Below are 41,297 nucleotides of genomic sequence, written 5' to 3' on the forward strand. Positions count from 1 at the left end.
GTAATGACCCGGACGACGCGATCGCCATAACACGGCCGCGATCGCCAAAACGCCGAGAGTAACGTGCAAACCGTGAAAGCCAGTTAACACATAAAAAGCACTGGCAAATAAATTGGTAGTTAAACCAAATTCTAAATGGGTGTATTCATATACCTGACCCACCAAGAAAATCGTACCCATCAAGGCTGTAATTGCCAACCAAGTACGCATACCCTTGGTATCGTTCTTTTTGATAGCAGTGTCAGCATTATGCATGACAAAACTACTAGCAATTAGATTGACGGTGTTAACTCCAGGTAGTAGCAATTCTAACTCTGGTGTACCTGCGGGAGGCCAGACAGGTAAGGTAGCACGGAAAGCGAGATAAGCTCCGAACAAACCCATAAAAATCATCCCTTCCGCAATTAGGAAGACAATTAGCCCAAACAGGCGATGATCTGGATGTTCTTCGTGCCCAACATGGGCGGCTTCCGCAGCGTGGTGATGATTTAGTTCAGCTTGTGCTGGATCAACTATTTGGCTTTGCATGAATTGTTGAATGATAAAGATGAGGGACTAGGGGCTAGGGGCTAGGGAGGGGGCAGGGGGCAGGGGGCAGGGGGGACAAGGAGGATAAGAATGATTATTGACTCTTGACTCTTGATTGTACAGACGCGATTAATCGCGTCTCTATCCAATGCCCAATGCCCAATGCCCAATGCCCAATGCCCAATGCCCAATTATTCTTTTTCCGCCGTGATTCCGGGATATGGTTCGTCGGGTTCGGCTCTTAATACTGAGTTGACGCCACCAGATAATACGGGATTGGGGTCGGATAAGGGTACGCCTTCGCTGGCGCGTTCCAAACCGTAGTCGTAGGGGCCTGTAGCTAGTACGGGAGTTTTATCAAAATTTTCGATGGCTGGGGGTGAGGTGGTCATCCACTCTAGGGTTAGCGCTCGCCAAGGATTATTACCTGCTTTCTCTCCGTACAACCAACTCCAAATTGCATTGATAATGAAGGGGAATGTGGAAACGGCGAGTATATATGAACCATAGGTGCAGATTTCATTCAGCAATGTGAATTTAGGGTCATATTGCGCTATCCGGCGGTTCATGCCCATTAAACCCAGTTTGTGCATGGGTAAGAAGGTCATATTGAGACCAACAATGGTTAAGGCAAAGTGAACCTTACCCCAGAATTCATTCATTTTTCTTCCCGTCATTTTCGGGAACCAATGATAGATAGCGGCAAAAATTCCCAGGACGCTACCACCAAACAGCACGTAATGTAAATGGGCGACGACAAAATAAGTGTCGTGAACGTGAATGTCAAAGGGTACAGAGGCTAACATCACGCCGCTAATCCCGCCAATCACAAAGGTACCAACAAAGCCCATTGCAAATAGCATGGGTGTATTTAGCTGAATTTTGCCGCCCCACATGGTAGCTAACCAGCTGAAAATTTTAATGCCTGTGGGTACGGCGATGATCATGGTGGTGATCATGAAGAACATCCGCAACCAACCGGGAATACCACTGGTAAACATGTGGTGCGCCCAAACAATTAGCCCTAAGAAACTAATTGCTAAGGAAGAATAAGCGATCGCTTTATAACCAAATATTGGTTTACGGGAATGCACAGGAATAATTTCCGAAATTGCCCCAAAGAAAGGCAAAATCATGATGTAAACCGCAGGGTGGGAGTAAAACCAGAACATATGCTGGTACACCACCGGATCGCCACCACCAGTAGGGTTAAAAAATGTTGTCCCGGCGATTAAGTCAAAAGCTAGCAAAATTAAACCAGCTGCTAACACTGGCGTCGATACCAACACCAGGGCAGAAGTGGCAAACATCGCCCAGCAAAATAAGGGCATTTGATGCACTCCCATACCGGGAATACGCATCCGCAGCAAGGTGACGAGGAAATTAATCGCCCCCAAAATTGATGATGTACCTAGCAGCAGGATACTAATAATCCAAATCGCCTCACCTACTTGGCCTGTGACTAAGCTGAGGGGCGGGTAAGAAGTCCAGCCGGCATCCGGTGCATCGCCTACAGCTAAACTGGCAATTAATAACACCCCAGCAGGCGGAATCATCCAAAAGGCGACGGCATTTAAGCGCGGGAATGCCATATCCTTAGCCCCAATCATCAAGGGGATGAGGAAGTTAGCAAACCCTGCACCTGCGGGCACAATCCACAAGAAAATCATGATTGTGGCGTGAAGCGTAAACAAGCTGTTATAGACTTCTGGGGTGACAAAATCTACATCAGGGGTTCTCAGTTCCGTGCGAACTAAGTCCGCCATCACGCCGCCAATGCAGTAGAAAATAAACGAAGTAACGAGGTATTGAATCCCAATTACCTTGTGGTCGGTATTAAAGCTAAAGTAATCTTGCCATTTTCTCACCCCTGGTTCTTCAATCAGGGCAGGGATGTTGGCTGTTTCTTGGATTTGCGCTTGGGTCATAAAGGTTTTTTGTCAAGGGTCAATAGTCAATGGTCAATGGTCAAAAATAATTTATTAAAAACCTTGGACTGTTGACTGTGGACTATTGACTTTGGACTATTGACTTATTTGTGAACTTGATGAAGTACTTCTGGTTTAATTCCCATGTCCTTGGTGTAAGGGGCGAGGAATTGATCTGCTGATAGATTGGCGGGATTGAGAGCAACAGCTTGATTTAAGGTGTCGCGGCTAGCTACTAGTTGCTCTTGTATCCATTTGTCAAAGTTTTCTGGACTTTCTACAACTACTTGCGTTCTCATTGCGCCGTGGTAAGGGCCACAAAGTTCGGCGCAGATGAGGGCATAATCACCTGCAACTCTGGGTGTGAAGCGAATTTCGCTTTGTCTGCCAGGAATCGCATCTTGCTTGAGGCGGAACTCTGGTACCCAAAAGGCGTGAATCACATCGTTGGCTGTCATGTTGATTTTTACTTCCCGCCCGATGGGAAGGTGTAGTTCTCCTGTAGACACGCCTGTTTCGGGATAGGTGAACAGCCAAGCATATTGCAGCCCTGTAACGTTAACTGCTAATGCTGGGGGTTTCCCGGCTTTGTCTGGGCTTTCGCCAATGGTGGGAGACACTATCCCGATCCCTGGCGCATTTTGCTTTTGGGGAATTTGGTCAGCATTGCGAATTGCGGCTGTAGCTGGGTCTTGCATTGCCGCATCAGATTCTTGCTGATTGAGGTTGGGTTCGGTGCTGGGAGGTGTATCGGTTAGAGTAGCGGCGATTGCAGCCCCCGGCATATTCATTGACATATTTTGGGTAATTGGCGCTTCATGGACTGCATGGGGATCGAAGCCGCCAATGTCGTTGTATACGTCAAAACTGTATACAGAAATACCAATAACTATAATTGCGGGGATCGCTGTCCAGAGAATTTCTAGAGGTACGTTACCTTCCACTGGCGGCCCGTCTTCGTTGTCACCGGGTTTCCGTCGATAGCGAAAAGCAGCGTAAAGCAAAACACTTTCGACAATCAAAAAGATGCCTGTCGAAACAATCATCATTGTGTTAAACAGACCATCAACTAAGACGGCTTCATCAGAGGCTGCTGTTGGCAACAGACCGTGATTTTGACCGTACCAAAGGCTGACGAGCGTTAGCACAATGCCAATGAGTAATGTCCAGATGGAACTTGGAATTTTCACGGCTCACTTAAATGAATTTACTATGTGATTTTAAAGCTGCCCACTTACTAAGGTAGTCGAGTCCACTCGCTGTGGACGTTAAAGGTCTGAAATTTTTATTAATTTTTTTAGCTATATAAATATTTTTGAGTAAAAGAGTCTTATCGGATATTGCTCAGGATAGATGTAAAGCATGGAAAAAATTTAAGAATAATTTTAGATATGGGATACTTTTTTGATTTTTAACAAAATTACCGAAAGCTGGCAATGCTTACTTTATCGGTATTTTGGTAGGTATTGCCCAGCCTACAAGTATCAAGAATCAAACTAGATTGCCCAAGTAAACTTTATGCCTTAAAAAAAATATCAACAACTTGAAAAATACCTAAAGCTTTTAGCAAAAAGTAGCAATAGTGCTTCAAAGTGTAAAGGAAAAGTATCACTGAAAGCTAAATCTATCAATCCTAGTCGTATACGCTAGGGTGGAAAAGGGTCGTGGCTGACAAACTAACAAATTAATAATTTTCAGTAAGTAGCTCTAATTGAGAGCGGGCATTAAAGGTATAGTTCATGAGCGAATTTGTCTTACAACCACAAAATGAAACGGTAGGCTCACAGCCGCCAGATATAATTCGTCGTTTGGTTTGGAAGATCTGCATAGCCACCTTAATTTTGATGGCGATAGGTTCTGCCACAAGGGTGATGAATGCCGGACTTGCTTGCCCTGACTGGCCTTTGTGCTATGGGGAATTAGTGCCAGCCAAACAGATGAATTTCCAAGTATTTTTGGAATGGTTTCACAGATTGGATGCGGCTTTAATTGGTGTCAGTGCGATCGCCTTGGTTGGTTTATCTTGGTGGTATCGTCGCGCTTTACCTAATTGGCTCCCTTGGGCATCAGCATTTGCCCTGTTTTTAATTGTCTTTCAAGGCATCTTAGGGGGTCTGACAGTCACAGAACTGTTACGGTTTGATATCGTGACTGCCCACCTGGGAACTGCACTGTTGTTTTTCATGACACTCTTGGTAATTGGTACAGCCCTCACCCCTTACCAAGGAACTGGCAATGTCGGCAAGCTACCTTGGATAGGTATAACAGCCGCGATTTTGGTTTACCTGCAAAGTCTTTTAGGTGCTTTAGTTGGTTCGCGCTGGGCACTCCATCAATGTTTGGGCACATCCCAACTTTGCACAGTGATGTACAGCCATATTTTCGGCTTAGTTCCGCCAACGGTAGCAACTTTAACAGTAGTCTGGCTATCTTGGCAAAGACCAGCACTCCACCCGGCTTTGCGCAGACTGGCAAATATGGCAGGGGGGTTATTGCTGCTGCAAATTCTTTTAGGCGTTGCGACTTTCAAATTACGCCTACAAGTAGAACTCCTCACCGTCACTCACCAAGCTATAGGCGCAGCCTTACTCGGTACTTTAGTTACGTTTAGCGTTCTCGCCTTACGGGACTGGATCGCAAACCGTGAAACCAACAATCACCCCATTGCTGTAACTGTCACGGCGACAACATCAGTCAACGGATTGCATTGAATTTGGGCATGGGGCATTGGGCATTGGGCATTGGGTATTGGGTATTGGAGGGAGACGCGATGAATCGCGTCTCTACAAGAGATATCCCCCTGCTCCCTGCTCCCTGCTCCCTGCTCCCTGCCCCCCTGCCTCTTCCCCTTAGCCTCAGTGGCGAATTCGTTATGAGCAAGGGCTACACATCACTTGTTAAAAAGGAAATTGAGCCAAAATGATTGAGACTAATGTCTCTCGCCACCACGAAACATTTTTTCAGGTAATCCAAAGTTACTACCAGCTAACTAAGCCTCGGATTATTCCGTTGCTGTTAATTACTACGGCTGGCAGTATGTGGATTGCTGCTAAGGGACAAGTAGATTTAGTATTGTTGCTAGTGACTATGACTGGCGGCACTTTGGCTGCTGCTAGCGCCCAGGTGATTAACTGTATCTACGATCGCGATATTGATTATGAGATGGAACGGACTCGTCATCGTCCGATTCCTTCGGGGAAGATACAGCCAAAAGGCGCTTTGGTTTTTGCGATCGCTCTCGCTATCATTTCTTTTACTCTCCTCACCCTTTTTGCTAACCTCCTCGCTGCCCTCCTGGCTTTTGCGGGCATTGTTTATTATGTTGTAGTTTATACCCACTGGCTAAAACGCCATACTACCCAAAATATTGTAATTGGTGGGGCTGCTGGGGCAATTCCCGCATTAGTAGGTTGGGCGGCTGTGACAGGTACGCTAAACTGGGGTGCATGGGTAATTTTCGCCAGTGTCTTTCTCTGGACACCGCCACATTTCTGGGCTTTAGCCTTGATGATTCGCGATGATTATGCCAAAGTCGGCATCCCCATGTTACCTTTGGTTGTTGGCGATCCCGCTACTGTAAAGCAAATTTGGTGGTATACCTTGGTAACAGTCGCTACAACCTTGTTACTTGTTTACCCGTTACATGACAGTGGCATTGTTTATTTTGCGATCGCTTCTACATTAGGGGCTATATTCATCCACAAAGCTTGGCGCTTATTGCAAAACCCAGAGGATCGCACCATTGCCAGAGGGCTATTTCTCTATTCCATTTCTTACATGATGCTGTTGTGTCTGGGAATGGTAGTAGATAGTTTGCCAATTACCCATCATCTAATAAATGCCGCGATCGCTCAGTTGCATTTAATTAGTTAGATATTGTAAATCTTGGCGATCGCCTCAATTTTTAGGAAGCATCCCTATTTTACCCTTGAAGACCCCGCCCTTAAGTGTGGGGTCTCATTTGTAGTGGGAGCATCTTGCTCCCTAATGTCAAACAAGCGCCTAAGAGAGCCATCACTACAAAAAAATCAATTTAGGGACTTCCAAATAAAAAGATATTCCAATCATTAACTTACCAAACCCGCAACTCGTAGAGGCTGGGTTACCCATTGGTGTCAACTTAAGCTAAAAGCTATATAGGGCGGGCGTTGTACAAAAACTTTCGCCCTCATCCCCTAACCCCTTCTCCTGGGGGAGAAGGGGAATTAAATCTCTTGCTCCCCTCTCCCACTGGGAGAGGGGCTGGGGTGAGGGCAAAAACCTTGCTACAAAGCGGGTTTCGCGTTAAGTTGACACGTATGGGGGTAACCCCGCCCCGACAATTTGGCATAATTTATTTTTTGGAGTTCCCTTACACATTTGGGATATCTAAATATATAAACTGGTGCAGCAATTTCACGCGCCACAACAAGGCTTGACTGTAAAGAACAAAATACTATTAGCTTCAACCGAAAATAGCTGTCCGCTAATCATTGCGTAAGGTAAGCTGGAAACAGCTACAGCGCCGCCACCACTTTGGTTAACTCGGTACAGTTGTAATTGCTGACGGGAGGCTCTAGGTAACGCCCAACTCTGGGCTGCTATCATATTTAAACGCGCGGAAACATTTTCACCCGATCTGTTGACTAACATCAACGATAAGTACTTTTTACCACGAGCTTCGCCCAAAATTGCCAAGGGTACCAAAGCAGAAGTGTTGGAACTTGTTGACTCAAGTACTTTACCGAAAAACCCCTGATTCAAATACTCAAATACCCACGATGCTGGGCGTCTGTTAAACGACGGAGAAGCACCAAGCTTTCCATACCATCCGTCAGCTTCGTTCCACGCTGTAGATCCGGTTGCTCCAGCATAAAGAATCGAACGTACTGCCAAGGCATCGAATATAGCACTAACATAGTTAGTCATGCTCTCATCAGGGGGAGACCAACTAATGTTGTACTCATTATGGAAATATTCTACCGCTTTGGAAGTAAACTTCTCGACACTGGCGCGCATATATTTTGTAGCGCCCCCTAAACTTTCTTGAGCAGAGTTCCAGATGTCGGAGTTGGGATTGGTTTTAGAGCCAGTGGAATAAGTATGATAGGAAATAAAATCTAATTGGGGGAATGCCGTCGATACAAAAGCATCAATTCTTGATGGAGTATAAGATTGGGCAAAGGCTGGCCCCCCTATTTTTATCTTCGGATCGACTTTGCGCATTTCTTGAGCCGCGATCGCAAATATCTTCCCTACCTCTGCCATGTTATCTCGGTAGAAAGGGTGAGAATCCAGCTCGTTGGTAATTTCCCAATATTTAAGCTTTTTTTGCAGTTGTATATTTAAGATTCTGACTAAATCTGCACAAAACTGTCCGTATCTCACATATTCCGATTGTTTAAGCACACCACTCCCATCGGTTAAGTAAGCAGGAAAGTTGGAGAGGTTCATCATTATTTTGGGATTATGAGGGTAGGCTCCATTCATCGCCGCAGTTATCTTTTCCACATCCCAAGAAAAGTTAGGTGTGTTTGGATTCTTCACCCAGCCACGAATATCTGTAATCGAGTCTGCCATCTGCCCTCCGTAATGATACCTAACTAAACCAGGTCGCATCGCTTTCAGACCATCACGATAATTAGCATTACCTCCTACATTAGCTATTCCCGGTATGTTTCCCTGATAAGAGTTGAGTCCGAAGTGCAAGGGAGTAGATACTAAAGGCTTTTCAGTAATTGGATTAGTCAACTGCTGGCTCCAGTTTACAGAGATAGCGATCTCTTGTGAGATGGCTGGTTGACTGGATACCAACAGCACAAGACCGCTCAAGCAAAAGGGTAGTAAAAGAACAGGTAACATCTTCCGGAACATACGAAAGACATCCCTACACACAGACCAGCAGTGGCGAAATATCAGCATAAATAACTAAGTAAAAAAGGCTACCCTTTATTATTCTCAAGGTTATCGAACTTGACTAAATTAAGTCCTAATTTTAGCCTTATACTTGCTTTTACACCCCTGAAATTATACATACTGCGATCGCTCTTGCTGCCCTCACCCCCAGCCCCTCTCCCACCAGGAGAGGGGAGCAAGAGATTTAATTCCCCTTCTCCTGGGGGAGAAGGGGTGAGGGGATGAGGGCGAGGGTTTTTGTACAACACGCGCCGTATATAGCTTTTAGCTTAAGTTGACACAGGTGGGCAATGCCATGCCCCTACAATCATATTGTCGGGCGATACATAATCATCACCAGCGAATGCGATCGCTTTGCCTTAAGCAAAATCTCTGATGTATTAGTGTTTTTATTTACACAATTTTTTCAGAACAATTTAAAAAATGAATACGACACATGGTAGATGCCATTGGTGTCAACTTAACGTGAAACTCGCTTACCGCAAGGAACTGAAGTTCCTTGCTAATAGTCAAAGTCATCTCAAGATGACTAAATACCCTCAAAATCTTGAGTCTACTTTAGTAGACTTTGGCTATTAGCCTGAGAATTCATTCTCAGGCGGATGACAAAGCTAAGACAATCGCCAAAAACAACAAAGCCTAGTTACACAACCGCTTATTGTCATACATCGCCATTTTTGCCCCAGCAATCTACCCTTTTACCTGCGGAAAACACCTTTAGGAGTACGCGATATACCTAAATGAGTAAGTAATATACCTTTTCACCTGCGGAAAACACCAAAATGAGTGCGTGATTTACCTAAATGAGAAAGCGAAAAGGCTTAATGAGTAGGTGAAATAGTATTTTACCTGCGGAAAACACAGTAATGAGAACTCGTTAAGCCTTAACGAGAAGGTGAAATGGCTTTTCGCTTACTTAAAACAAAAAAATGAGTACATGATTTCGATAAACAAGAAAGCGAAATGCTTTTTCGTTTACGAAAAATATAAAAATCAGTCCTAAATATGTATAAACGATAAAGCAGGCACATTTTCAGCAAACAAACTTAACCTCAAGGGACATCCAATTTTTTAAATACCCAATGAAAAACTCCACCCACAAGGGGATGGAGTTTTAGGGCATGGGGAATGGGGCATGGGGCATGGGTAAGAGTTCCCAATGCCCAATGCGCAATGCCCCAAGTCGGCGGGCAGCTATCCCTCTCCACCCACAAGGGGATGGAGTTTCCCGCCGACTTCCAATAAATTTGTAGTGCGAGCGTCTCGCTCGCTTTGGAACATCAGCGAGCAAGACTTCGGCGTGAGCGCTCAGTCGAACGCTGCTCGCACTACGAAATATGGGTAATTTATTTTTTGTAAGTCCCCAACTCTTTGCCCCCTGCCTCTTCTACCTCCACTCCCCCTGCACCGTAAACGCCGCCCATTCATTCAAACTGCGCCCATCTTGCCATAACTTCATCTGCGCCGCACGCAACGCCTCAGCCGGCTTTTTATTTTGCTGCAACATCTGCTGATAAAATTCCTGCATTAATATAGATGTGCCTTCATCGTTAACTTGCCACAGCGACACCGCCACCCGCGCCGCACCAGCATACATTAATCCTCTTGTCAAGCCTACCAAACCCTCACCGTTGACATCTTTACCAAGTCCAGTGTCGCAAGCACTTAAGACAATTAACTCTGCGGGGTAATCTTGGTTAAACAAATCGCCTAAACTTAATTTATTTTCGGTTAAATATTTACCTTGTTTATCATAGCTAGACAGTAGAATTCCTGATAAATGTGGTTCTTTGGGATCGACTATACCGTGAGTGGCAAAATGGAGAATGCGATATTGATTTAAAGCGCCGCTAGTCGCCCAATTGTAATTAGCATCAAAACTCAAAGCCTTGAGACTGTTGGCTGCTGGTATAAGTTTTAAAATCGCTTTGGCTTCCTCGGCGGTGAATGGTAGCCGGTTCCAACCATTGCGCTTGAGGTTTTTGGCGGAACGATTTAGCTGAGATTGTTGTAATTCCGCCGAAACATCAAGATTTTTGTTCCTAGATTGAGGTTGATCCGCTTCTTGGCAATTTTCATCTTTAAATCGGCAATCGGTAGTATTAAATACCGGATCGGCTAAGATAGCTAAAGCTTTGGGTGCGGGTTGACGCTTGGCGAGTTGTTGGCGTTGAAATGCAATGGTTGAGGCTGAGGGTAAATTGACGATTTCATGATTTACCATCAGTGGTTGGTATTCGGAACCAGCTTGAACATGGGCATAGGGCATAGGGCATAGGGCATGGGAAAGACAGATTTTCATGCTTTGTTGTGCCGAATGGCTAGCTTTCAACAATGATTTCTCCCCTGTCCCCCTTGTCCCCCCTGTCCCCCTTTCATTCACATCAGCCAACGCCGCAAAGGGAATAGTTTGTAAACCACCATCAGCGACAATGACTAACCGCTTTCCTGGTAATTGATTGGCGACAGGTGCGAGGATAAGTTTACTCAGGTTTTGGGCTTCTTCAATCGCAAATTCACCTGCTGTTTCTTGCTGCAAACTGGAATGAAATCTTGTGGCAACTTTTTCGATTTCTTGGCGTGGGGGAAGGGTGTAAACTTGCATTGATGTAGAAGTCACAGCCCATAAAAAGCTGCGTTCTTCGCCTAATGAATATTGCAACAGCAGGGTGTCTTGATCTAGTTGTTGTTGAATTTGCGGTAATTTGAGAATGTCTTTGTCTGGATCTGGGTTGGTTAATTTTGCATATTCTGGGTTAGAAGCCCGAATTGTGGCTTGTAGTTGTTCGTATTGATTGCTGAGATTGGCGATTTCTTGGCTCAGTCGTTGAATAGCGGCTTTGGTAACTAAGTCGTTTTTATTGGTTGAATTTTCTAAATTGCGCCGTAGTGTAGTTTTAGCGTCTATTTGCTGTCGTAAATTCCGTTCTTGGGCGATGAGTTGCGGGTTTGCGCCTTTCAGAATTTTGGCGTTGGCTTCGTTTAATAATTCGATGAGGCTGCGGGCGCGGGAGCGTTCGCTGTAGTGTAGGGCTAATGCAGCGTATCCTTGGGATGGTTCTTTTTTGTGCAGTTCCATCAGCAAGTCGATGTAGAATTTGTAAACACCTTGCTGAGTGGCGAAGTAAGAACTGCGAAGGTCTTTGTTGTCAATTTTGGTGCGTAATTGTTCGATAATTGCGATCGCTGCTTCTACATTGGTGCGTGCCGCTTGGAGATTTCCGCGATCGCGTTCTAGGCTGGCGATATTACCAAGGGTAGTAGCTTCCCCAGAGCGATCGCCCACTGCTCGCAATATTGGGAGTGCATTGTTGAAATATTCCAATGCCTTCTGCTTTTCTCCTAATGCGAAGTAAATATAACCGATATTAACCAAGGTGTAAGCCTCCCCAGAGCGATCGCCCACCGCCCGCCTGCGGGGGAGTGCATTGTTGTAATATTCCAATGCCTTCTGCTTTTCCCCTAAATCGTCATAAACTAAGCCGATATTATTGAGGGTAGTAGCTTCCCCAGAGCGATCGCCCACCGCCTGATACAGTGAGAGTGCATTGTTGTAATATTCCAAAGCCTTTTGTTTTTCCCCTAAATCGGAGTAAACTTTGCCGATATTATTCAAGGTAGTAGCTTCCCCAGAGCGATCGCCCACCGCCTGATACAGTGAGAGTGCATTGTTGTAATATTCCAAAGCCTTTTGTTTTTCCCCTAAATCGGAGTAAACGTTGCCGAAACTAACCAGGGTAATCGCTTCCCCAGAGCGATCGCCTACCGCCCGCCACAGTGGGAGTGCTTTGTTGAAATATTCCAAAGCCTTTTGTTTTTCCCCTAAATCGGAGTAAACGTTGCCGAAACTAACCAGGGTAGTAGCTTCCCCAGAGCGATCGCCCACCGCCCGCCTGAGGGGGAGTGCTTTGTTGTAATATTCTAATGCCTTCGGCTTTTCCCCTAAATCGTCATAAACTAAGCCGATATTATTGAGGGTAGTAGCTTCCCCAGAGCGATCGCCCACCGCCCGCCTGAGGGGGAGTGCATTGTTGTAATATTCCAATGCCTTCTGTTTTTCTCCTAAATCGTTGTAAACTGCGCCGATATTATTGAGGGTAGTAGCTTCCCCAAAGCGATCGCCCACCGCCCGCCTGAGGGGGAGTGCTTTGTTGTAATATTCCAAAGCCTTCGGCTTTTCCCCTAAATCGTCATAAACTAAGCCGATATTATTGAGGGTAGTAGCTTCCCCAGAGCGATCGCCCACCGCCCGCCATAGTGAGAGTGCATTGTTGTAATATTCCAAAGCCTTTTGTTTTTCCCCTAAATCGGAGTAAACTCTACCAATACTAAGAAGAGTAATAGCTTGCCATTCTTTATCCCCTGCTTTACGCCACAATATCAGCGCTTCTTGCCATTTTTCTCTCGCCTGTCGCAGTGATTCTGCTGTACCTTGTTTGTAAAGTGCCATCCCTTCTTCAAAAGCTTTTTGTGCTGCGGCGCGGGTTGCATCTTGTGTTGTGGTTGGCTGTTGGGCAATTTGCGTTTGTTTAAATGTGGCTTTTGCCCCCACTGACTCGGATAATAAAACTACACTCAGCAAGCAGGTTAAAGTGTAAAGCTTAAGCATAATTCGTAATTCGTAATACTTCGACTTCGCTCAGTACAAGTTCGTAATTTGTAATTTGTAGGGGCGGGTTTATTTGGATCATCGTTAATCAGCAAGGATATCTGTAAACCCGCCCCTACCGTAATTTGTAATTAAAAGGTATGAGAAGGTATTCAGGCGTTTGGGTGTCAATCTGTCGCTGGATTGGGGATAATTGGGATTCTTAAGTTATTTTCAGAATATATACTGAGCTAGATGGGATTTAGTTTAAAGCTTGGATGAATATTGGCTGAGGCTGGTTTCAGTTTTGGCAACAAATTTAAGGTAAGTTGTCTGTTCATGGGTGTTTTTCCTCGCTTTTGTTCTCTTTATCTATGAGGGGCGAGGACTTATGCAGTTTTTGCGTTTTGATGTCAGATACAGGGTATTTCGCGTCAATTATGTATGCGCTTCGGGTATGGTATTGCCCATTGGTGTCAACTTAACGCGAAACTTGCTTACCGCAAGGAACTGAAGTTCCTTGCTCATAGTCAAAGTCATCTCAAGATGACTAAATACCCTCAAAATCTTGAGTCTACTTCAGTAGACTTGGGCTATTAGCCTTGGAATTCATTCCAAGGCGGTTGACAAAGCTAAGACAATCGCTAAAAACAACAAAGCCTAGTTACACAACCGCTTCTTGTCATACATCGCCATTTTTGCCCCAGCAATCTACCCTTTTACCTACGGAAAACAACAAAATGAGTACGCGATATACCTAAATGAGTAAGCAATATACCTTTTCACTTGCGGAAAACACCAAAACGAGTGCGCGATTTACCGAAATGAGTAAGCGATATAGCTTAATGAGTAGGTGAAATGGTATTTTACCTGCGGAAAACACAATAATAAGAACTCGTTAAGGCTTAACGAGAAGGTGAAATGGCTTTTTGCTTACTCAAAACAAAAAAATGAGTACTTAATTTCAATAAATGAGAAAGCAAAAAGCTTTTTTGTTTACGAAAAATATAAAAATCAGTCCTAAATATGTGTAAATGATAAAGCTGGCGCTTTTTCAGCAAACAAACTTAACCTCAAGGGACATCCAATTTTTTAAATACCCAATAAATTTGTAGTGCGTTCGCGTAGCGTGTCCGAAGGACAAACGTCTCGCTCGCTTTGGAACATCAGCGAGCAAGACTTCGGCGTGAGCGCTCAGTCGAACGCTGCTCGCACTACAATATACAAATTAAATACGCAACAGCTTAAAAACACCTCTAATTTTCTATTTCTTCCTTCACCAAAGCTGCTAACTTCTGCGCCGCACCAGCTTCACCCCTAACATTGCGTAATTTAATTTGCATTTGCTCTAACTTTTCAGGATGAGCCAGTAAATTTAATACCATTTCGCCAATATCTTTTGCCTGGAGTTTACCTACTAATTCTGGTACAATCTCTGCTTGTGCCCAAATATTCGGCCAAGCTAATAAACCTTTGCGTCTGAGAAATATCCAGTTAATTACCTTAGCAAATGTTGTACCTACACCTGGTAAATTAGCTAATAATCCCGGTAAACCATCCCAAGAACGCATCGCATCAAGTTGTTGGGTTGGTATTAAGACAATCATGGGTACAGCTAAAGCACCAAGTTCGGCGGTGTTAGCTCCAACTGTAGTTAAACAGATACTACATTGAGATAATAATTGATAAGCTGGCGATTCTTGCCAAAGTTCTATAGTTAAACCTTTGGCGGTTTTTAATATTGGTTTTTGTTGATTATCTCCGGGAAAAATTAAGGAAGCACCGCTAAAACCAAAGGTTTCCACAAAAGAATTTTTTTGAGAATCTGCGAAACTAGCTAAGGTTTGTAAATCTAATGTTGGCGCTACGGGAATCACAAACTTAGTATTCGGTTTTTGTGCATGAATATATTCTGCGATCGCTATTGTTAATGGTACACCTTGAGCTAACTTAGCGGCTTTAGAACCAGGTAACAAACCAATGATTTCTGCGGTTTGTTCTTTATCCTGTACCAAAGACGCATAACTATTAGCTTCTAACATCAAATCGCCAACCACAGTAAACTTGTGCGCATATTTGGTGGGAATGCGTTCAGCAACTTTCGCTGTCATCACGCCAAATCTATCAATGATGCTGTACCACCGCGCATCCCATTCAGCGTAAATCACTGTACTGTAGCCGAGTTTTTTCCCAATAACTACCGGAAAAAACTGATCTCCACCCAGAAATACAACTACACCGTGACTTCTCCAATCCCAATTATCAACGGTTTTGCCCCAGAGTAAAAACTGCCAAAAATGTTCAGCTTTTTGAACTCTATCTACCTCTGGATAAGAAAGTGCGATCGCGGCTTCTTTACCGCTAGCATTAGGACAAGGTGATAAAACTACAGAAATTCTCACGCTTGTGCGATCGTCACCCAATTGTTGACGTAATGCCTTAACTACTGGACGTACCCAAGTTGTCACTTCTCCAGGGCCATTGGAGAGAATCAAAATATCTACTGGAGTCATGAGTTAATCGTGAATAGTTAGGGGACATTAGTCAAGAGGGCAATGTTACCTCATTCGTTCCGCATATTAGCTAAGACAAAACTGATCGGTTTTTACGCGCCTAGATTGAATATCTTTATGTTAAGGCTTTCGAGTTTAGTTAAAAGTCCCAGTTAGCCTTTGACTATGGACTATGGACTTTTGACAACTTTATCGCAAAATATACAATTTAAATGCGTAAAAGCTTAAAATTATAGACTATGTTTGATAATGTCTGTAAATTTCTTGCTGAATCATTTTCCCAGGACTTTGCAACTTGGTTACTCAACGAACCAATTACACTTACACAACTCAGTCCATCGGAATTATCTCTCGAACCCATCCGCGCCGATGCTTTAATTTTGTTGCAGTCGGATGAAATAGTTCTGCATTTAGAATTTCAAACTCGACCAGACGCGGATATTCCCTTTAGAATGTGTGATTATCGCTTGCGTGTGTATCGAAGATTTCCCCAAAAGCGAATGCGTCAAGTTGTAATTTATTTGCAACCAAGCGATTCTGAGCTAGTTTACCAAACGGAATTTGTCTTAGAGAATACCCGACATAGATTTGAAGTCATCCGCCTTTGGGAACAACCAACAGAACTATTTTTCAACTCTCCCGGTTTGTTACCTTTTGCAACTTTAAGCCAAACCGAAAATCAACGCCAAACCTTAGAACAAGTTGCGGAAGTTATCGAAGCCATCAATGATACCCGCATCCGCAGTAATGTTGCTGCGTCAACAGCAGTTTTAGCTGGGTTAGTATTAAAGAAAGATGAGATTAAAAGAATTTTGCGGAGTGATATTATGCGCGAATCTGTGATTTATCAAGATATTTTGCAAGAAGGACTTAAAGAAGGATTTGAACAAAAAGCTCAAGAAATTGCCATAAATATGCTTAATGAAGGAATTGCGATCGCATTAATTGTCCGCGTTACTGGTTTAACTGTCGAGCAAGTTGAACATTTACAGAGACAAACAGGCAATAATCAAGCTCAGTAAGCTTTATTACTCATGTCTTATAGTGACTTCTCACTGTCAAAAGTCAAACGCGAATTTAACTTAACTATTGTTGAAAACGGACGCTTTTTACCGGAAACAGAGTCTATAGCACCTAGTCTTTACTTGCAAGAAGCCTTAAGCGAAGGACTACCATTAGCAACCGCTACTGGTTCCGAAAAAGCTCGTTCAGAATTGATTATTAGTCCTATTCTTGTAGAAGTTCGGAAAATACTTGAACGCAAAGTCAGCTTTTTTTCCGGTGAAGATTTCACCGTTGCAGCCGATTTAGGCTTAAGTGGAGTCTGTGATTTTTTAATTAGCCGTTCGCCAGAACAAATTTTTATTGAAGCTCCGGTAATCGTGATTATTGAGGCGAAAAAAGGCGATTTAAAACCTGGTTTAGGACAATGCGCAGCCGAAATGATTGCTGCACAAAAATTCAATGAAGCTAATAATATACCAATTAAAACAATTTATGGCAGCGTCAGCAGTGGTACAGCTTGGCGTTTTCTTAAATTAGCAGGACAAACACTGAGTATTGACTTGAATGATTACACAGTTCCCCCAGTAGAGAAATTATTGGGAATGTTGGTTTGGATGATACAGGAAGGTTAAATATTTTGCTGTTCTACTAGTTTTGACATACAGTTGCCAAAATTACGGCTTACACAGCATCGAACATGAATAATTATATACAGCACATCTCAGGTAAATGAGGCACGCGCTTCTGGGCATGGCAGCGCCAATGCCACTACAATCAATGATTATCTGTAGCTCACCAAATTGCAATTCGCTGTATAAATTTTAAAGCGATCTCATTATTTCTTAAACTCCAGCATCCAGATAAATTAATTGCCAGTAAATTTATGCCGCTCCGCTTGTACGTTCTATGGCTAAAAGCTTGATTATTTATCCTCAATACTCATTAAATATGACTTGATTTTTGATAATTTTTAGCAATAAAAACTTAATATGGTACCGGAGAATACAATATTTCTTCTCTGCAAGCTGATATTTCTCAGGACTTACGCAAAATACCTTTGAAACTCCTATTTCTTCCTGTCCTTCGTGTCTTCGCGGTTCGATTCTTCCGTAGTTTGTGCGTAAGTCCTATTTCCGAAAAAAGAGAATTTTATCTGAAGAATAGCGATATAAAATGATAGTAATAATATTGCTCTATGGTTAACTAGCAAGCATTTAAAACCTCAAAACATAAATGCTGCCAGCTATTTGTTTACATATTTTAACAATCAGTGTAGCAAATACTCATGGGTAAACGCAATATCTACAAAGAAATATTTCATTATGTTTATCGATTTGTGTCAGTTAGACGACAAAATTAGCATTTGGTAGACGTTTTCTGATAAAAAAAATTCATATTCCTAAAAATAAATCGAAGTTACGAACGGCAAAATCAGCCGTGATGAACTTCTAGTAGAGAACGCGCATCAAAGGAGCCGAGGAAGCATGTTCACCCACGTCAAGTCCACCATCAGACATATTGCGCCTGATAATTTACGCGGACGTAATTTAATCAAGGTGGTCTATGTCGTGCTTGAGTCCCAGTACCAGAGTGCATTGTCGCAAGCTGTCCGCACCATTAACGCTAACCATCCCAACCTTGCGATTGAAATTAGTGGGTACTTAATTGAGGAACTCCGAGATTCAGAGAACTACGAGGAGTTCAAGCGGGATATCGAGAGTGCCAATATATTTATTGCCTCACTGATTTTCATTGAAGACTTAGCACAGAAAGTAGTAGCCGCCGTAGAACCATACCGCGATCGCTTAGACGTAGCTGTTGTATTCCCCTCAATGCCGGAAGTGATGCGCCTGAACAAAATGGGCAGCTTTTCTCTGGCACAATTGGGACAATCCAAAAGTGCGATCGCCCAATTCATGCGGAAGCGCAAGGAAAAATCCGGTGCAGGCTTCCAAGATGGGATGCTGAAACTGTTGCGGACTTTGCCACAGGTGCTAAAGTTTCTGCCAATGGACAAAGCACAAGATGCTCGCAATTTCATGCTGAGTTTTCAGTATTGGCTAGGAGGTTCACCAGAAAACCTGGAAAACTTCTTGCTGATGCTGACTGATAAATATGTATTAAAAGGTGTAGATAAAGCCAATCTGCCCTCAACAAAATATGAAGCGCCAGTGGTTTACCCCGATCTGGGAATTTGGCATCCCCTGGCTCCGAGTATGTTTGAGGATGTAAGAGAATACCTCAATTGGTACACAGCCCGTAAGGATATCTCCAAGAATCTCAAAGATCCTTTAGCTCCCTGTGTGGGTTTGGTATTACAACGCACCCACCTAGTTACAGGCGATGATGCTCACTATGTAGCCATAGTCCAGGAGATAGAATCCCTGGGAGCCAAAGTACTACCAGTATTTGCGGGTGGTTTGGATTTCTCCAAGCCTGTGGATGCTTACTTTTATGAGCCAACTACCAATACACCTTTAGTAGATGCGGTAATTTCTTTGACTGGGTTTGCTTTGGTAGGCGGCCCGGCTAGACAAGATCATCCCAAAGCTATTGACGCACTCAAGCGGTTAAATCGTCCCTACATGGTAGCTTTACCCCTAGTTTTCCAAACCACCGAAGAGTGGATGGATAGCGATTTAGGGTTACATCCAATTCAAGTAGCCTTGCAAATTGCCATACCGGAATTGGATGGAGCAATTGAGCCGATCATTTTATCAGGTAGAGATGGTGCTACCGGCAAAGCGATCGCACTCCAAGACCGTGTGGAAGTAGTCGCCAAACGTGCCTTAAAATGGGCAAATCTCCGCCGCAAACCCAAACTAGATAAAAAAGTTGCCATTACCGTTTTCAGTTTCCCCCCTGATAAAGGGAATGTGGGTACTGCAGCATATTTAGATGTGTTCGGTTCCATTTATGAGGTGATGAAAGCGCTGAAGAATAACGGCTACGATTTACCGGAATTACCGGAATCAGCCGAGGCGCTAATGCAAGAAGTCATCCACGATGCTCAAGCACAGTACGCTAGCCCAGAGCTTAACATCGCCTATAAAATGTCAGTGCCCGAATATGAAGCATTGACACCTTACTCTCAACGCCTAGAAGAAAACTGGGGCCCACCTCCCGGACATCTCAACAGCGATGGGCAAAATCTGCTGATTTACGGTAAGCATTTCGGTAACGTCTTCATCGGCGTTCAGCCTACCTTTGGTTATGAAGGCGACCCGATGCGGTTGTTATTCTCCCGTTCTGCTAGCCCGCACCACGGTTTTGCTGCTTACTACACCTACCTAGAGCAAGTTTGGCAAGCTGATGCCGTGTTACACTTCGGTACTCACGGTTCCTTGGAATTTATGCCAGGTAAGCAGATGGGGATGTCTGGTGATTGTTACCCAGACCAACTAATTGGCACAATTCCTAATCTGTATTACTACGCAGCCAATAACCCCAGCGAAGCGACAATTGCCAAGCGCCGCAGCTATGCCGAGACAATTTCCTACCTGACACCTCCGGCTGAGAATGCTGGTTTATACAAGGGTTTAAAAGAACTCAGCGAATTGATTGCTTCTTACCAAACCCTGAAAGACACAGGACGCGGTATCCCCATTGTTAACTCCATCATGGATAAATGCCGGATGGTGAACCTGGATAAGGATATCGACTTGCCCGAAACCGATGCCAAGGATATGACCGAAGATGAACGGGATAATATTGTTGGCAGCGTTTACCGCAAGCTGATGGAAATCGAATCGCGGTTGTTGCCTTGTGGATTACATATTATTGGTAAACCACCCACAGCCGAAGAAGCGATCGCAACTTTGGTCAATATTGCTAGCCTAGATCGTCAAGAAGAAGGACTTCAAGGCTTACCGGGAATTATCGCCAACAGCATTGGGCGTAACATTGACGATATTTACCAAAATAATGACCGAGGTATTTTAGAAGATGTCCAGCTATTGCAAGACATCACCTTAGCTACCCGCGCCGCAGTTAGCGCCCTAGTAAAAGAGCAAACTGACGCAGAAGGGCGAGTTTCCCTCGTTTCCCGGTTGAATTTCTTCAACATGGGTAAAAAAGAACCTTGGGTAGAATCATTACATCAAGCAGGCTATACCAAAGTTGATAACGCCGCCTTAAAGCCACTATTTGAGTATTTGGAATTCTGCTTACAACAAGTTTGTGCAGATAACGAACTCGGTGGACTACTCAAAGGCTTAGAAGGCGAATACATCCTACCCGGCCCCGGTGGCGATCCTATCCGCAACCCCGATGTATTACCCACAGGTAAGAACATTCACGCCCTCGACCCCCAATCCATCCCCACAACTGCGGCGGTACAATCAGCCAAAATCGTTGTGGATCGGCTATTGGCAAGAAACAAAGCCGAAAATGACGGTAAATGGCCGGAAACCATTGCTTGTGTGCTTTGGGGAACCGATAACATCAAGACCTACGGGGAATCACTAGCCCAAATCATGTGGATGGTTGGTGTCAGACCCGTTCCCGATGCTTTGGGAAGAGTCAACAAGTTAGAATTAATACCTCTAGAAGAGTTGGGCAGACCGAGAATTGACGTTGTCATCAACTGTTCTGGCGTATTCCGCGACTTGTTCATCAACCAAATGAACCTGCTAGATCAAGCAGTGAAGATGGCTGCTGAGGTTGACGAACCCTTAGAAATGAACTTTGTCCGCAAACACGCCTTGCAACAAGCTGAGGAAATGGGGATTAATCTGCGTCAAGCAGCTACCCGCGTCTTCTCCAATGCTTCCGGTTCCTACTCGTCAAATATTAACTTGGCGGTTGAAAACAGCACTTGGGATAGCGAAGCCGAATTACAGGAAATGTACCTCAACCGGAAATCCTTCGCCTTCAACTCCGATAACCCCGGAATGATGGACGAATCTCGCAAGATTTTTGAAAGCACTTTGAAAACTGCTGATGCGACATTCCAAAATCTCGATTCTTCCGAGATTAGCTTGACGGACGTTTCCCACTACTTCGACTCAGATCCTACCAAGCTGGTAGCTAGTCTGCGGGGTGATGGTAAAACACCAGCATCTTACATTGCAGATACCACTACAGCTAACGCCCAAGTACGGACATTATCAGAAACCGTGCGCTTAGACGCTCGTACTAAATTATTAAATCCCAAATGGTACGAGGGAATGCTATCTCACGGTTACGAAGGTGTGCGCGAACTCTCCAAGCGTTTGGTAAATACAATGGGTTGGAGTGCGACAGCCGGCGCTGTGGATAACTGGATTTACGAAGATACCAATGAAACCTTCATCAAAGATGAAGAAATGCAAAAACGGTTGATGAATCTTAATCCTCATTCTTTCCGCAAAGTTGTATCAACTTTATTGGAAGTGAATGGACGCGGTTATTGGGAGACTAGCGAGGAAAATTTAAATCGCCTGCGCGAGTTGTACCAAGAAGTTGAAGACCGGATTGAAGGCATAGAATAGGATTACATGGGCAGGCGTTATGCCTGCCTTAATTTTTTATGGAGATATTTTAGATAATTTAGATATTAATACGGCAAAGTTGGCAGAAATTTTAAGCAGATTTAATCAAACAATTCAGGAAATTATTAATGGTCAAAGATCATTTACAGTAGATATAGCAATACGTCTTGGTCAAGCTTTAGGAAATGGCCTAAGACTTTGGCTTAATCTTCAGCAAAAATTTGACCTTTGGGATGCTTTGCAAAGCCATAAAGAAGAATATCAGCAGTTTTTAGTTTAAATATGATTTATGAATCGGGTTTTTGGAAAGACGATTTGCTTAAGCAAGCAAAATTTCTCCGTTCTAAGATGACTCAGAAACGATGGACTGAGAACTCTTTTGCACGTCTTGAACAGAATGTAATGCTTGGATTTTATTCAATTCGGAAACTTATTGAAGCCAAAAAGTTGTCAGATTCAGTTGTAAATAAATGTATTGATGTGAATGCTTATACATGGAAAGGTCAGCCAGTCACAAAGATGAATTGGGGAGATATCGATAAGTTATATGACCTTGATGCTGCACAACCGACTACTAATAAATTGGTTTTCTTCTGTAATCAATTTATCCACAGTTATATTTTTGTAACTTCTTTTGATGAAAATAATTGCCTAAATGGGCTTTTCATTAGTTCAGATAAAAAGCGCCACGAAACACTATATTTCATTGAAATGCGTCATATTATTGATTTATTTGAGCAGGTTGGCAATGATTCTCCTTCTTCAGCATCATTTATCTTTGATGAAAAATTAGGTGACTATCGAGTTTTAAATTTAACTGATAACGATCCTGACTTTGCTGCCAAAATTCAAGCATTCAACTCGTGATGATATAACTTTGCTAGTTAAATTGAGGCAAAAAATTGCAGAATTGTAGAAAAAATTGAGATATGGAGGTCTGACAATTCGGTTGGAGTGGACGGGTAAAAGAGTCAGCGTTGAATGTCTGCCTAATTGATAACAATATAAAGTGTAATCACTCACTATTCCACAACAGGCGATGTCTCACGACAAGCCGCTTTGCCTCTACGCTTAATTTTCGAGGTTTTCTACAAAGCGATCGCCTCAGTGATAAAATAATCATTTACAGTTAAGTTTATAGCAAAAATTTTGACTATAAGTATTGAGCAAATCCACCAAATTAAAGAAATAATTAGAAAATATAAAAATCTTGAATGTGTTGAATGCGCTCAATCTATCCAAGATTACTTAATATCACAAGGAATTGCTGGAAAGCGGATAAAGCTTTATACAGGTTCAGCAATAGGACGTAATAGTTATATTTATGATGATAGTTTATCAGGAGATGCAATTTCTCTTAACGGTCGTCATCAAGGTGTTGCCATTATAATAAATGAAGTAGAGATTATTTTTGATAATCACCATCTTGATGGACTCACGAGAGAGCAATGGCTAGGTAATTTACAATTTTATAATAAATTATATTCTGGTCAGCAGTTTCAAATTACAGAAGAAAATTTTTAATTATTCAAGATTATGCTAGACAATAACCAGACAACTACTATCACTCTTAATGAATATCTCTATGAAATGTTAGATAAAATTAAACAAAAACCGGGAATATTTTTAGGTAAATACTCAATTACTCGGTTGAGAGCTTTTTTAGATGGATACATGAGTTCTAGAGAAGATTTAGGCTTACCGCCAACTCAACAAGAGATTGAATTTAATCAATTTCCAGATTGGATACAAACAAGATTTAAGATTACTTCTGCGCATGGATGGGATAGTATTATTCTTTTCTATTCTGAGGATGAAAGAGAAGCATTAAATAATTTTTTTGAATTATTTGAGCAATTCCGTAATGGTGAAAATGCTACGAGAGAAGCAATTAATCAAGAACAAGTTATAGAAAGTAAGCATTCATTAATACCTCAGTAGTGCGATCGCACTTCCACAACAGGCGATCGCTTTTTTTGAGGAATGATACAAAGCGATCGCGTTATGAGTATGGCATCATCAAATATTTTTTCAAAGATCCCACAACTTGAGATTGTAGCGGGACTAACCTTATGACCAGTCTAAGCCATCTTTACTATCACCATGAAATTTAGAAATTTCAAAATCTGCTTCTGTTGACTGTTGACTTCCTGAAAACATGCCAAATTGCATTATTTGCTTGTTTATTTGCTTCTTTTTCGGCTCTAAGAAAGTCACAATAACACGGCTTTCTGAAATATCTTCAGGTAATTCAGTCAGTTCTATCTGACCTTGTTTATAAATTCCTTCTATTGATTGCAGCATAATTCTTACTATGGTTCAATTTTCTTGTATATATTAGCTACTCTAACTGAATTTGAGAAAATTTATAATTTTATCAGAGTATGGATGCTCTAACTCTCAATCTAAACCCAGTGATTTAGCTTACAGATGAGCAATTTTTTCAGCTTTGTCAAATAAACGAACTCATCAGATTTGATCTGCGTAGGTTGGGTTGAGGAACGAAACCCAACATTTCCATAGGTTTGTTGGGTTTCACTTCGTTCAACCCAACCTACAATGATCCTTAACTGAACCGTATCAGCTTATAACTCCAGATAGGATTTACCCTGTCAGCCTCTAAGCCTTCTGATAGTGTATTTCCCAAAACTAAAAATCTAAGCTAAAGATGTTTGGTTATAGAAGTTAGGGGGAAATCATGCCTAGCGGTCATGCTAATCATAAAGGTAGTTCTAACAAACCCAATGTTAATGCTAATGGGGTAATTGATGACGCTGTAGATGAAGCAGTAAATCCCGAAGACTTACTACCAGAAGAGTTAACTAATACTGAAACTCTCAGAGTTGATGAAGCTGTTAATTATCCTCCCGCTACTCAACGTCCAGCTAAGGAAGGAAATCAGACAAATAAATAAGCTTTGACGAAGAGAATTTTTAAGTATTTAATCAGAGGCTAAAAATGGAGATATCAAAGATTAAAGAACATCTACCAGTCTATGCAGAAGGCGCTGGTGGTTTAGCAGGAGCATCTGATACACATATTGGTAATGTCGATGCTGTAAAAAATGGTAACTACATCAAATTGACAAAAAATAATGCTCATGATAGAAAACATCACTGGTTTCCTATCAACTGGGTAAGAGCAGTAGTTGAACGTGCTGTATATCTCAATAAGGGAACTCCAAAAAATAAATTATTCCGTTAAACGTTGACAGTTGACAGTTGACGGTTCACGGTTAACAGTCAACCGTCAACAGTGAACAATAGCAATGGAATATTTTTTTACTTGGAAGTCCCTAAAACTGTAGATGAAGCAATGGCGCAATTGCTGAATGAACAGCCTACAGGTGTTTAGTTTTTAGCTATCTGTCCTTGATTTTTGCCCAAATATCTGTATTCATGGAATTTTGAAATCTAAGTTTTCTGATTTTTGGCGCTAAAACCAAGTGTATTGACTAATTGCTGAGGAAATACCAGAAAATCAATTATCGCAAATTGTAGGGGCGGGGTTTTCTCGCCCTTATGAGTTAAAACATGCTGAATAATATGATATGCTAACTTTTTTAATTGACAACGGTTGACACAGATATAAAAACTTCGGGAACAATCTGACCAAGATTGCTGTCATATCTCATATATATACTGAACTAATTAAACTGAACTTATTAATAGGCGCGTATTAGCAGCATAGAAAAGCTCAAGAGCGATCGCAAATAATGCGCGTCTTAAAAATACTTTATCTACGGAATATGACTATAGGCAGGTTTCAAAATATTCAGAAACTATTTCAGTAAATCTGCGTCCTTAAATTATCTCAAGAAACTGAAACGGAAACCCTACCATGACAAATATTTATCGTTGGAAATCAGGAACAGCTGCCTTAATGGCAATGGCAATTACTACAGGTGCAATTACTCCTTTATTTACCTCTGCTCCTGCTAGTGCCCAATTCAATATTAACCAACCCCGAGTAGTTACTATTCCTTCTAATGTAACATTGCCTGTTACTTATGAAAAAGAAAAAGTAATTGTTAATCCAGGGGAAACTTTAGCTTTAACACTGAAGATAGAAAGCGATATTATTGATAGGAACAGAAATGTATTGATTCCTCAAGGAACTGATGTTGTTGGTAGATTAGAACCTGTAACCCTGGGTGGAGTTTATTCAGGTAACAGTAACAGCAACAGTAATAATAACAAAAACAAAGGTGTCCGATTTGTCGCCCAAGAATTAGTATTTCCTTCTGGTCGCCGTCAGCAAATTAATGCTACTTCGCGCACATATTCCCAAACCGAAAGAATTTCCCAAGGTGCAGATACAGGTAATATCTTAACAGATGCTGCTATAGGTGCAGGTGCCGCGACTGTAATTTCACTCCTTACAGGTAACCGCAAAATAGAAGCTTTAGAACCTATAGGTGGTGCAGCTGCTGGTGCTGTAGCAAGTATCCTATTGCGCAAAAGACAAGCTGATGTTTACGTCTTACGCCCTCAGCAAGATTTAGATATCACTTTGACTTCTAGTTTGGCACTATCCCGCTAATAGGCTTAATTAGATTTAAGTCGTGAATTTAATCATCCCTAATGCGCGATCGCTACTTTTTATATGTATGCGATCGCTTATTTTTTTGACTCTTATCTCTGTCAAATTGTTATTTCTTTAACTTGTATTTAATTAACTTATTTACCCCAGTAGTTTTACAGAATATTCCATATTTTAACAAATCCAAGCTTATCCTAAATTTCATCCGGATCGCCGTAGCGTATTTTGAATAAATAAACTCAATATCAATACATAATCTGGTTTAACCATAGGATTATTCCAGATTATATATTGTGCTTTTTTGACTTCATTTATGACTTTATATATATGCCTAGCTCGCCAGTCATGACTTAAGTCACGGTTTCTAAAAAGACCAAATAATTAGGAACATTCACCTCATTAAATTGTCTAATTAGTTAACAACAAAAACAAATAAATTATATTGGACTAAACTCTATGTTTTCTTTAAATCGTTGGCAATCTGGCACTGCTGCACTCATGGCATTGAGCATCACAACAGGTACTGTAGCACCTTTATTTACAGCAGCACCCTCATTTGCTCAAACTACTTTTACTGATGTTTCTTCTAATTATTGGGCAGCAGAATTTATTCAACAATTATCACAAAGAGGTGTAATTGCTGGCTTTCCTGATGGTAGATTCCGTCCAGAAGAACCAGTAACCCGCGCTCAATTTGCTGCTATGGTAAACAAAGCTTTTCAAAAATCACCACAACGGCAAGCAATTAATTTTACAGATGTACCTAGTAACTATTGGGCGTCTAGTGCAATTCAGCAAGCTTACACCATCGGTTTCTTATCAGGATATCCCGGAAATCGCTTTGAACCTAACCAAGCAATTCCCCGTCAACAGGTTTTAGTATCCCTGGCTAACGGTTTAGAATATAGTCCTAATAGTAATGTTGAAAGTACTCTGCAATATTTCAACGATGCTTCTAACATTGCTGACTATGCCCGTAGTCCGATCGCAGCTGCAACTGAAAAACAAATTGTAGTCAACTATCCCAATGTTAAGTTCCTCAATCCTACAAGCACCGCTACCAGGGCACAAGTAGCAGCTTTTATCTATCAAGCTTTGGTTAGTTCTAATCAAGCCTCAGCGATTAACTCACCCTATGTTGTAGCGCTGCAAAATACCACACCCACACCCGTAGCAGTAACAATTCCTCAAGGTACTGCTATCCCTGTGAAGTACGATAAAGCAGAAAAAATTCTTGTAACCAAAACCGAAACCGCACCTTTAACCCTAACAGTCGCGCAAAACGTCGTCACTCAAGACGGTGCGATAGTGATTCCTGCTGGTAGTCAAGTAGTTGGTCAACTCAAACCAGCAGAAGGTGGTTCGCAATTTGTAGCCCAAAAACTAGTGTTAACCACAGGTCAAGAATATCAAGTTAACGCCACCTCTGAGGTCATTAACAAAACAGAAACAGTTAACAAGGGCACAAACGTCGGCACCATCATTAAAGATACCGTCTTGGGCGCAGGAGCCGCAGCTGCTGTATCCGCCGTCACAGGCGATCGCGCGATCGCTACAGAAGAAGTACTCGGTGGCGCAGGTATCGGTGCTTTAATTGGCTTATTCTTCGGTAAAAACAGCGTTGACCTCATCGCCATTGACCCCGACACCGACCTACAAATGACCATTAATCAAAACTTGTTGGTTTCGTTGAGATAGAGACGCGATTAATTGCGTCTGTACAATTGTCAGTTGTTGAATTTTCATTAAACTTTTGACTATTGACCATTGACTCTTGACTCTTGACTAATTCTCAACTTCTGGCAACCAAATTATAAAAGTTGTTCCCGGTGCCTTGGGTGATGCGATTGTGGAATTAATTGCAGGGCTAAAGACTTCAATCTTACCCTGCATTTGCTCTATTAATTGTTTTGCGATCGCTAATCCCAAACCAGTACCAGGAATTTCTGTTTGCGCCTGTACGCCTCGGTAATGACGTTCGCCAATATGTGCTAAATCTTCTGGGGGAATACCAGGGCCTGTATCGCTAATAGCAATTCCCTGTAAATTATCTTGCTCTTGCCCTACCTGAAGCAAAATTTTCCCACCGGAGGGAGTGTATTTCAAAGCATTATCTAAAATATTGCTCAATACTTCTCGTAAAGCCTTGACATTCACGTGGACTAAAGGTAGGTTTCGCGGAATTTTAGTTATGAGTTGCAGCTTTCGTTCTTGAGCAATTGCTTTAGCCGATACTAATAACGGCGTTAATATTTCCACTAAAGCACAGTCAGTTGCTTGTTCTCCTGTTCCTGGTAATAACAGGGGAAGTTTTGCTTCTTGATGAATGGTAGCTTCTACAACGACTTCATTTTCCGGAAGCGATCGCTGTGCTACATCTGGAGGTGCTAAGTCAATTACTTGGTCAAACTGTAGCAGTAATTCTTGCAAGCGATCGCTTTCTCTGATGATATTACCAGCCACATCGCGATTCGCATCCCCCGCCCGCAAGCGCTTCATGAGCAGCTTTCCAAACGTCCTAATGGCTGTTAAAGGATTGCGAAACTGGTGTAGGAGGTTATCAAGCAAATCTCGCTGCTGTTCTTGCAGGATTTGTTGTTGATGCAATTGCTGCTGTAACCAGGCACGACGCTGATCTAAAATACAAGCGATCGCTAAAGTTTGAGCTATTCTTTGAATTTCGCTTTGTTCCTGCTCATTCCAAGCTCTATCTTCCCTACCTGTTACTAATAACCCCATCATTACACCCTCATGAATTAAGGGTAAAACAATTTGGTTTTCACTCAGTAAATATTCCTCTGAAGTCTCAGGTTCCTGTGATGAATTTGTCGATTCTACCCTACCTGTTAATAATTTTCCCTGATTCGCTGGTAATGCCAAAACATTTTGTACTGTCAGTTCTTCCGGCATTTTGGCATCAGCAGTTCCTTCAAATTTCCGTAATATAGCTGTCTCTGGATATACCACCACCGGAATTAGTTTGGCCTCCCCTGTGGGAGCATCCACCAATTCTTGCGTTAAGTAGACAATACTCAACGATGCTCCTAGCCCTTGGGTCAATAGCGCTATTTGCTCTTGGCATAGAGCAACAAAATCAGAACTGGCAGACATTAACATTTTTCAGATTTTGCTCTAGTTTATAGAAATTGGGGGTAAATTAAAGAAGAGGGTTATTTTGTTCCTCACCCATTTAATAAAGCTTAACTAAATCTTCTTAGTAATGCTTTGTCTCAGGGAATTATATATTCCCTAATTTTGATTTATCTTGTTTTCAAGAGATTATTTCAGTTGTATCAATACTTTAAAAACTGTTGATTTTTTGAACTAGAACTTATATAATTACGACGGATTTTGTAGCTATCACTACAATCTATAGCTTGAAAGAGGAGGAAAATAGGTTGGCAAGGAGACGGAAACGGAAAAGTCGTCGTCGCCAAGAAGGGCGTCGAATTCTAGAGCATGTGCCTCAATATAGCATCGAAAGTGGCGAAGAAAAACCTGTGACAGCAGCCAGAAAATTTATTCAAGCTGAAGGTATCGCGCCACCTGCGTTGCTACTTGTGAAACGGAACGAACACACCACAGACCGGTATTTCTGGGCAGAAAAGGGACTGTTTGGTGCTCAATACGTAGAAGAGAACCATTTCTTGTTTCCCAGCCTGAGGGTATTAGAACCTCCCGCCGGTCAGGAAACCCTAGCTTTAGCTAGTCGTTGAACTACAAATGGTTATCTTACGCCTTAATGTTACTTCTGACAATCATTTAACTGGCAAAATTGCTGGCGTTATGCAAAAGTTTGATTTGACTTTGTAGCTGAGTTGCCAGTTGGGCTATTCCAGGTAATGGGAAAATCGACTTGTTTCAAACCAAGCTAGTTTGCATGGGTTGATTGATAGCTTTGTAATCGATACAGAAGTCAGCATAGAGCGAAAAGTGTTTCCTAGCGGGAGCTAAATTGCACGTTTATTTGGTAGATGGCTTAGGACACTCTGTCAACTGCTATAGTTATTTCCCTACGATCTCGTATCGTAGGGAAACTGACATCTTATAGATTCTAATTTCAGATTCCTAGTGTGTGTTTCCGGAAAATTCAGACAGAAGTCAGCATATCATACCCAAAAGATGTGCAGAAATTGAAAATTCATCAAATAGCTTTTAACTGTAGTGCCTTCTGCAACTCTGTGAGTTCGTCTCGATGAGCAATTACAGTTATTTTACTTGAGGATTGTTGCTGATTCGGGTTTGATTCCAGTTTGAGCGACACTTTCTCAAGTCTTCCGGCTTTCTTCCAATAAAAAATACCACTCATAGGTGAGAGCAGTAGTAGCCCAAAAAATAGGCTATGAACACTCGGAAAAAGTATTGACAAAACCAGAGACAAACAAACCAAACCAGCAAATGCTAGCAGTGTCAAAAACACAGCTAGAAACCAGCTTGGTTTAACAAACCCTTCAAAAGTCACTTGGTTTTGTTCACGATCTACTGCTGCCACTCGATAAGAACGGGAGCGAAAATACTCCTTAAGTTGAGGCATCAAAGTGGCTTCATCTTGCTCAGAGATCAGTTGTGCTGTCTGAGTACGCTCTTTAGTAGAAGCGCGAATAAAGAAAAACAGCCCAACCGACAACAACAAGGTAAGTAGAAACGTGGATGGCAGAATAGCAGTATCCATAACTAAAACAGGTACTATTTGATTGGAGGCGACTTATTCATTTCATTATTAATTATTCGTTACTTTGTTCGTTGATTGATGTACTCGATCCAAAGCCGAGCTAAATCTTGCGATTGAGCCTGCCATTCTGGAGAAACTTGGTACATCCGCCTCGGGCGTCCCCGCCCTTCGAGTTTCTTCCAGTATCCATCTATTGCCCTTTGGTCTTCGAGAAATTTAATCGCACTATACAGTACGGTATCCGAAAGCCGATAGGTTGGATATTCATTCTCCAGTCGCTGGATCAACTCGGTTCCGTAAGATTCACCTTGCAGTAAAACATACAGAATGTAACAAACTGCTAGTTCCTGACAGAGGTAAGTTGGCGGAGGATTCTCAAAGAATTGATATATATCCTCAAGTTTCATGGTTAGGGAATGGCTAAAAAATGCCTTAGGGTGAGAACTAAAATGCTGGTAGCCAGTATATAGCGATACTTTTTCTAAGTAAGGATATAGCGCTACTTAGGCATAATTTACAAACGTAGACAAGACAAGGCTGTCCTACATCAGTTGAAGTTGTAGGACTATTGTGTGAGTTTCAGGGAAACAGAAAATGCATCCCTGCCCAAGCTCAAGACGATGTGGTGAGGAGCGATTTAAGATATTGGCAAAGCCAACACCTTGGTGTCAAGTGATGCCGAGCTGGTTAGAACTGCTTAAGCATAAGATGCCATCGATGAAATTTTACAGGTAAAATGCAATTTTGTCTGTAAAAGTTAATAAACACTTTTTTTACAATGATTATCCCAGTGCAGACCGTAGAATATGGGGGCTAGGGGCTAGGGGCTAGGGGCGGCTAGGAAGTAGGGACTAGGGACTAGGGGCTAGGGGCTAGGAACTAGGAACTAGGTGTGAGGAGCTAAATCTGGGATAATAATTACTCTTGCCACTACCAATGCCCAATGCCCAATGCCCAATGCCCAATGCCCCATGCCCATATATGTTAAAAGTGCCTAGTAAATTGGTAACAGCTTATGTCGCAAAATCCTGACATTACATCGTCTTCTAATATTCGAGCAATTGGTCAGAAGTTTCGCCTAATAGGTTGGATCAGTTTTTGGATACAGCTGGTATTAGGTGTAGTTTCTGGTGTGATTTTGCTGTTATTTGCCATCTCTAGTCAAAGACCTGGAAGTACAGGTAATAATGCAGGCGCAGGATTTGGCATTTTTTTGGCAATTTGCGGGCTAGTTACCTTGGGTGTAGGAATTTATTTAGCTTTTCGTTACAGCAGACTAGGTACTCAACTCTTATCTGGTAATCCCAACAACCGACCACGTAAAAGCGAAACTATACAAGTATTGCGTTTAGGTGTAATGGTAAATTTAGTTGGGATTCTGTTGACTCTTTTAGGGGCACAGGCGATCGTTGGAACTTTAGCCGCCAGAGCAATTACCCAAACTCAATTTATCTTTTCGCCTCAAGGTAACCAACCATTCATTAGCGGTTTGGATATGTTTGTCGTCCAAGCAAATACCAATACTGTAATGGCTCACTTTGCAGGCTTGATTGCATCGTTGTGGCTACTCAATCGGGTTAGTAAGCCTTAGTCAATAGTCAGAGACGCGATGAACCCTTGTCTGTACAATTGTCCTCCTTCCCATGCCCAATGCCCCATGCCCAATGCCCCATGCCCATTTTCATGCTAGGTTTGACAATATACGAGATTTCATTAAATTTTGTATTGTAAATCCTGTGCTGTTATACCAAAATCAGGATATGCTGATGTGTTGGCAGGAAATACTAGGCAAAAGATAAAAGAAAAATCTGTGCTGGATATTAAGCAAATACGAGAAAATCCCCAATTAGTTCAAGAACGCTTGAATAACCGTAGTGGTAAATACGATATTCAACCAATATTAGAGTTAAATCAAAAACAACGGGAATTGGAAGGCACTCGCAGTCAACTCCAAGCCCGGAGTAATGAAATTGGTAAGATTGTTGGGCAAAAGATTAAATCTGGAATTGATGCACAGTCGCCAGAAATTCAATCTTTGCGGGATGAGGGTAATTCGGTCAAGGCTCAATTGAGCGAACTAGAACCGCAAGAAAAAGCGATTAAAGCGGAAATTGAGCAATTGGTGCTTGCACTTCCTAATTTACCCAGCGAGTCTACACCCGTTGGTAAAAGTGAAGAAGAGAATATAGAAGTTCGGCGTTGGGGTGATGAATATATTCCTCAAAACCCAAATATTCTCCCCCATTGGGAAATTGGCGAAAAGCTAGGTATTTTGAATGTGGCGCGGGCTGTGAAAATTGCCCAAAGTCGCTTTGTCAACCTCATCGGTGCTGGCGCAGCGCTGGAAAGGGCGTTAATTCAATTTATGCTGGCGCGTCAAATTGAAGCGGGTTATTTAGAAGTCAGTCCGCCGATTTTGGTAAATAGCGAGTCTTTAACAGCAACCGGTCAATTACCCAAGTTTGCTGAAGATAGCTTTAAATGTGCTGATGATGATTTGTGGTTAATTCCCACAGCAGAAGTTCCCGTAACGAATCTGTATCGCGGAGAAATTCTGGATGCGGAAGATTTACCTATTTACCATTGTGCTTATACTCCCTGTTTTCGGCGCGAGGCTGGGAGTTATGGGCGCGATATGCGGGGATTAATTCGCCTGCATCAATTCAATAAAGTGGAATTGGTAAAATTTGTGCATCCGAGTAGTTCTTTTGATGAACTAGAAAAACTGGTAGGAAATGCAGAAGCGATTTTACAAGCTTTGCGATTACCTTACCGAGTCATCAATTTATGTACGGGGGATTTAGGATTTTCTGCTACCAAAACCTACGATTTAGAGGTTTGGTTACCTTCAGCAGGGAAATACCGAGAAATTTCTAGCTGTTCTAATTTTATTGATTTCCAAGCACGACGGGCGGATATTCGCTTTAAGGAAGCAGGTAAAAAAGGTACACAGTTTGTTCATACCCTCAATGGTTCTGGTTTGGCTGTAGGTAGAACTATGGCAGCAATTTTGGAGAATTATCAACAGCCAGATGGGACTGTATTAATACCAGAAGTCCTGCAACCTTATTTAGGGAGGGAAGTATTGTAATCATTGGTCATTGGTCATTTGTCAAGAATTTCTGGACTGTTGACGGTTGACGGTTGACGGTTGACTGTTGACTGTTGACTGTTGACTGTTGACTGTTGACTATTGACCTTAAGACGGAAAATGATCAATTTCAGCAATCAAGACCAATGCTAACGATTGACACATTTTAGAATGGGAATATGTATATAGCTTAATATCTTGTTTGATCTATGTCAGTTTTAGCAGCGATCGCAGTTTTGGCTGTTTTGATCTTGGTACACGAACTAGGACATTTCATTGCAGCACGTTCTCAGGGCATTCATGTTAACCGGTTTTCTTTAGGTTTTGGCCCGGTTCTTTGGAAATACCAAGGTACAGAAACCGAATATGCTATCCGCGCTTTTCCTTTGGGCGGCTTTGTCGGCTTTCCTGATGATGATCCAGATAGCGATATTCCCCCCAATGACCCGAATCTGCTGCGTAACCGTCCTATATTAGATAGAGCGATCGTCATCAGTGCAGGTGTGATCGCCAATTTAATATTTGCCTATTTGCTGTTGGTGGGACAAGTTAGTTTTGTTGGTGTAGGACATGCTAATCAACCCGGCGTTTTTATTCAACATTTAGCACCAAACGCCAGCCCTGTAGCAGCAAATGCGGGAATTAAACCAGGAGATGTCATATTATCGGCTAATCAAAGAAAATTTGGCACTTCTTTGCAAGAAATCGACGCTTTTAGAGATTTAATTAAAACTAGTGCAGGTAAGCCAGTTGAACTAGAAATTGCTCGTGGCGATCAAAAGCTATCGCTCACTGTGGTGCCAGAAGCAAAATCCAAAGGCGGTACAATTGGTATTGAGCTTTCTCCCAATGGTAAAGTTGAGCGTCGTCGTATTTCTAACCCGATTGAAGCTTTATCAGTTGGTGCGACTGAATTTCAGCGCATTGTGCTGATGACTTTTAAAGGTTTTGGACAGCTAATTACTAACTTTGGTGAAACTGCAAGCCAAGTAGCTGGCCCGGTGAAAATTGTGGAAATTGGTGCTAACATTGCCCAAAATGATACCGGCAGTTTGTTCTTCTTTGCGGCATTAATCAGCATTAACTTAGCAATCATCAACATTTTGCCCCTACCTGCTTTAGATGGCGGACAACTGGCTTTTCTGTTGATCGAAGGTTTAAGCGGTAAGCCCTTACCTATGCGCATTCAAGAAGGTGTTATGCAAACAGGTTTGGTGCTACTGTTAGGTCTAGGTATTTTCCTGATTGTTAAAGAAACTACTCAATTAACCATACAGTTGGAGTGGGTACAAAAATTGTTCCAGTGATTGCTACTCGCAAACCCTCATCTAAGAAGCAACGAGCGCTAGAAATTTTAACTCGCTTGCAGCGTCTTTATCCAGATGCAACTTGCTCTTTGAATTATGAAACACCTGTGCAGCTATTGGTAGCAACGATATTGTCTGCACAGTGTACTGATGAACGAGTAAATAAAGTTACACCAGCTTTATTTGCTCGCTTTCCTGATGCTGAAAGCTTGGCTAATGCTGATTTGACAGAGTTGGAAGAATTGGTACGTTCGACAGGATTTTATCGAAATAAGGCGAAGAATATTCAAGGCGCTTGCCGAAAGATTGTTGCTGAGTTTAACTCTGTAGTTCCCAATACAATGGAGCAACTATTAACGCTTCCTGGGGTAGCGCGGAAGACTGCTAATGTGGTTTTAGCTCATGCTTATGGAATTAATGCTGGTGTGACTGTTGATACTCACGTTAAACGCCTAAGCAATCATTTAGGTTTGACAAAACATACAGATCCCGTTCAGATTGAACGAGATTTGATGAAGTTATTGCCACAAGCAGATTGGGAAAATTGGTCAATTCGCTTGATTTATCACGGAAGGGCTGTGTGTAAAGCTCGTTCTCCCTTATGTGTTGCTTGTGAATTAGCAGATTTGTGCCCAAATGCTAATAAGCCAACGTCAGTAGGATAAGCTATAATAGCAGCCCTAGAATTGCTAGGAATTAAGGTTAAAAACCTTTCCTAACTGTAGAATGGAAAATGCTGTCTTTAAATAAATTAGAGAGTGTATGGCCAAAAAGAGCATGATTGAGCGCGAGAAAAAACGCGCTAAGTTGGTAGAAAAGTATGCTGAGAAGCGGGAAGCGTTACAGTTAGACTTCCAAAATGCTGAATCTCCCCTAGACAAGTTAGAAATTCACCGCAAAATTCAACAATTACCCCGTAACAGCGCACCTAACCGTCGCCGTAACCGTTGCTGGGTAACAGGTCGTCCTAGAGGTGTATATCGTGACTTTGGGCTATCTCGGAACGTCCTGCGGGAATGGGCGCACGAAGGTTTATTACCCGGAGTGGTTAAGTCTAGCTGGTAGTCAATAGTCATTGGTCAATAGTCAATGGTTTTGAACTTTTGACTATGGACTTTTGACTATGGACTTTGTTTATTGACCGCAACACCGATCGATTCCCAAACTTTCTAAGAGTAGATCGCTGACGGCGTTAGCGATCGCAAACTCTCCATAAAAGCTTTTAGAAAAATCAAAGGCCTGCATCTCTGTAACAATGGCAATTACTAGGGAACCAAGGTCGTTTTCTCCTTCCATGCGTTGACGGACAAAAATCTGGGTGGCGCGTTGAGCAATTTTGCGATTAACTGTTTCTGGGAGAAATTCTGTATCCAGCCATCGTAGCAGGCTTTGTTGTAGCCATTCGCCTTCAAGCTGGGGATTTTCGGATGGTGGTAGAGTGATTGGTGGAATTGGTTCTGTCATTTTTTTTAAACGCAGAGGGATACAAAGAGAAATGTATGGGAACGCAGGGGATGGCTGTTACCATCGAATTGCGTTCTGAATATGTTTTTTATTGCAATCTGCACTATGGAATATGATATCGCTGCGATTATTCAAGGTTATGCTCAAGGCTATTTTCTCATGGCTGATGACTATGGAGGCTTGGGGTGGTATGGTAGCCGCGATCGCACATTGATTCCTTTAGATGACAGATTTCGCTATCCTAAATCTCTGCGACGTGTTTTAAACCAAGAACGGTTTACAGTCGCTATTAACCGTGATTTTCCGGCGGTGGTAGCTGGTTGCGCTAACCGCGAGACTACTTGGATTTCAGCAGAATTAAAGGAAATATATCAGCTACTTTACCAGCATGGTTACGCCTTTAGTTTTGAAACTTGGCAAGGTAACGAACTTGCTGGGGGAATTTTAGGAATTGCGATCGCAGGTGCTTTTATTGGCGAATCGATGTTTTACCGCATTCCTGAAGGCTCAAAAGTAGCAATGGTAAAGTTGGTGGAGAGATTGCGTCAAAAGCAATTTGTGCTGTTTGACGCACAAATGATGAATCCCCATTTGGCGCGATTTGGTGCTTATAGAGTTGGCGATAAAGAATATCAAGCCTTACTTCGTAAAGCATTGCAAAGCCCTTGCAATTTCAAGTAAGTCCTTTTCACTGCAATTTAGGCTAATAAGCATAAAAGGACTACGAAAAAGTGAGTTAGCAATCAGCAAAATCAAGCAAATTGCTGCTTTGATTTATTGCATGTTAGTAACTATTCAAAATTAAAGAAATCATGAAGTAAATGTGTTTTAAAATACATTGATTTCATAGAAAACTATATATTTCAGGTTACTAAAATAGAGGAATGCATAAATTTTATTTTTAGTAAAATTTCCATACACTATACCTGCAATAATGATAAATTACCAATCAGTTCGTCGGAGTCAGTTGATTTGCTCTAATATTCTGACTGCATTCATTATGTTGGCTGGCAGAGCACAGTGAGTAATATATTGTGTATTATTATGGGTTTGTCATGATTATTAAAAAAGCATTTCGGTGATTATTCAAAAAAATACTATTGAAGAATGAACCTGTTAAATGTGAAATTAATTCTTAGGAGAAATTATTTTAATGAATTGTCAGAAAAATATATTGTTGCAAGATTCGCATTTATTAAATGCAGCGATCGCTCTAGGAAATCAAAGCGATAAAATCAACTACATCAGCAGCTTAAATGTAGCAGTGGGTAAAGTGTTGGTAGTGTTCGATAGTCGGGTTTGCGATCTGCCAACTTTTTTAAATGGGTTAGTTGAAGGAGCAATACCCCATATTTTAGGAGCAGATGAAGATGCGCTGACAACTATTACCCAACTATTAACGAAAACGGGAGCGAAGCAATTAGCGATCGTTGCTCACGGCGAACCAGGTGTAATGTACATTGGTGCAAATCCCCTGAATCTAGAGCAATTGCATAGGAAAGCTTACCTGCTACAAGAATGGGGTATAGAAGAAATTGCGCTGTATAGTTGTGAGGTAGCGAAAGGCGATCGCGGTCAAGCCTTTATTCATAATTTCAGCCAAATGACTGGGGCCAACATTGCTGCATCTGCAACCAAGATTGGTAACAATAATCTTGGCGGAAATTGGCATCTGGAAATTGCAACCGCACCAATAAATCCCAGATTGGCATTTTTGCCTTCAGTTCTATCTCAGTATCGTGCGACCTTAGGTAACGAATTTCGCGTCAATACTACAACTAATGGCGATCAGTGGTATTCTTCGGTAACGGCATTATCAGATGGTGGCTTTGTTGTCACATGGTCATCATCTGTCGGTGACGGCAATGGTTGGGGCATTTATGGGCAACGCTATAACGCCAGTGGAGCAGCTATTGGCTCCCAATTTCTCATTAACACCACTACCGCCAATGACCAGCAGTATTCTTCAGTAACGGCACTATCAGATGGTGGCTTTGTTGTTACATGGTCATCGAATGGTCAGGACGGTAATGGTTGGGGCATCTATGGTCGACGCTATAATGCTAGTGGAACTGCTGGCTCCGCATTTCTTATTAACACCACTACCGCCAATGACCAGTTGTATTCTTCAGTAACGGCACTGTCGGATGGTGGTTTTGTGGTTACCTGGTCATCAAATGGTCAGGACGGTAATGGTTGGGGCATTTATGGTCGGCGCTATAATGCCAGTGGAACTGCTGGCTCTCAATTTCTCATTAACACCACTACCACCAATGACCAGCAGTATTCTTCAGTAACGGCGCTGTCGGATGGTGGCTTTGTTGTTACCTGGTCATCAAATGGTCAGGACGGTAATGGTTGGGGTATCTATGGGCAACGCTATAACGCCAGTGGAGCCGTTGCTGGTTCCCAATTTCGCATTAACACCACCACCAACGGCGATCAGCAATATTCATCGGTAGCAGGGCTTGCGGATAGTAGCTTTGTTGTTACATGGTCATCATCTGTCGGTGACAGCAGTGGTTGGGGCATCTTTGGGCAACGCTATAACACCAATGGTACAGCAGAAGGCTTGCAATTTCGCATTAACACCACTACCACCAACGATCAGCTGTATTCTTCAGTAACAGCATTGTCCGTTTCGGACGGAGGCTTTGTCGTCATCTGGTCATCATCTGGACAAGACGGCAATGGTTGGGGCGTTTATGGGCGACGCTATAACGCCAGTGGCACAGCAATTGGCACTGAGTTTTTAATTAATCAGACAACCTCCGGCGACCAGTGGAATCAAACTTTTGCAAATGGGACTTACAGTGTTGATCAGCTTGCTAATGGCAATTTAGTAGTCACCTGGTATGGTAACGGTTCCGGTGATAGTACAGGAGTGTTTGCCCGCATCTTCGAGCCTCCGGTACTGGACTTAAATGGTAACACCACTGGCAACGACTTTAGTGCCACCTTTACCGAAGATGCAGCTGCAACTAGCATCGTCAGCACAGTCACTAGTGGGTTGACTTTAAGCGAACCTGAGAATCAAAATATTTTCTCGGCTACCATCACCATTACCAACTTACTTGACGGCAATGCCGAATCCTTAGCTGCTAATACATCAGGCACAGGTATTACAGCCTCCTACAACACAACAACTGGAACGCTAACGTTAACTGGTACAGTAGCCGCCTCAGTTTATCAAACAGTGCTGCGAAGCATTACCTACAGAAACACCTCTCAAAACCCAAACACCACACCTAGAAACATTAGCTTTGTTGTTACGGATATTAGCGGTACAACTAGCATTGACCGAATCTCAACCGTTAGCGTCATCTCAGTTAACGATGCACCTTCTGGCAGCAATAAAACAATTACAACGAATGAGGACACAGCCTATATCTTTACTGTGTCTGATTTTGGCTTCAGTGATATTGAGAATCATGCCTTTAATCGTGTTCGCATCACTACAGTTCCCGCAGCCGGTAATCTCACCCTCAATGATGCTGCCGTCATAGCAGGTACTTTTATAAATGTCAGCGACATTATTGCGGGCAATTTTCGATTCACCCCTGCTCTCAACGCGAATGGCAACAATTATGCATTGTTCACCTTCCAAGTAGAAGATAACGGTGGCACTGCTAATAATGGAGTAAATCTAGATCAAAGTCCCAACAGCATCACGATTGACGTTACTCCAGTTAACGACGATCCAGTTTTGACGCCGCCTAATCCTATCGCTTATTTTGATACTGCTAATGATGATAATTTTCTGCCTGTAACTGGTACGCTCACTATTACTGCTGAAGATGCTGGTCAAACTTTAACCTATGGATTGGTTGGCGCGATCGCAGACTCTACCTTGAGTGGTTTTACCCTTTCCAAAACTGGCACCTACGGTAAGCTTTACCTCAACAGCAGTACAGGCGCTTATCGATTTGTTTCCAATGACACAGCTATTGAATCGCTCAAAACAAATACCTCTGAATCCTTTATAGTCACTGTCACCAATGGAGATGGTGGTACAGATTCCAAATCACTCAACATCGATCTAACAGGCGTTAATGATACACCAACACTTACTGCTACTGTTAGCGCCGCTAGCTACATCGACACGGCGAATAATGACAGTTTCAACGCTATCAGTGGACAACTTATCAGCAGCGACAGAGATAGCGATGATAGTTTCACCTATGGCATAGTTGGCGGTACTGATAACGCTACAACAAGTACCAAAGTTGGGAATTACGGTACCTTAAGCCTAAACAAAACCACAGGCGCATACACCTTTACTCCCGATGACGC

Annotated in this window: 34 protein-coding genes (1 of these 34 only partly in view); 22 read left to right on the forward strand and 12 right to left on the reverse strand. The window is 42.4% G+C overall.

Translation table 11 applies throughout. The features are described 5' to 3' along the window. The 3 genes from AACW45_RS24415 to AACW45_RS24425 all read right to left on the reverse strand — a co-directional run. A protein-coding gene (locus AACW45_RS24415) for a cytochrome c oxidase subunit 3 (protein ID WP_096642338.1) crosses the window boundary here: on the reverse strand, positions 1-528 show its 5' portion. The gene continues 99 nt to the left of window position 1, outside the view; the window shows 528 of its 627 coding nt (coding positions 1-528); its start codon is at positions 526-528; its stop codon lies off the left edge, out of view. A 191-nt stretch (positions 529-719) separates the two neighbouring features. Beyond that, complete coding sequence (ctaD, locus tag AACW45_RS24420) at positions 720-2,456, reverse strand: cytochrome c oxidase subunit I (protein ID WP_190629197.1); 1,737 nt, start codon at positions 2,454-2,456, stop codon at positions 720-722. 104 nt (positions 2,457-2,560) lie between these two features. Beyond that, positions 2,561-3,646, reverse strand: a complete 1,086-nt coding sequence (locus AACW45_RS24425; RefSeq protein WP_190629199.1) for a cytochrome c oxidase subunit II — start codon at positions 3,644-3,646, stop codon at positions 2,561-2,563. Between the two features lie 549 nt (positions 3,647-4,195). On the opposite strand from AACW45_RS24425, the gene AACW45_RS24430 reads away from it, so the two are divergent. Further along, positions 4,196-5,167, forward strand: a complete 972-nt coding sequence (locus AACW45_RS24430) for a COX15/CtaA family protein (RefSeq protein ID WP_190629201.1) — start codon at positions 4,196-4,198, stop codon at positions 5,165-5,167. 208 nt (positions 5,168-5,375) lie between these two features. Beyond that, entirely contained in the window at positions 5,376-6,329 is a 954-nt protein-coding gene (locus tag AACW45_RS24435; RefSeq protein WP_190629203.1) for a heme o synthase, read from the forward strand. Between the two features lie 522 nt (positions 6,330-6,851). Here AACW45_RS24435 and AACW45_RS24440 read toward each other — a convergent pair. Then, the gene (locus AACW45_RS24440) at positions 6,852-8,309 is read right to left on the reverse strand and encodes a GH39 family glycosyl hydrolase (protein WP_190629205.1); all 1,458 of its coding nucleotides are present in this window, start codon (positions 8,307-8,309) and stop codon (positions 6,852-6,854) included. Between the two features lie 465 nt (positions 8,310-8,774). Between AACW45_RS24440 and AACW45_RS24445 the strand changes: the two genes are divergently transcribed. Then, on the forward strand, positions 8,775-8,930 hold the full coding sequence (locus tag AACW45_RS24445; protein ID WP_190629207.1) for a hypothetical protein: 156 nt from the start codon (positions 8,775-8,777) through the stop codon (positions 8,928-8,930). Positions 8,931-9,738: 808 nt separating this feature from the next. Here AACW45_RS24445 and AACW45_RS24450 read toward each other — a convergent pair. Together AACW45_RS24450 and AACW45_RS24455 are read right to left on the reverse strand one after the other, a co-directional pair. After that, positions 9,739-12,960: a CHAT domain-containing tetratricopeptide repeat protein gene (locus AACW45_RS24450; protein ID WP_190629209.1), complete on the reverse strand. Its 3,222-nt coding sequence runs from the start codon at positions 12,958-12,960 to the stop codon at positions 9,739-9,741. 1,235 nt (positions 12,961-14,195) lie between these two features. Continuing rightward, entirely contained in the window at positions 14,196-15,452 is a 1,257-nt protein-coding gene (locus tag AACW45_RS24455) for a lipid-A-disaccharide synthase (RefSeq protein WP_190629211.1), read from the reverse strand. Between the two features lie 239 nt (positions 15,453-15,691). Here AACW45_RS24455 and AACW45_RS24460 point away from each other — a divergent pair, with 239 nt between their 5' ends. The 7 genes from AACW45_RS24460 to AACW45_RS24490 all read left to right on the forward strand — a co-directional run bounded on the left by AACW45_RS24460 (position 15,692) and on the right by AACW45_RS24490 (position 23,869). Then, positions 15,692-16,474 (forward strand): Rpn family recombination-promoting nuclease/putative transposase, encoded by a 783-nt coding sequence (locus tag AACW45_RS24460; protein ID WP_190629213.1) that lies wholly within the window; start codon positions 15,692-15,694, stop codon positions 16,472-16,474. Positions 16,475-16,486: 12 nt separating this feature from the next. Further along, positions 16,487-17,089, forward strand: coding sequence for a hypothetical protein (locus AACW45_RS24465; RefSeq protein ID WP_190548131.1), 603 nt, complete (start codon positions 16,487-16,489; stop codon positions 17,087-17,089). Positions 17,090-17,941: 852 nt separating this feature from the next. After that, the gene (locus AACW45_RS24470; protein WP_190629214.1) at positions 17,942-21,928 is read left to right on the forward strand and encodes a magnesium chelatase subunit H; all 3,987 of its coding nucleotides are present in this window, start codon (positions 17,942-17,944) and stop codon (positions 21,926-21,928) included. Positions 21,929-21,947: 19 nt separating this feature from the next. Next, positions 21,948-22,208 carry a HigA family addiction module antitoxin gene (locus tag AACW45_RS24475; RefSeq protein WP_190629216.1) on the forward strand — a complete coding sequence of 87 codons (261 nt, stop codon included), beginning with the start codon at positions 21,948-21,950 and terminating at the stop codon, positions 22,206-22,208. 2 nt (positions 22,209-22,210) lie between these two features. Then, positions 22,211-22,795: a hypothetical protein gene (locus tag AACW45_RS24480; RefSeq protein ID WP_190629218.1), complete on the forward strand. Its 585-nt coding sequence runs from the start codon at positions 22,211-22,213 to the stop codon at positions 22,793-22,795. Between the two features lie 282 nt (positions 22,796-23,077). After that, complete coding sequence (locus AACW45_RS24485; RefSeq protein ID WP_199330966.1) at positions 23,078-23,452, forward strand: papain fold toxin domain-containing protein; 375 nt, start codon at positions 23,078-23,080, stop codon at positions 23,450-23,452. A gap of 12 nt (positions 23,453-23,464) precedes the next feature. Then, the gene (locus AACW45_RS24490; protein ID WP_190629220.1) at positions 23,465-23,869 is read left to right on the forward strand and encodes a hypothetical protein; all 405 of its coding nucleotides are present in this window, start codon (positions 23,465-23,467) and stop codon (positions 23,867-23,869) included. 129 nt (positions 23,870-23,998) lie between these two features. On the opposite strand, the gene AACW45_RS24495 is transcribed toward AACW45_RS24490, so the two are convergent. Beyond that, positions 23,999-24,232: a hypothetical protein gene (locus AACW45_RS24495; protein WP_190629223.1), complete on the reverse strand. Its 234-nt coding sequence runs from the start codon at positions 24,230-24,232 to the stop codon at positions 23,999-24,001. 394 nt (positions 24,233-24,626) lie between these two features. On the opposite strand from AACW45_RS24495, the gene AACW45_RS24500 reads away from it, so the two are divergent. The 4 genes from AACW45_RS24500 to AACW45_RS24515 all read left to right on the forward strand — a co-directional run bounded on the left by AACW45_RS24500 (position 24,627) and on the right by AACW45_RS24515 (position 28,168). After that, positions 24,627-24,842, forward strand: a complete 216-nt coding sequence (locus AACW45_RS24500; protein WP_190629225.1) for a hypothetical protein — start codon at positions 24,627-24,629, stop codon at positions 24,840-24,842. Between the two features lie 44 nt (positions 24,843-24,886). Continuing rightward, on the forward strand, positions 24,887-25,132 hold the full coding sequence (locus AACW45_RS24505) for a DUF2171 domain-containing protein (protein ID WP_190629226.1): 246 nt from the start codon (positions 24,887-24,889) through the stop codon (positions 25,130-25,132). Positions 25,133-25,768: 636 nt separating this feature from the next. Beyond that, on the forward strand, positions 25,769-26,470 hold the full coding sequence (locus tag AACW45_RS24510; protein ID WP_190629228.1) for a conjugal transfer protein TrbI: 702 nt from the start codon (positions 25,769-25,771) through the stop codon (positions 26,468-26,470). Positions 26,471-26,926: 456 nt separating this feature from the next. Continuing rightward, positions 26,927-28,168 carry an S-layer homology domain-containing protein gene (locus AACW45_RS24515; protein WP_190629230.1) on the forward strand — a complete coding sequence of 414 codons (1,242 nt, stop codon included), beginning with the start codon at positions 26,927-26,929 and terminating at the stop codon, positions 28,166-28,168. A gap of 87 nt (positions 28,169-28,255) precedes the next feature. On the opposite strand, the gene AACW45_RS24520 is transcribed toward AACW45_RS24515, so the two are convergent. Beyond that, entirely contained in the window at positions 28,256-29,587 is a 1,332-nt protein-coding gene (locus AACW45_RS24520; protein WP_190629232.1) for a sensor histidine kinase, read from the reverse strand. A 281-nt stretch (positions 29,588-29,868) separates the two neighbouring features. Between AACW45_RS24520 and AACW45_RS24525 the strand changes: the two genes are divergently transcribed. Continuing rightward, positions 29,869-30,186: a DUF3155 domain-containing protein gene (locus tag AACW45_RS24525; RefSeq protein WP_096642104.1), complete on the forward strand. Its 318-nt coding sequence runs from the start codon at positions 29,869-29,871 to the stop codon at positions 30,184-30,186. Between the two features lie 428 nt (positions 30,187-30,614). Here AACW45_RS24525 and AACW45_RS24530 read toward each other — a convergent pair whose 3' ends face one another. Further along, complete coding sequence (locus tag AACW45_RS24530) at positions 30,615-31,142, reverse strand: cofactor assembly of complex C subunit B (protein ID WP_190629234.1); 528 nt, start codon at positions 31,140-31,142, stop codon at positions 30,615-30,617. A gap of 59 nt (positions 31,143-31,201) precedes the next feature. Continuing rightward, entirely contained in the window at positions 31,202-31,549 is a 348-nt protein-coding gene (locus tag AACW45_RS24535; RefSeq protein WP_190629236.1) for a PadR family transcriptional regulator, read from the reverse strand. A gap of 608 nt (positions 31,550-32,157) precedes the next feature. On the opposite strand from AACW45_RS24535, the gene AACW45_RS24540 reads away from it, so the two are divergent. Together AACW45_RS24540 and serS are read left to right on the forward strand one after the other, a co-directional pair. Next, positions 32,158-32,733, forward strand: coding sequence for a DUF3611 family protein (locus AACW45_RS24540; protein WP_096642101.1), 576 nt, complete (start codon positions 32,158-32,160; stop codon positions 32,731-32,733). Between the two features lie 219 nt (positions 32,734-32,952). Continuing rightward, positions 32,953-34,233, forward strand: a complete 1,281-nt coding sequence (gene serS, locus AACW45_RS24545; protein WP_190629238.1) for a serine--tRNA ligase — start codon at positions 32,953-32,955, stop codon at positions 34,231-34,233. Positions 34,234-34,247: 14 nt separating this feature from the next. Here the strand turns inward: serS and AACW45_RS24550 are convergent, their stop codons facing one another. Further along, positions 34,248-34,370 (reverse strand): hypothetical protein, encoded by a 123-nt coding sequence (locus AACW45_RS24550; protein WP_277880209.1) that lies wholly within the window; start codon positions 34,368-34,370, stop codon positions 34,248-34,250. Positions 34,371-34,442: 72 nt separating this feature from the next. On the opposite strand from AACW45_RS24550, the gene rseP reads away from it, so the two are divergent. From rseP to rpsN, 3 genes are all read left to right on the forward strand, one after another. Further along, a complete protein-coding gene (rseP, locus tag AACW45_RS24555) occupies positions 34,443-35,540 on the forward strand; it encodes an RIP metalloprotease RseP (RefSeq protein WP_190629239.1) in 1,098 nt (365 codons plus the stop codon). Beyond that, positions 35,516-36,205, forward strand: a complete 690-nt coding sequence (gene nth, locus AACW45_RS24560; protein WP_190629242.1) for an endonuclease III — start codon at positions 35,516-35,518, stop codon at positions 36,203-36,205. Before rseP ends, nth begins: the two co-directional genes overlap by 25 nt. 97 nt (positions 36,206-36,302) lie before the next feature. Next, positions 36,303-36,605: a 30S ribosomal protein S14 gene (gene rpsN / locus AACW45_RS24565; RefSeq protein WP_167724537.1), complete on the forward strand. Its 303-nt coding sequence runs from the start codon at positions 36,303-36,305 to the stop codon at positions 36,603-36,605. A gap of 69 nt (positions 36,606-36,674) precedes the next feature. Here rpsN and AACW45_RS24570 read toward each other — a convergent pair whose 3' ends face one another. After that, complete coding sequence (locus tag AACW45_RS24570) at positions 36,675-37,004, reverse strand: hypothetical protein (RefSeq protein ID WP_190548100.1); 330 nt, start codon at positions 37,002-37,004, stop codon at positions 36,675-36,677. A gap of 105 nt (positions 37,005-37,109) precedes the next feature. Between AACW45_RS24570 and aat the strand changes: the two genes are divergently transcribed. Both aat and AACW45_RS24580 read left to right on the forward strand, forming a co-directional pair. Further along, positions 37,110-37,685 carry a leucyl/phenylalanyl-tRNA--protein transferase gene (gene aat, locus AACW45_RS24575; protein ID WP_190629243.1) on the forward strand — a complete coding sequence of 192 codons (576 nt, stop codon included), beginning with the start codon at positions 37,110-37,112 and terminating at the stop codon, positions 37,683-37,685. A 472-nt stretch (positions 37,686-38,157) separates the two neighbouring features. Further along, positions 38,158-41,297 (forward strand): DUF4347 domain-containing protein (locus tag AACW45_RS24580; RefSeq protein WP_190629245.1); only part of this gene is annotated, 3,140 nt, incomplete at its 3' end.

Source organism: Calothrix sp. FACHB-168 (genome assembly GCF_963889195.1).
In the GTDB taxonomy this organism is placed as follows: Bacteria; Cyanobacteriota; Cyanobacteriia; order Cyanobacteriales; family Nostocaceae; genus Aulosira; species Aulosira anomala_A.

Bases quoted from the DNA above. Each gene is read 5' to 3' on its own strand.
- AACW45_RS24540 (WP_096642101.1), top strand. From the start codon at position 32,158: ATGTCGCAAAATCCTGACATTACATCGTCTTCTAATATTCGAGCAATT.
- AACW45_RS24465 (WP_190548131.1), top strand. From the start codon at position 16,487: ATGTCTTATAGTGACTTCTCACTGTCAAAAGTCAAACGCGAATTTAAC.
- AACW45_RS24470 (WP_190629214.1), top strand. From the start codon at position 17,942: ATGTTCACCCACGTCAAGTCCACCATCAGACATATTGCGCCTGATAAT.
- aat (WP_190629243.1), top strand. From the start codon at position 37,110: ATGGAATATGATATCGCTGCGATTATTCAAGGTTATGCTCAAGGCTAT.
- AACW45_RS24480 (WP_190629218.1), top strand. From the start codon at position 22,211: ATGATTTATGAATCGGGTTTTTGGAAAGACGATTTGCTTAAGCAAGCA.
- AACW45_RS24475 (WP_190629216.1), top strand. From the start codon at position 21,948: ATGCCTGCCTTAATTTTTTATGGAGATATTTTAGATAATTTAGATATT.
- AACW45_RS24510 (WP_190629228.1), top strand. From the start codon at position 25,769: ATGACAAATATTTATCGTTGGAAATCAGGAACAGCTGCCTTAATGGCA.
- AACW45_RS24530 (WP_190629234.1), bottom strand. From the start codon at position 31,142: ATGGATACTGCTATTCTGCCATCCACGTTTCTACTTACCTTGTTGTTG.
- ctaD (WP_190629197.1), bottom strand. From the start codon at position 2,456: ATGACCCAAGCGCAAATCCAAGAAACAGCCAACATCCCTGCCCTGATT.
- AACW45_RS24490 (WP_190629220.1), top strand. From the start codon at position 23,465: ATGCTAGACAATAACCAGACAACTACTATCACTCTTAATGAATATCTC.
- AACW45_RS24430 (WP_190629201.1), top strand. From the start codon at position 4,196: ATGAGCGAATTTGTCTTACAACCACAAAATGAAACGGTAGGCTCACAG.
- rseP (WP_190629239.1), top strand. From the start codon at position 34,443: ATGTCAGTTTTAGCAGCGATCGCAGTTTTGGCTGTTTTGATCTTGGTA.
- AACW45_RS24460 (WP_190629213.1), top strand. From the start codon at position 15,692: ATGTTTGATAATGTCTGTAAATTTCTTGCTGAATCATTTTCCCAGGAC.
- AACW45_RS24450 (WP_190629209.1), bottom strand. From the start codon at position 12,960: ATGCTTAAGCTTTACACTTTAACCTGCTTGCTGAGTGTAGTTTTATTA.
- AACW45_RS24515 (WP_190629230.1), top strand. From the start codon at position 26,927: ATGTTTTCTTTAAATCGTTGGCAATCTGGCACTGCTGCACTCATGGCA.
- AACW45_RS24440 (WP_190629205.1), bottom strand. From the start codon at position 8,309: ATGTTCCGGAAGATGTTACCTGTTCTTTTACTACCCTTTTGCTTGAGC.
- AACW45_RS24445 (WP_190629207.1), top strand. From the start codon at position 8,775: ATGAATACGACACATGGTAGATGCCATTGGTGTCAACTTAACGTGAAA.
- AACW45_RS24495 (WP_190629223.1), bottom strand. From the start codon at position 24,232: ATGCTGCAATCAATAGAAGGAATTTATAAACAAGGTCAGATAGAACTG.
- AACW45_RS24435 (WP_190629203.1), top strand. From the start codon at position 5,376: ATGATTGAGACTAATGTCTCTCGCCACCACGAAACATTTTTTCAGGTA.
- AACW45_RS24505 (WP_190629226.1), top strand. From the start codon at position 24,887: ATGGAGATATCAAAGATTAAAGAACATCTACCAGTCTATGCAGAAGGC.
- AACW45_RS24570 (WP_190548100.1), bottom strand. From the start codon at position 37,004: ATGACAGAACCAATTCCACCAATCACTCTACCACCATCCGAAAATCCC.
- AACW45_RS24535 (WP_190629236.1), bottom strand. From the start codon at position 31,549: ATGAAACTTGAGGATATATATCAATTCTTTGAGAATCCTCCGCCAACT.
- AACW45_RS24455 (WP_190629211.1), bottom strand. From the start codon at position 15,452: ATGACTCCAGTAGATATTTTGATTCTCTCCAATGGCCCTGGAGAAGTG.
- rpsN (WP_167724537.1), top strand. From the start codon at position 36,303: ATGGCCAAAAAGAGCATGATTGAGCGCGAGAAAAAACGCGCTAAGTTG.
- AACW45_RS24520 (WP_190629232.1), bottom strand. From the start codon at position 29,587: ATGTTAATGTCTGCCAGTTCTGATTTTGTTGCTCTATGCCAAGAGCAA.
- AACW45_RS24500 (WP_190629225.1), top strand. From the start codon at position 24,627: ATGCCTAGCGGTCATGCTAATCATAAAGGTAGTTCTAACAAACCCAAT.